Annotated in this window: 45 protein-coding genes and 3 pseudogenes (2 of these 48 cut by a window edge); 30 read left to right on the forward strand and 18 right to left on the reverse strand. The window is 45.4% G+C overall.

Annotation, left to right across the window (positions count from 1 at the left end; genetic code table 11):
• From AC6I8Y_RS16890 to AC6I8Y_RS16910, 5 genes are all read right to left on the reverse strand, one after another.
• Positions 1 to 627: the 5' portion of an ATP-binding protein gene (locus AC6I8Y_RS16890; RefSeq protein WP_498022316.1), read on the reverse strand. The gene continues 855 nt to the left of window position 1, outside the view; 627 of the gene's 1,482 nt are visible here — the first part of the coding sequence; its start codon is at positions 625 to 627; its stop codon lies beyond the left edge, outside the window.
• A 134-nt stretch (positions 628 to 761) separates the two neighbouring features.
• Positions 762 to 2,633, reverse strand: a complete 1,872-nt coding sequence (locus AC6I8Y_RS16895; protein ID WP_498022317.1) for a methyl-accepting chemotaxis protein — start codon at positions 2,631 to 2,633, stop codon at positions 762 to 764.
• 264 nt (positions 2,634 to 2,897) lie between these two features.
• Complete coding sequence (locus AC6I8Y_RS16900; protein ID WP_498022319.1) at positions 2,898 to 5,165, reverse strand: alpha-galactosidase; 2,268 nt, start codon at positions 5,163 to 5,165, stop codon at positions 2,898 to 2,900.
• A 20-nt stretch (positions 5,166 to 5,185) separates the two neighbouring features.
• Positions 5,186 to 6,184: a substrate-binding domain-containing protein gene (locus AC6I8Y_RS16905; protein WP_234496972.1), complete on the reverse strand. Its 999-nt coding sequence runs from the start codon at positions 6,182 to 6,184 to the stop codon at positions 5,186 to 5,188.
• A 140-nt stretch (positions 6,185 to 6,324) separates the two neighbouring features.
• Complete coding sequence (locus tag AC6I8Y_RS16910) at positions 6,325 to 7,419, reverse strand: ABC transporter ATP-binding protein (RefSeq protein ID WP_252016897.1); 1,095 nt, start codon at positions 7,417 to 7,419, stop codon at positions 6,325 to 6,327.
• A gap of 371 nt (positions 7,420 to 7,790) precedes the next feature.
• Between AC6I8Y_RS16910 and AC6I8Y_RS16915 the strand changes: the two genes are divergently transcribed.
• From AC6I8Y_RS16915 to AC6I8Y_RS16975, 13 genes are all read left to right on the forward strand, one after another.
• Positions 7,791 to 8,711, forward strand: coding sequence for a carbohydrate ABC transporter permease (locus AC6I8Y_RS16915; RefSeq protein ID WP_234496970.1), 921 nt, complete (start codon positions 7,791 to 7,793; stop codon positions 8,709 to 8,711).
• Complete coding sequence (locus AC6I8Y_RS16920; protein ID WP_234496969.1) at positions 8,711 to 9,562, forward strand: carbohydrate ABC transporter permease; 852 nt, start codon at positions 8,711 to 8,713, stop codon at positions 9,560 to 9,562. The genes AC6I8Y_RS16915 and AC6I8Y_RS16920 overlap by 1 nt, the downstream gene beginning before the upstream one ends.
• A 103-nt stretch (positions 9,563 to 9,665) precedes the next feature.
• Complete coding sequence (locus AC6I8Y_RS16925) at positions 9,666 to 10,895, forward strand: extracellular solute-binding protein (protein WP_234496968.1); 1,230 nt, start codon at positions 9,666 to 9,668, stop codon at positions 10,893 to 10,895.
• A gap of 91 nt (positions 10,896 to 10,986) precedes the next feature.
• On the forward strand, positions 10,987 to 14,094 hold the full coding sequence (locus AC6I8Y_RS16930) for a beta-galactosidase (protein WP_498022320.1): 3,108 nt from the start codon (positions 10,987 to 10,989) through the stop codon (positions 14,092 to 14,094).
• 170 nt (positions 14,095 to 14,264) lie between these two features.
• The gene (locus AC6I8Y_RS16935; RefSeq protein WP_498022322.1) at positions 14,265 to 15,317 is read left to right on the forward strand and encodes a UDP-glucose--hexose-1-phosphate uridylyltransferase; all 1,053 of its coding nucleotides are present in this window, start codon (positions 14,265 to 14,267) and stop codon (positions 15,315 to 15,317) included.
• Positions 15,318 to 15,375: 58 nt separating this feature from the next.
• The gene (gene galK / locus AC6I8Y_RS16940; protein WP_394150371.1) at positions 15,376 to 16,539 is read left to right on the forward strand and encodes a galactokinase; all 1,164 of its coding nucleotides are present in this window, start codon (positions 15,376 to 15,378) and stop codon (positions 16,537 to 16,539) included.
• Between the two features lie 13 nt (positions 16,540 to 16,552).
• On the forward strand, positions 16,553 to 17,590 hold the full coding sequence (gene galM, locus AC6I8Y_RS16945; protein ID WP_498022323.1) for a galactose-1-epimerase: 1,038 nt from the start codon (positions 16,553 to 16,555) through the stop codon (positions 17,588 to 17,590).
• Between the two features lie 244 nt (positions 17,591 to 17,834).
• Entirely contained in the window at positions 17,835 to 19,301 is a 1,467-nt protein-coding gene (locus AC6I8Y_RS16950; RefSeq protein ID WP_498022324.1) for a sensor domain-containing diguanylate cyclase, read from the forward strand.
• Positions 19,302 to 19,333: 32 nt separating this feature from the next.
• Positions 19,334 to 20,251 (forward strand): LysR family transcriptional regulator, encoded by a 918-nt coding sequence (locus AC6I8Y_RS16955; protein WP_252016909.1) that lies wholly within the window; start codon positions 19,334 to 19,336, stop codon positions 20,249 to 20,251.
• 115 nt (positions 20,252 to 20,366) lie between these two features.
• The gene (locus tag AC6I8Y_RS16960) at positions 20,367 to 20,981 is read left to right on the forward strand and encodes a LysE family translocator (RefSeq protein WP_234496961.1); all 615 of its coding nucleotides are present in this window, start codon (positions 20,367 to 20,369) and stop codon (positions 20,979 to 20,981) included.
• Positions 20,982 to 21,090: 109 nt separating this feature from the next.
• On the forward strand, positions 21,091 to 21,795 hold the full coding sequence (locus AC6I8Y_RS16965; RefSeq protein WP_498022325.1) for a COG3650 family protein: 705 nt from the start codon (positions 21,091 to 21,093) through the stop codon (positions 21,793 to 21,795).
• Positions 21,796 to 21,886: 91 nt separating this feature from the next.
• Positions 21,887 to 22,951, forward strand: coding sequence for an ABC transporter substrate-binding protein (locus AC6I8Y_RS16970; RefSeq protein ID WP_498022326.1), 1,065 nt, complete (start codon positions 21,887 to 21,889; stop codon positions 22,949 to 22,951).
• A 3-nt stretch (positions 22,952 to 22,954) separates the two neighbouring features.
• The gene (locus AC6I8Y_RS16975) at positions 22,955 to 25,357 is read left to right on the forward strand and encodes an EAL domain-containing protein (RefSeq protein ID WP_498022327.1); all 2,403 of its coding nucleotides are present in this window, start codon (positions 22,955 to 22,957) and stop codon (positions 25,355 to 25,357) included.
• Positions 25,358 to 25,398: 41 nt separating this feature from the next.
• On the opposite strand, the gene AC6I8Y_RS16980 is transcribed toward AC6I8Y_RS16975, so the two are convergent.
• From AC6I8Y_RS16980 to tal, 4 genes are all read right to left on the reverse strand, one after another.
• Positions 25,399 to 26,460: a diguanylate cyclase domain-containing protein gene (locus AC6I8Y_RS16980; protein ID WP_394150385.1), complete on the reverse strand. Its 1,062-nt coding sequence runs from the start codon at positions 26,458 to 26,460 to the stop codon at positions 25,399 to 25,401.
• Between the two features lies 1 nt (position 26,461).
• The gene (locus AC6I8Y_RS16985) at positions 26,462 to 26,929 is read right to left on the reverse strand and encodes a putative pterin-binding protein (protein ID WP_498022328.1); all 468 of its coding nucleotides are present in this window, start codon (positions 26,927 to 26,929) and stop codon (positions 26,462 to 26,464) included.
• 155 nt (positions 26,930 to 27,084) lie between these two features.
• Positions 27,085 to 29,076, reverse strand: a complete 1,992-nt coding sequence (tkt, locus tag AC6I8Y_RS16990) for a transketolase (RefSeq protein ID WP_498022329.1) — start codon at positions 29,074 to 29,076, stop codon at positions 27,085 to 27,087.
• A gap of 82 nt (positions 29,077 to 29,158) precedes the next feature.
• Positions 29,159 to 30,109 carry a transaldolase gene (gene tal, locus AC6I8Y_RS16995; RefSeq protein WP_042471254.1) on the reverse strand — a complete coding sequence of 317 codons (951 nt, stop codon included), beginning with the start codon at positions 30,107 to 30,109 and terminating at the stop codon, positions 29,159 to 29,161.
• 437 nt (positions 30,110 to 30,546) lie between these two features.
• Between tal and AC6I8Y_RS17000 the strand changes: the two genes are divergently transcribed.
• Entirely contained in the window at positions 30,547 to 31,545 is a 999-nt protein-coding gene (locus tag AC6I8Y_RS17000) for a sugar-binding transcriptional regulator (RefSeq protein WP_394150391.1), read from the forward strand.
• Here AC6I8Y_RS17000 and AC6I8Y_RS17005 read toward each other — a convergent pair.
• Positions 31,542 to 32,432, reverse strand: a complete 891-nt coding sequence (locus AC6I8Y_RS17005; RefSeq protein WP_498022330.1) for a LysR family transcriptional regulator — start codon at positions 32,430 to 32,432, stop codon at positions 31,542 to 31,544. The two genes, AC6I8Y_RS17000 and AC6I8Y_RS17005, sit on opposite strands and share 4 nt — an antisense overlap.
• A gap of 107 nt (positions 32,433 to 32,539) precedes the next feature.
• Between AC6I8Y_RS17005 and AC6I8Y_RS17010 the strand changes: the two genes are divergently transcribed.
• Positions 32,540 to 33,061, forward strand: a complete 522-nt coding sequence (locus tag AC6I8Y_RS17010; protein WP_394150395.1) for a lactoylglutathione lyase family protein — start codon at positions 32,540 to 32,542, stop codon at positions 33,059 to 33,061.
• Between the two features lie 78 nt (positions 33,062 to 33,139).
• Here AC6I8Y_RS17010 and AC6I8Y_RS17015 read toward each other — a convergent pair whose 3' ends face one another.
• The 4 genes from AC6I8Y_RS17015 to moeA form a co-directional block, all read right to left on the reverse strand.
• The gene (locus AC6I8Y_RS17015) at positions 33,140 to 33,973 is read right to left on the reverse strand and encodes a sulfurtransferase (protein WP_498022331.1); all 834 of its coding nucleotides are present in this window, start codon (positions 33,971 to 33,973) and stop codon (positions 33,140 to 33,142) included.
• Positions 33,974 to 34,057: 84 nt separating this feature from the next.
• A complete protein-coding gene (locus AC6I8Y_RS17020) occupies positions 34,058 to 34,363 on the reverse strand; it encodes a hypothetical protein (protein ID WP_234496950.1) in 306 nt (101 codons plus the stop codon).
• 28 nt (positions 34,364 to 34,391) lie between these two features.
• Positions 34,392 to 35,141 carry a molybdopterin-synthase adenylyltransferase MoeB gene (gene moeB, locus AC6I8Y_RS17025; RefSeq protein ID WP_234496949.1) on the reverse strand — a complete coding sequence of 250 codons (750 nt, stop codon included), beginning with the start codon at positions 35,139 to 35,141 and terminating at the stop codon, positions 34,392 to 34,394.
• A 9-nt stretch (positions 35,142 to 35,150) separates the two neighbouring features.
• Complete coding sequence (gene moeA, locus AC6I8Y_RS17030) at positions 35,151 to 36,386, reverse strand: molybdopterin molybdotransferase MoeA (protein WP_252017217.1); 1,236 nt, start codon at positions 36,384 to 36,386, stop codon at positions 35,151 to 35,153.
• 205 nt (positions 36,387 to 36,591) lie between these two features.
• On the opposite strand from moeA, the gene folE reads away from it, so the two are divergent.
• Both folE and AC6I8Y_RS17040 read left to right on the forward strand, forming a co-directional pair.
• Positions 36,592 to 37,245 (forward strand): GTP cyclohydrolase I FolE, encoded by a 654-nt coding sequence (folE, locus tag AC6I8Y_RS17035; RefSeq protein ID WP_498022332.1) that lies wholly within the window; start codon positions 36,592 to 36,594, stop codon positions 37,243 to 37,245.
• A gap of 195 nt (positions 37,246 to 37,440) precedes the next feature.
• Positions 37,441 to 39,489, forward strand: coding sequence for a hybrid sensor histidine kinase/response regulator (locus AC6I8Y_RS17040; RefSeq protein WP_498022334.1), 2,049 nt, complete (start codon positions 37,441 to 37,443; stop codon positions 39,487 to 39,489).
• Positions 39,490 to 39,562: 73 nt separating this feature from the next.
• On the opposite strand, the gene cqsA is transcribed toward AC6I8Y_RS17040, so the two are convergent.
• The 3 genes from cqsA to clcA all read right to left on the reverse strand — a co-directional run bounded on the left by cqsA (position 39,563) and on the right by clcA (position 43,453).
• The gene (gene cqsA / locus AC6I8Y_RS17045) at positions 39,563 to 40,744 is read right to left on the reverse strand and encodes an alpha-hydroxyketone-type quorum-sensing autoinducer synthase (protein WP_498022335.1); all 1,182 of its coding nucleotides are present in this window, start codon (positions 40,742 to 40,744) and stop codon (positions 39,563 to 39,565) included.
• 223 nt (positions 40,745 to 40,967) lie between these two features.
• Positions 40,968 to 41,936: a TDT family transporter gene (locus AC6I8Y_RS17050; protein ID WP_463596592.1), complete on the reverse strand. Its 969-nt coding sequence runs from the start codon at positions 41,934 to 41,936 to the stop codon at positions 40,968 to 40,970.
• Positions 41,937 to 42,055: 119 nt separating this feature from the next.
• Positions 42,056 to 43,453, reverse strand: a complete 1,398-nt coding sequence (gene clcA / locus AC6I8Y_RS17055) for a H(+)/Cl(-) exchange transporter ClcA (protein ID WP_498022337.1) — start codon at positions 43,451 to 43,453, stop codon at positions 42,056 to 42,058.
• Between the two features lie 541 nt (positions 43,454 to 43,994).
• On the opposite strand from clcA, the gene AC6I8Y_RS17060 reads away from it, so the two are divergent.
• The 12 genes and pseudogenes from AC6I8Y_RS17060 to AC6I8Y_RS17115 all read left to right on the forward strand — a co-directional run bounded on the left by AC6I8Y_RS17060 (position 43,995) and on the right by AC6I8Y_RS17115 (position 56,553).
• The gene (locus AC6I8Y_RS17060; protein ID WP_498022339.1) at positions 43,995 to 44,993 is read left to right on the forward strand and encodes a CobW family GTP-binding protein; all 999 of its coding nucleotides are present in this window, start codon (positions 43,995 to 43,997) and stop codon (positions 44,991 to 44,993) included.
• 182 nt (positions 44,994 to 45,175) lie between these two features.
• Positions 45,176 to 47,422: pseudogene (locus tag AC6I8Y_RS17065) on the forward strand (cytochrome c3 family protein).
• Between the two features lie 114 nt (positions 47,423 to 47,536).
• Positions 47,537 to 48,116 (forward strand): annotated as a pseudogene (locus AC6I8Y_RS17070) (AAA family ATPase); the annotation flags it as partial.
• Positions 48,117 to 48,214: 98 nt separating this feature from the next.
• Positions 48,215 to 48,535, forward strand: a pseudogene (locus tag AC6I8Y_RS17075) (AAA family ATPase); the annotation flags it as partial.
• A gap of 18 nt (positions 48,536 to 48,553) precedes the next feature.
• Entirely contained in the window at positions 48,554 to 49,513 is a 960-nt protein-coding gene (locus tag AC6I8Y_RS17080; protein ID WP_498022341.1) for a DUF58 domain-containing protein, read from the forward strand.
• Positions 49,510 to 50,085, forward strand: a complete 576-nt coding sequence (locus tag AC6I8Y_RS17085; RefSeq protein ID WP_498022342.1) for a DUF4381 domain-containing protein — start codon at positions 49,510 to 49,512, stop codon at positions 50,083 to 50,085. The genes AC6I8Y_RS17080 and AC6I8Y_RS17085 overlap by 4 nt, the downstream gene beginning before the upstream one ends.
• Positions 50,082 to 51,143: a VWA domain-containing protein gene (locus tag AC6I8Y_RS17090; RefSeq protein ID WP_498022344.1), complete on the forward strand. Its 1,062-nt coding sequence runs from the start codon at positions 50,082 to 50,084 to the stop codon at positions 51,141 to 51,143. Before AC6I8Y_RS17085 ends, AC6I8Y_RS17090 begins: the two co-directional genes overlap by 4 nt.
• Positions 51,140 to 52,822, forward strand: a complete 1,683-nt coding sequence (locus tag AC6I8Y_RS17095) for a vWA domain-containing protein (protein ID WP_498022346.1) — start codon at positions 51,140 to 51,142, stop codon at positions 52,820 to 52,822. Before AC6I8Y_RS17090 ends, AC6I8Y_RS17095 begins: the two co-directional genes overlap by 4 nt.
• A complete protein-coding gene (locus AC6I8Y_RS17100) occupies positions 52,819 to 54,078 on the forward strand; it encodes a BatD family protein (protein WP_498022347.1) in 1,260 nt (419 codons plus the stop codon). The genes AC6I8Y_RS17095 and AC6I8Y_RS17100 overlap by 4 nt, the downstream gene beginning before the upstream one ends.
• A gap of 38 nt (positions 54,079 to 54,116) precedes the next feature.
• The gene (locus tag AC6I8Y_RS17105) at positions 54,117 to 55,025 is read left to right on the forward strand and encodes a LysR family transcriptional regulator (protein ID WP_252017219.1); all 909 of its coding nucleotides are present in this window, start codon (positions 54,117 to 54,119) and stop codon (positions 55,023 to 55,025) included.
• Positions 55,026 to 55,044: 19 nt separating this feature from the next.
• Positions 55,045 to 56,001, forward strand: coding sequence for a Gfo/Idh/MocA family protein (locus AC6I8Y_RS17110; protein ID WP_498022349.1), 957 nt, complete (start codon positions 55,045 to 55,047; stop codon positions 55,999 to 56,001).
• Positions 56,002 to 56,061: 60 nt separating this feature from the next.
• On the forward strand, positions 56,062 to 56,553 hold the full coding sequence (locus AC6I8Y_RS17115; protein WP_394150415.1) for a GNAT family N-acetyltransferase: 492 nt from the start codon (positions 56,062 to 56,064) through the stop codon (positions 56,551 to 56,553).
• 27 nt (positions 56,554 to 56,580) lie between these two features.
• Here the strand turns inward: AC6I8Y_RS17115 and AC6I8Y_RS17120 are convergent, their stop codons facing one another.
• Complete coding sequence (locus AC6I8Y_RS17120; protein ID WP_498022350.1) at positions 56,581 to 57,489, reverse strand: LysR family transcriptional regulator; 909 nt, start codon at positions 57,487 to 57,489, stop codon at positions 56,581 to 56,583.
• Between the two features lie 120 nt (positions 57,490 to 57,609).
• Here AC6I8Y_RS17120 and AC6I8Y_RS17125 point away from each other — a divergent pair, with 120 nt between their 5' ends.
• Positions 57,610 to 57,671 carry the start of a linear amide C-N hydrolase gene (locus tag AC6I8Y_RS17125; protein ID WP_394150515.1) on the forward strand. Its footprint extends 1,000 nt past the window's final position, so only the first 62 of its 1,062 coding nucleotides appear in the window; it begins with the start codon at positions 57,610 to 57,612; its stop codon lies beyond the right edge, outside the window.

Below are 57,671 nucleotides of genomic sequence, written 5' to 3' on the forward strand. Positions count from 1 at the left end.
GAAAAATGCGATTGTTAAGGTCAGTAACAGAGCGGCTAATGAAATGGTCAGTACATGAGTGGTCTGTGACTGAATAAAGCTCTCGGCAAGCTTATTTGAGACGCTGCGACTCTGCACTACGCTAAGCCAGCCAACTGTATTGCCGTCATGTTCGATAGGCACATAGCTTACATACTGCAAGCTTTCATCAAGGATAAAGTCGTGACTCATAGGGCCTAATAGAGGCGTGCGACTCTCATCTAGCAAGCTGATACGCACTCCAAGTGGCACGAATAAGGCTTGCTCGCGTTCAAGCTTTGATGAAGGTGGAAGCGTATCAGGAGACAATCGGTTATGTCTTGGGGGTGGACCTCGCCTAGGGCGAGGAGGGGGCGCTTCGCCAATTTGCTGCATCAAGGTGGCGAGTACTTGTGGAGAGCGAAGCAGCTTATCCCAACCATAGGTTTCGGAGTAGTAACTAGAGACATTGCTTGCAAGGCTTTCTACCTTCGTGAGCTCTTCTTGATTCAAGTAGCTTTGTAGCCCTTCTTTGAAACTGGAGTTAATCAGATACGCCATACCTGCTAACAGTAACAAGCTTGAAGTTAGAAGCGATAAAAACAGCTTTTGAAACAGAGTAAAGCGCATGCGAATCCAGAGAAAACGGAGTGTTAACTTTAGTCTACCTCAATATTGTGGAGAAAATTTGGAGAAATAGCGATGGTTAAAAAAGAAAGCTCCGGTATTGAGACCGGAGCTTTAAGCTTGAAGTGTTAGCGAGCTTATACCTTAAAGCGGTTTAGGATCGCTTCTTGCTGATGAACGTTATCAAACTGCTCAGTCATTGCCGTATTTGCACCGTTAGCGGCGTCAGATACTTGCTCACTCAGATCTTTGATCTTGATGGTGTTAGCGTTGATCTCTTCTGCAACCAAGCTTTGCTCTTCTGCTGCTGCGGCAATTTGCATGTTCATATCAGAAATCTGTGCGATAGACTGACGAATACGTTCTAGCGCATCGTTTGCACTTTGCGCACGATCGACGGCCATTGTGGCGCTTTCTTTGCTTTGAGACATAGCGCTAGAAACAGAGTGTGCACCTGCCTGAAGCTGCTCAATCATGCTGCGAATTTCTGTTGTTGACTCTTGAGTGCGCTGAGCTAGAGTACGAACTTCGTCGGCGACCACTGCGAAACCGCGACCTGATTCACCAGCACGTGCGGCTTCAATGGCCGCGTTTAGAGCGAGTAGGTTTGTCTGGTCTGCAATGTCATTGATAACCTTAAGAATGGTTTCAATGTTGTCTGTTGCTGACTCTAGCCCTTGAACCTCGATAACTGCTTCTTCAATACTCATAGAGAGATTAGTGATAGCCGATGTGGTATCAAGTACCACCTCAGAGCCTTCTTGAGTCGCAGTGTCTGCGGCTTGCGCGGCACTTGCTGCACCTTGAGCATTGTTAGCGACTTCTGACGACGTGCTGGCCATTTCATTCATTGCGGTCGCAAGCTGCTCAAGTTCTTGAAGCTGGGTATTCATTGCAACTGCTGAGTGTTTAGCGCCTTCCGTTGTTTGCTGTGTTAGCGCTAGGATCTTCGTTGAAATCTCTTTCGACTGAATGATTTGCTGCTGAAGGTTTGCGGTGAAGGTGTTAAAGCCTTTCGCGAGTTCAGCAAACTCTGCATCCGTGTCTGTGTCTAGGCGGTGAGTTAGGTCACCGTCGCCGTTTGCAACGTCTTGAATTGCAGCGTTCAGATCTGTCAGAGGACGCATCAGGAATTGGATTAGAAGTGTCAGAGCAATAACGCTGACAATCACGCCAACCAAGATAAACAGGATAGACTGATTACGCATCTTACCAATCGCTGCAAAGGCGACATCTTTATCAATGATCGCGCCCACGTACCAGTTCTCGTCAGGAACTTGGATAAGGTTTACTTGGTAATCTTTACCATTAATTTGAAGCTCTTGAGTACCTTGTGAGAGCTGAATGCCAGGAACGAACTTAGCTACAGGTTGACCGTTAAGGCTTGCGTCTGGGTGAGCAATCGTCATGCCTTTATCCGTCACTACAAACAAATAACCTGCGTTGAAAAGGTTAGTTTGGTTTACCAAGTCTGCTAGGGTGGTCAAGGTGACGTCAAACACAACACTACCTACAAAACGACCGGATTCGTCGTTAAGCGCTGAGCCCAACGAGATAATCACATTGTTAGTCGACGAATCGACATAAGGGTCAGTAATGATTGTGCTGTTGGCTGCCTTAGCTTCTTTATACCAAGGACGCGTACGTGAGTCATAGCTGCTATCCGGTACCCACCCATCGTTACTGATTAGCGAACCATTTGATTCATAGCCCACACCTACCGCTTGGAAGTTAGACTTCAGTGTTGAGGTAGTAATGATGTCTTCCACGTAGTCGTTATTTAGAGGGTCAATTTCCAATGACTCTGTAACGGCACTTGCCATATCGCGCTTAGCGTTTAAGTCATAAGTGATAGTGTTTTTAACGCCTGTGGTTAACTCGTTGATGCTAGTGTCAATGTGACTTTGAAGTTCGCTACGCACCGTGATCAACTGGGTAATCCCTAGGGTTGAAACGGTAACGAGTAGCAAAGCCGCCGAAGCGGAAACGATTTTGTGACTAAATTTCATACTACTTCCTAGATTTAGCTCTAAATATTGCCTTTATAGATAGCCAACATTGAATGCATAACTGGTGTTATGAATCAGATTTATTATTAAGAACAGTGTTTTGTATAACTATACAGATTATCGACCTGTCAGGCATGAACTTTAGAGGGATATATCGAATATTTTTACTGGTCATAACAGTGATATAAGTAAGGATATATAAAAGCAATCGCCCGCTATTCCGTGGTTAGGAATAGCGGGCGATTAGCGTGCTGATTTATAAATCTATTTTCGTTTAAGGTGGTAGATTCTCGAACCGAAATCGCCAATATGACGGGTCTGTTCAGTGATCTCTACACCTAGAAATTGGCTGTTCAAAGGCAAACCAAACGCGGCGAGCTGGTCACCAAATAGGTGATAAAGCTCTGGTGTCGCTTTCACGTTCGTTGTTTCCACCTCTTCATTGTATTGAGAGCGTGACTGGACCTCGAACTCAGATTCGGGCTCGAAAAATGGTAGCTTGATTCGCTCTAAATCGCCGTTACTTTGTTGAAGTTTTTGGTAATAGCCAAGCAGTCCCTCAGTACCGTCTTCGTTAGTGACAAGCCAAGTGGAGATATTGTTGTCAAAAGGCGAGGCTAACCGATAGAAACGCCCAAATTGAATCAGCGTGCGATGTTGCTTATAGAACGCAATTTGTTCTCTAACAGCCTGCGTTTCATTGCTTGAGAGCTGCGTGATATCAAGTTGATAACCAAAGTTGCCGAATGCCGCGACATTAAAGCGAGTCTCCAATGGTGTGCGACGCAGTACCTGATGTGAAGGTTTGGCAGCGACGTGAGCACTCATAGAGGATAGGGGATAACACATGGATGTGCCGTGCTGTATGTTTAAGCGCTCAATAGCATCGGTATTATCACTGGTCCAGGTTTGAGGCATATAGCAAAGCATACCAAGATCGAATCGGTTGCCGCCGCTAGAACATGACTCAAATAGGATATTTGGAAATGCACCGGTTAAGCGAGCCAACAAGTCGTATAGCCCAAGTACATATCTGTGATTAAATCCGCTTTGAGTCCTTGGGGTTAAAGACTGGGCGTAATTATCACTGAAGTTACGATTATGATCCCACTTCACATAGTCTACATCCGCTCTGGAAAATACGTCACTCAGTTTATCAAACAGGTAGTCGACTACGTCTGGGTTTGCCATGTCTAGAACGAGCTGGTTGCGTCCCAGAGAAGGCTCTCTTAGTGGATGAGCGACCGCCCATTCGGGGTGTTGTCTAAATAGCTCACTGTCTGGTGACACCATTTCAGGTTCGACCCAAATACCAAATCTAAGTCCGTAGCTTTTGACTTTGTTGCTGATACGAGCAATGCCGCCTTGGAGTTTTGGGTTGTCGAAGTAGTCTCCGAGACTCGTAGTATCATCGTCTCGTTTTCCAAACCAACCATCATCGAGCACAAACAGCTCAACACCAATATCTTGAGCCTTTTGGGCAATAGCATCCAGTTTGTCGTAGTCAAAATCGAAGTAAGTTGCTTCCCAATTATTCACTTGGATGGGGCGTTCAACTAATCGCCACTGCTCTGGTACCACATGATGATTTATGAAGTGATGCAGTTGTTGGCTCATGGTATTTAAGCCTGTGGCAGAGAAGGTGAGAGCAACCTCTGGCGTCGTAAAGCTTGAGTTGGGTTTTAGCTCCCATCGGAAGTCAAAATCATTGATTCCTGTCATGACGCGAGTTAAGCAATGCGGCGACACTTCAGCAACAGATAGGTGATTTCCGCTGTATAAGACACCGAAGCCGTAACAAGGCCCCATGTGCTCGTTGGTTTCTTTATTTGCTATTGCAATAAACGGATTGTGGTTCGCGCTACTCACGCCTTTCTTCGAATCTATCTGCACTATGCCCTTGTTGAGGCGTTGGCGTGCAATTTGTGCTTCTTTTATCCACTTGCCTTGAAGGTGGATAAGGTCAAAGCCTTCCTCTGCAAAATCGACGCAGCTACTGAGCGCGCGATGAATCTGCATACTTTGGCCGTCTTCATTGCGAATAACAAGATGGCGAGTAATAACGTTTGAGGCTTCATAAACCGAGTAGTGAACGTCGACAGCCAATCGAGTGATAGCGTCGACAAGCGTAACGATAAGGTGCTGACCTTTTTCTTCGCCACTTGCTGACGGCAACCCAGCGAGTTCGGGTTTGCTGTCGACAACTTGGTGTGAAGAGTAGGTGAGGTCGGTAATGCGTGACCCATCTGCATACTCAATGTGTAAAAGTGGGCTTCGGTAATCGCCTTTCCCTAAGGTGGGGACTTCGAGTTTCAGGGTATCTAAACTTTGTCCAGGAACATCAGCGTAGTCCGTTGTCGAGCCCATCTTTCCGCTGTAACGCTGATCAAGTGCTGCAAAGCTGCTGCGATGTGTCATCTTATCACCGTAATGAAGATTGATAAGATGACCCGTTTCGTTCGCTTTGATGATGTAACTGGTTTTGGATGTTTGGAGATGAAACTCAAGCTGTTCGCTATTAACAAAAATCATTGCGCCACCTTAAGGGTTGGTTAACGTGTCATTACGGACTTACGCTGCACGAGAGTTGGAGTGAAAACAATTGGGTCATCCTCAATCTTCTCGCCACGTGATAGTAGCAAGGCCAATCGAGCCGCTCTTTCTGCCATCATGGCAATAGGATAGCGGACCGTAGTTAGGTGAGGATGCACGAAACGGGCGATCAGACCGTCATCGAAGCCAATTATGGAAATGTCTTGAGGGACAGCAATGGCATTGGTTTCCAGCGCTTGGATAGCACCTGCTGCCATATAATCGTTGTAAGTCACGACGGCAGTAATATCGAGTGACTTTGACAACAAATTCGTCATAGCCAGCTCACCGCCATCACTGCTCGGTTCGCCAGCCTCAATGTAGTTTTTGGAAAGCGCAATACCGTGGTCTTCTAGAGCGGTGCGATAGCCTTTAATTCGCTGATGGGTATCTTCGATATCCTGAGAAGAGGCAATACACGCGATGTTACGATGCCCTGATTTGATTAGCTGCAGAGTGGCAAGGTAGGCACCACGTTCATTATCAAGAGAAATACAGCGCGATTCGATCTCTGGTATGTAGCGGTTGATAATGACCAACCCTTTCACCTCTTTGGCGTAATTGATGAGCTCCTCATCACTGAGACCTTTGGCGTGCAGAATAATTGCATCGCATCGACTGTTAATCAACAGTTCTAGCGCATGGCGTTCATCCTCAGCGTTGTGGTAGCCATGTCCAATTAATATGTGCTTTCCAGCTTCTCGAGCAACTTGATCGACCGATTTCAATAGAGTCCCGAAAAATGGGTCAGAGACATCCGCTACGACAACACCCACTGTGTTGGTGCTTTGATTGACCAAGGCACGCGCTGCCGCATTTGGGCGATAGCCGAGCTTCTTCATCGCTGCCGTTACAGAAGTAATGGAAGACTGACTCGCTTTAGGCGATTTATTGATCACACGAGACACTGTAGCGACAGAGACTCCTGCTTCTTTTGCGACATCTTTGATGGTTGCCATTGGGCACCTTTTACTTGGGCTCTTAAATTAGGCGAGTATTAGAGCGTGTTTCATAGCGGAGCGCAATTTGCTGGATAAACAAATCCTTGTGTTTGCTATGATTGCTCGAATACTCGCTGAGACTTGCGACGGACTCGAGATTATAAAGTGACGCGTTGCCCGTCCGCATCGAACAGATGCACATCCTCATAAGTGCAGCTTATCTCAACTTTTTCAAACTTGTTGACTGCTTGGTCACCTGGCAGGTGTACCTTGAATCCGTCGACACCGGACGCCTGTCCGAACAGATAGGTGCTGTTACCTAGACGCTCCACAACTTCACTTTGGAACTGCAATTTGACCGGACTGTCATGGTTGAGTGTTAGATGTTCCGGTCTAACGCCAAGACTCAGTTTGTCACCTGTATTCGGCGTAGAGGAACTGCTGTCAGTTCGCGGAAGCGTAAAGCGCTCACCTTTGTCGGTTTTTAGGGTGAGGTTATTGTCGGTAATCTCTTCTACTAGGGTAGGAATGAAGTTCATTTTAGGAGAGCCGATAAACCCAGCAACAAACTCGTTTTGCGGTGTGTGATATAGCTCAAGAGGGCTGCCGACTTGTTCTACCTGACCATCTCTCAACACCACGATTTTGTCGGCTAGCGTCATCGCTTCAACCTGATCGTGGGTCACGTAGATCATCGTGTTGGCTAAATCTTGATGGAGCTTGGCGATTTGCAATCGCATATCAACGCGCAGCTCTGCATCTAGGTTGGATAGGGGTTCATCAAATAGAAACACCTTAGGGTTACGGACAATGGCGCGACCGATGGCCACACGTTGGCGTTGACCACCAGACAGCTCTTTGGGTTTGCGCTTTAACAAGTGCTCTAATTGCAGTGTTTTAGCTGCATTCTGTACTTGCTTATGGATGTAGTCCTTAGGATGGTTATTCATCTTGAGACCAAAACCCATGTTTTCTTCTACCGTCATATGAGGGTAGAGGGCATAAGATTGGAACACCATCGCCACGCCACGCTCTGCTGGGTCGACGTCGTTGACTTTCTCATCATCAATGTAAATCTCACCATCGGAGATCTCTTCTAGCCCAGCGACCAAGCGAAGCAGTGTTGATTTACCACAGCCAGATGGTCCGACAAACACCACAAACTCACCATCATTAATATCGAGATCCACACCGTGGATGGTTTGTACCTTACCAAAGCGTTTGATGACTTGGTTTAAGCGGATGTCAGCCATAAGAACTCCTAGTTATGCAGACAAGTAAAAGCAAAAGTTTAGCGAGTGTTAGCGGTTAGCCTATACGTTCTCGATAGCGCTAATCGTGCTCGCATGATGTCCGTTGATACCATCACCATACGCCCTAATCGCACTCTTGTTAGCTGTCAAACCCAGAATAGTTGATCATGATCATAATTTGTTAACGAATTTGAGTGAAAAGTGTGGAAACGTTTACAGTTTTAATTTTGAGCAGTACAACATTTCACCATGCTGGCTAATATTTAGGTGTATTTTCACTTAAACTCATCTAAAACAGTACTTATTGTTGATATTTACTAAAATTAATATGTGTTAACAGTATGTTGCGATGAGGTAGGAGTCACCTTGAAATGGAACAATCTGTGAAAACGGTATACCCCAAAAACCGATTACCTTCACAGCGGCGTAAGAGCCGCATTAATACCAATGTTGCCCCCTGGCTGTTTTTGGCGCCAGCGATGCTCATTTTTGCGGTTTACGTGATTTATCCCATTCTGGATAGTATCTGGCTGAGCTTTTATGAGTGGGACGGGCTCGGCGAGAAAACATGGGTTGGTTTAGATAACTATCGCGAGCTCTTTGACTCAGAAGCCTTCTACACCTCTTTAAAAAACAACTTTTTGTGGTTGGTGTTCTTTATGCTTGCACCACCACTAGGGCTTGCTATCGCGCTGTTTCTGAACCAACAGGTAAGGGGGATACGCGTTGTTAAGTCGTTGTTCTTCTTCCCTTTTGTTATCTCTCAAGTGGTTGTCGGTTTGGTCTTCGCTTGGTTCTATGACCCATCATTTGGTTTGTTCAATATCGTATTGGGCTTCTTCAATGTTGAGCCTGTCGCGATTTTGTCGAATGAGGACTACGTCACCTACGGCATCATTGCAGCGGGTCTGTGGCCACAAATTTCATACTGCATGATTCTCTATTTAACGGGCTTAAACAATCTCGATCCAGAGCAGCTTGAAGCAGCACGATTAGATGGTGCGAAAAAGCTTCGCATGCTTTGGTATGTGGTTCTGCCTCAGCTTCGTCCAGCGACCTTTATCGCTATCGTCGTTACTGTGATTGGGGCACTTCGCTCCTTTGACTTGGTTGCGACTATGACGGCTGGTGGCCCGTGGGGTAGTTCTACAGTGTTGGCATATCAAATGTACGAAGAGTCAATCTTTAACTATCGGATGGGTTATGGCGCGGCGGTTTCTGTTGTTCTGTTCCTGATTATGGATATCTATATCGCTTACTTCTTGTGGCGAATGCTGAGGAGTGAAAAATAATGTACCCACAACCGATCGAAAAGTCAGGACGCTTTACCAACATAAGCTATCGAGTGGCTTTGCCTATCGCCATTGTCCTGTGGTTACTTCCGCTTATCGCGGTAATGATGACGTCTATCCGCTCTATGGAGGACATCAACAAAGGTAACTATTGGGGATGGCCAACGGATATCCAGTTTATTGAAAACTATACTCAGGTATTCACTGCGACGCCTATGGGTCAATACTTGCTCAACAGTCTTATCATCACGTTGCCTGCTGTTGCTGGCGCGGTTGCTCTGTCTACGTTGGCAGGCTTTGCTCTAGCCAAATACAACTTTAAGGCGAACATCTGGATCTTTGCGATGTTCATCGCAGGCAATTTTGTCCCGTTTCAAATCTTGATGATCCCTGTGCGTGACCTGACCATTACCTTTGGGCTTTACGATACCCACTGGGCTCTCATCTTTTTCCATGTCGCGTTCCAGGCAGGGTTTTGCACGCTGTTTATGCGTAACTTCATCGTTGGCATTCCAAATGCACTGATTGAAGCGGCGCGAGTTGAAGGCGTCAGTGAAATGAAAATCTTTTGGCATGTCGTGCTACCTCTTGTGAGACCTGCACTTGCGGCATTGTCGGTTCTCGTCTTTACCTTTATATGGAATGACTTTTTCTGGGCACTAGTACTCGTTCAAAGTGATGAAGTACGTCCGGTAACAGCTGGATTGAGTTCTCTGAAAGGGCAGTGGTTGGCAGCATGGCAATTTATGTCGGCGGGTGCAATCGTCGCTGCTATTCCTCCGGTGGTGTTGTTCTTTACGATGCAACGTCACTTTATTGCAGGTTTAACATTAGGAGCGACCAAAGGTTAATTCTAATTGTACTGCATACCCCGCGTTGAATGCAGTGTATCAACGCAAAACATAACGATAACAAATGGAGCCTGAGCTTACGCTCGACAATAAGGATCTTACTATGAAAACTGTGAAACACCTCGTTGCTACCACGATACTAAGCGCAACTGTCTCTGCTACAGCATGGGCGGGTGAGTTAGTGATCAACTCTGACCAAGCAGACCCTGCACCAAAGGAAGCTTGGGCTGAAATCGTAAAACGATTTGAAGCAGAAAACCCAGACATTACGGTGAAGTACAACCTGTATGACAAAGAAGCGTACAAGACGACGATACGTAACTGGCTGGTAACGTCTCCACCGGATGTTGTGTTCTGGTATGCGGGTAACCGTATGAAAACGTTCGTAGACCGTGGTTTGCTTGAAGATGTGAGTGATATCTGGGCTGAGAATAACATGGCTCAGGACTTCAAATCTGCAGCACCGGCAATGACGGTAAACGGTAAGCAATATGGCGTACCATACACGTATTACCAATGGGGTGTGTACTACCGTAAAGATATCTTTGAGAAGTATGGCATCGCAGAACCGAAGACATGGGATGAGCTAAAAGCAGCCGCTGCAACACTTAAGAAAAATGAGGTTGCACCATTCGCTATCGGTACTAAGTACCTTTGGACAGCAGCAGGTTGGTTTGACTACATCAACCTACGTACCAACGGTCTAGATTTCCACATCGACCTAATGGACGGTAAGGTCCCATACACTGATGAGCGAGTGAAAAAGACATTTGCTAACTGGGCGGAACTTGTTGAACCAGGCTACTACCTTGAAAACCACGCATCATACTCTTGGCAAGAAGCACAGCCATTCCTATATAACGGTGAAGCTGCAATGTACCTAATTGGTAACTTTATTGCTCCAAACTTCCCTGATGAGTTGGAAGGCAAAATGGGCTTCTTCCAGTTCCCTGTGATTGACCCTGCGGTTCCTTTGGCAGAAGACGCGCCGATGGATACGATTCACATCCCAAGCAAAGCGAAGAACAAAGAAGACGCTCGTAAGTTCCTTGCATTTGTTGCTAAGCCCGAGATTCAGCAGCTTGTTAACGACGTTCTATTGCAAATCCCTACTAATAGCAAAGCGAAGCCAGCCGATGACGAGTTCCTAAACATCGGTGTTGAAATGCTAGCTCAAGCGAGTGGTACAGCTCAGTTCTATGACCGCGATACTGATCCTGCCATGGCGAAAGAGGGCATGAAAGGTTTCCAAGAGTTCATGGTAAAACCTGAGCGTGTCGATCAGATCCTCAAGCGTTTGGAAAAAGTGCGTCAACGTACATTTAAAAACTAGGTAAACACAGGATATCTGTTTTACCCAATACCAATGAGCGCTCTCAACGCATTGGAGCGCTCTTTTTGTCTCGGAACAGTAGGAAGTAGAGATGAGATCTTTCACCCAAGTCATCGCCGCTCGCGAGTGGGAAAACCAACACGTCGTGCAACGTAATGTGCTTGCCCCTCATGCGCCTTTGCGTGCCTATGGCACCATAGAAGAGGCTCGAACCAATCAAGCATCTTTAAACCAAGTGTCATTAAATGGTGAGTGGAAGTTTCACTTGTTGGCACGTCCTGAGGATATGTTGGAGTCGTATGTTGCGAGTGATTTTGATGATGGGCAATGGGACGCTCTATCCGTTCCGAGCAATTGGCAACTGCATGGTTATGACAAGCCAATCTATACCAATGTAAAGTACCCATTCGATGACAATCCTCCGTATGTTCCAGAGCAAAACCCTACAGGGGTTTATCGCAAGCGATTTCAATTTGCGAGTCAGTCAGGTGCGACTACAACCATCACGTTTGATGGCGTCAACAGTGCTTTCCATCTTTGGTGTAATGGGGCTTGGGTCGGCTACTCACAAGACTCACGTCTGCCTGCTGAGTTCGACCTGAGTGTTCATTTAGTAGAGGGCGAAAACCAACTGACCCTTATGGTTCTACGTTGGTCAGATGGCTCTTATCTAGAAGATCAGGATATGTGGTGGCTTAGCGGCATCTTTCGTGATGTCACTCTAAGGACCAAACCTAATAGCCATATTGCCGATGTCGAGACGATCGCTAGTCTCCAGTCTGATTATCGCGATGGGCTTCTTAAAGTGGTGACAAAAGTTGCCAAGCCAGAGTCTACTCAAACCATAATGGTCACAGTTTATGACGATACAGGGAGGCTTGTATCGGAACAGTCGCAAGTGATGGGCGTTGAGTTTGTTGATGAAAAAGGTGCGTGGGACAATCAATCTATCCATAGAATCAAGTTGGACGATGTAAACGCATGGAGCGCAGAGCGCCCTTATTTATATCGAGTTGTCGTTTCACTGCTTAACGATCAGAAGCAAGTTGTCGATTGTGAGGCTTACTCTGTAGGTTTTAGAAACGTCGAGATCTTAGATGGCCAGCTATGTGTAAACGGTAAACCTTTGCTCGTTCGTGGGGTGAATCGCCATGAGCATCACCCTGAGCTTGGTCATGTGATGACACGAGAAGACATGATTCGTGACATCAAACTACTTAAGCAAAATAACTTCAATGCTGTTCGAACGGCGCACTATCCAAACCATCCGATGTGGTATGAGCTTTGTGACCAGTTTGGCCTGTATTTGGTCGACGAAGCGAACATTGAAACTCACGGTCAGTTTCCAATGTCCCGTCTGTCTGATGATAGCGAGTGGTTAAATGCTTTCATGAGGCGTATGGTTAATCTGGTTGAAAGAGATAAAAACCATCCCTCGATCATCATCTGGTCGTTGGGGAATGAATCGGGAATTGGCAGCAATCATCATGCAATGTACCAATGGGTTAAGCAGCGTGACCCATCAAGACCGGTTCAATACGAGGGTGGCGGTGCGATGACATCGGCGACGGACATCATTTGTCCTATGTATGCCCGCGTCGATTGGGATTTACCTGTGGTCGGGCATCAGCCAGAGGTCACTCCCCGCGTGGGCATCAAAAAAGCCATTGCGCTACCCAATGAAACGCGCCCTCTGATCCTATGTGAATATGCCCATGCGATGGGAAATAGTCTTGGTAGTTTCGTTGAATACTGGAAAGCTTTTCGTGACCATCCAAGATTACAGGGTGGGTTTATTTGGGACTGGGTAGATCAAGGGCTTACCAAATTTGATGATAAAGGGCAGTCCTATTGGGCTTATGGTGGTGATTTCGGTGATGAAATCAATGACCGACAGTTCTGCATCAACGGACTGATTTTCCCTGACAGAACGGTGCACCCAACTCTATTTGAAGTTAAAAAAGCGCAGCAGTTTTTCCAGTTCAAGTTGATCAGCGACCAGCCACTTGTGATAGAGGCTGTGTCTGAAAACTTGTTTGTTTCCAGCGACAATGAACTCCTCTCTTGGCAACTTTTAGAAAATGGCAACATCGTGCAATCTGGAGAGGTCGCACTATCTATTCCCGCTCAAGCTAGTCTTCAGATACAGCTGTGTGATGCTATCAAGCGAATCCCTGGCGCACGCTATCACCTTAATCTACAAGCGAGATTAATCAATGCTACACCTTGGGCAGAGTCAGGACACATCACCGCGTGTGAGCAAATTGAGTTAGCCTCTATTCCCAAGCTCCATCTTGCTGAAAAGGAAAACTTTGGTTCGCTCCAACTGCTTGATACTGATACCAAGCTTCGAATTGAGAACGATAGTTTTGTTATTGAGTTTGATAAAGAGACAGGCTATTTGGCTGATTGGATGGTAAGTGGAGCCGAGGTACTGAGCCAACCAATAAAAGACAATTTCTATCGTGCCCCCCTAGACAATGACATTGGTACAAGTGAAGCGAATAAGCTCGACCCTAACTCCTGGTTCGCACGCTGGGAGGCCGCTGGATTTAGAACGCTTCGACGAGACGTTCAAAGCTTTGAGGCTTATAAGGTCTCTGGTGGCATAGAGATAAAGTGTGTTGCTATCTACAGTAATGATCTAGCCGCCGTTATTTCAAGCACTTGGCGCTACAACATAGCGAATGATGGCTCGATTGCTATCGATGTTGATGTCACGCTCGCTCGAGGTCTACCACCAATTCCGCGTGTTGGTCTTGAGTTGTGTTTGCCAAAACAGACGTCAAGCGAAGATCGAGTTATAGTTGATTGGTTTGGCCGTGGTCCACACGAAAACTACCCAGACAGATTGTACTCAGCTCATATCGGTCGTTACCAAAAATGTCTTGAAGAGATGCACACCAATTACATTTTCCCTTCAGAGAATGGTCTTCGTTGTGATTGTCATGAATTAACGGTAGGCAATCTCTCGGTGGAAGGTGAGTTTCATTTTTCTGTCAGTGAGTTTAATCAAGCGAACCTTGCCAACGCAAAACACACAAACGACCTTGTAAAAGATGATGCGGTGTATGTACGGATTGACGGCTTTCACATGGGAGTGGGGGGCGACGACTCTTGGACACCAAGTGTTCATGATGAGTACCAACTTCGTGAGCAGCACTATCGATATGCCGTCGTATTGAGGACCGCGGATTAATTGGTTGTAACCGTTAATCACTTTTTGAACGTTGTGCAGAAATAAGCTAAAAGAATTGGATGTTTTGGGAGTGAAAACGTTTACATTATCGAGAGTTGCATCACGGATTACTAATCGACTAGCTTGATAGAATAATCAAAACGGGCCTGCGAAACAGATTGAGAAACATTATGGCTGATATACATTTTGACCCAGTAGACCACCCACATCGCCGTTATAACCCGCTGACCGGTCAGTGGATCTTGGTATCACCACACAGGGCCAAGCGTCCATGGAGTGGTCAAGATGAGAAACCCTCAACCGCTGAGCTACCAAGTTTTGATAAGGGGTGTTTTTTGTGTCCGGGTAACGCTCGAATCTCTGGCGAAACGAATCCTGATTACGAGGGAACCTACGTTTTCTCCAATGACTTTGCAGCATTGATGCCCGACTCACCAGACGCACCGCAATCTGACAATCCGTTGTTTAAAATTCAAGGCGTGAGAGGACTGAGTCGCGTTATCTGTTTTTCTCCTGATCACAGCAAAACCTTACCAGAGTTATCCGTCACTAAAATTCGTGGCGTTATCGATACCTGGAATGAACAGATTGAAGAGTTGGGTAAAGACTACCTTTGGGTACAGGCATTTGAAAACAAGGGGGAAACCATGGGGTGCTCTCAACCTCACCCTCATGGACAGATTTGGGCGAACAGTTTTTTGCCCAATGAAATTGAGCGCAAAGAGATCCATCTAAAAGATTACTTTGAACAGTACGGCTCTAACTTACTCGTGGACTATGTCGAATCTGAGCAAAAGGACGGTTCGAGAACGGTCGTCGAAACAGAGCATTGGCTAGCCGTCGTCCCTTATTGGGCTGCTTGGCCTTTTGAAACCATGTTGTTGCCTAAGGCCCATATTCGACGAATGAGTGAGTTAAGTGACGTGCAGCGCGATGATCTCGCCTTGGCAATCAAGAAGTTGACCAGCCGATATGACAATCTGTTTCAGTGCTCTTTCCCTTACTCAATGGGCTGGCATTTTGCGCCGTTCTTTGAAGAGGGTACGAATATCGACCATTGGCAATTACATGCTCTTTTCTATCCACCGCTTTTGCGCAGCGCCACGGTTAGAAAGTTTATGGTGGGCTACGAGATGCTCGCTGAATCACAGCGAGATTTAACGCCAGAGCAAGCCGCTGAGCGACTGCGCGTACTGAGTGACGTTCATTACAAAGAGCGTTAATACAACATCCCATACGTTGGCTGAGTCGACGTGTTTACACAAGATTTGAGAGTTCATTATGTCTGATTTAATAAATAACGTGAAAGCGTCTTTCAAGCAGGTATTAGATTACGAGCCGACCCATGTTGTGCAAGCACCGGGGCGTGTAAATTTAATAGGCGAACATACCGATTACAATGATGGTTTTGTATTACCTTGTGCAATCAACTACCAGACGGTGGTCGCTGCGGCCAAAAGAGAAGATAACCAAGTTCGACTCGTCGCTGTGGATTACGACAATGATACCGATGCGTTCAACCTAGAAGAGCCGATTGAGTTTCAAGACGATAAAATGTGGGCGAACTATATTCGAGGCGTGGTCAAGTATTTGTTGGCGAGGGGCTATGAGTTTAACGGCGTTGATATTGCCGTTAGTGGCAACGTGCCCCAAGGTGCTGGTTTAAGCTCTTCAGCGGCTTTAGAGGTCGTGATTGGGCAAACCTTTAAAGTGCTTTATGACTTAGATATCAGCCAAGAAGAAATCGCGCTAAACGGCCAACAAGCTGAGAATGAGTTTGTTGGCTGTAACTGCGGAATTATGGACCAGATGATTTCGGCGAAGGGACAAAAAGATCATGCCATGTTACTCGATTGTCGAAGCCTTGAATCCACCTCTGTATCTATGCCCGAAGGCATGTCTGTCGTCATTATTAACTCCAACAAAAAGCGCGGTTTAGTTGATAGTGAATACAACACCAGACGACAACAGTGTGAAGAAGCGGCTCGCGTGTTAGGGGTTAAAGCGCTGCGTGACGTGTCGATTGAGGCGTTTAATCAAAAGCAGGACCAACTTGATGAGCTGGTCGCGAAGCGCGCTCGTCACGTCATCACTGAAAACGCGCGTACTGAAGAGGCGGCCAAAGCACTGATGGCTGGTGATATGAAGCGAATGGGCGAACTGATGGCTGAGTCACATGCCTCAATGCGAGATGATTTTGAAATCACAGTCACGGAGATAGATACGCTTGTTGACATCGTGAAGTCTGCTATTGGCGAAAATGGCGGCGTTCGCATGACGGGAGGCGGGTTTGGTGGTTGTGTTGTTGCATTAGTTCCACCTAGTTTAGTGCCAGTCATCGAGCAGGCAGTGAATCAGAACTACGAAGCAGCAACAGGATTAAAAGAGTCGATCTACGTTTGCCAAGCTCAATCAGGCGCGGGACTTGCTGAAGCGCTTTACTAATAAGAGATAAGTTATGGGAATCGAGTTTAGTGGTATCGCAAAAGATGGTCAGGCACCAAAGTTAGTCACCTTATCCAACGCAGCTGGGATGGAAATAACGGTCATGGACATCGGGGCGGCTTGGCTGAGTTGCAAGGTTCCAGTAGACAACAGTTTACGAGAAGTGCTGCTGGGCGTGAGTTCAATAGAGGCTTACGAGCGTCAGCAAGTCTATTTGGGCTCGACGGTTGGTCGATATGCTAATCGTATTGCTGGGGGGAAATTTTCGATCGATGGAAATAGCTACCAAGTAGATGCCAACCAAGCCGGAAACTGCCTACATGGCGGACATGACGGGTTCGATAAACGGCGTTGGAGCCTCATAAAACAAACAGCAAATAGCGTTGTGTTTGAACTTATCTCTGAAGATGGTGATCAAGGGTTTCCGGGTAGACTCGTGACGAGAGTGATTTACACGCTCACCGAAGACAACTCTGTCAACATTGATTACCGAGCCTCAACCAATAAGGCGACCCCAGTTAATCTTACCAATCATGCTTATTTCAATTTATCTGGGGCCGATAGCGGGGAGACGGCGTTAGAACATTGGCTTCAAATCGATTCATCGCATTACTTACCGACTAACGAAGTTGGCATCCCGCACGAAATGCCTGAGCTGGTGAGTGAAACGAGCTTTGATTTTAACCGCACCAAACGATTGTCTTCTGAACTACTAGTCAATGAGCAACAAGTACAAGCGAAAGGTTATGATCACTGCTATTTATTGTTGAGTAGGCGCGATATCTCCTCACGCGTTGCAGCGTTGCTATCTCCAGATAAAAAGCTGGGAATGTCAGTGAGTACGACCATGCCCGGGATGCAGCTTTACACTGGAAATTGGCTAGCGGGTACCCCAAATCGAAATGGTGGAACATACGAAGATTATACGGGTTTGGCACTAGAGACTCAGTTCTATCCAGATTCGCCAAACCGAGATTGGCGCGAATCCAACACCATTCTCAGACCTGATGACGAGTACAATCATAGTACGAGGTATTGCTTCGAGTTCTAAATGAACTATGCGTTCAGAGAACACAGGTTGAAGTGAAATTTTAGACTGATTTCGGTTTTGAGACGTAGCCGCGAAACTCTAGTAGTCAATATTTTAGGTTGTTTTAAGCAGGCCTTATTTTATAAATGCTGCTTAAGTCTCAAGCATATTGAGACGTAGATCCAGAATTACAACAGTGCGGAAGGAAAGTCACAGTTTTACCTACTATAAATAATACTCTTATAGATAATGGTGAGTGTATAACATGTTGATTCGGGCCAACTTTAGTACGTTGGTGACCTCGATTCTGATGTTGCTTTTGGGGACATTGCCAGCACAGGCATCTGGATTTTCGGTGCAAGATACAGGTGTTTTGGCGTTTGAACAGCGCGGAGAGCAACCGCTGGCTCCAAAGCGTCTGATAGTGTCTAACTCGAAGGCGTGGAAACCCTATTCTTTTCTCGACGACGCTAATCAGCCTGCGGGGATTTTGATCGACCTATGGAAAGCATACGGCGAAGCTAACGATATTGTTATCGAATTCAAACTTGTTGATTGGCAAGAATCCATTGATCTCGTCAAAGCGGGGCAAGCAGACGTCCATGCCGGCTTATTATGGTCGCGTGATCGAGAGAAAGTTTTGGCATTCGGAGAACCTCTATTCGAATTAGACACTCAGCTTTATTTTCATCACTCATTACAAAGCTTTGATGCTGATGAATTTCTTCTCGGTCACCACAACCACAAGGTCGGGGTAGTTAAGGGTGGTTATGAAGCAGAATATATGCTCAACCACTTTCCCGAAGTTGGGTTAGCTTATTTTGACAATAATGCTCTGATGATAAAAGCGGCGCGAGACAACAGGATTCGAGCCTTTGTCGCTGACCTTCAAGTAGCGAACTACTATTTGCATATTGGCCCCAAAAGCGGTCAGTTTATCGATGTTAAGCACCTATATTCGGGTGATATTCATTACGCCACGTCGCAATCGAATGTAAGCCTAATGGAGTCGATTATTGCCGACTTCAAACATGTCGGAAAACAGGATTTACAGCGGATTTACGGACGATGGATGCATATAGAAACCGTGTACCCCTCCTACTTACCGGCAATCGCCATTTCTGGCATTGTTATCATGCTTCTTATCTACCTAGTAATTCTAAAACATGTAGTGAGAACCAAGACTCAAGAATTGTCCGCTGAAAACGTACAGTTGAAGTACCTTTCAGAGACGGATGCTCTGACGGGGCTGTGGAATCGTCGCTATTTTCTGGACAAATTGAAGTACTTCCGAAGGTCCAACAGCAATTTAACGGTCATGATTATCGATATCGACAATTTTAAAATTGTGAATGATACCTACGGGCATATAAAAGGGGATGTGGTGATTAAGCATGTGTCCGAGAAAATAAAAGCATTGACTAACTCAAGTCATATCGTTGCTCGTATTGGGGGAGAAGAGTTTGCGTTAGCCTTCATTGATCAGCCTGTTTGTTTCTCGGATGAACTTGCACACCGTATTTGTGAGTCTATGAGAGATATCGACCTCGATGAGATAGATGGTTGGCCAGTGACCGTTAGTCTCGGGTGTGCGATCTATCATTGTGCTAGCGACTTTGAAACGCTGTATGAGGCCGATAAACTCATGTATGCTGCTAAAAAACAAGGTAAAAACCAGGCTGTAGTGGAGTACATACCCACTCAAGTTGAACCGGCACAAGCACTAGAATAGTGCGTCTGTCTAACGTATTTTTCACGGTAACAATGGCTAGTAAAACCAATCTAAACCTGTTGTACACGCTTCAAGTGCTACTCTCAGAAAAGCATGTCAGTCGAGCGGCTTCGCGTCTTAACGTGACTCAGTCTGCTGTTAGCCGTCAATTAAGTCAGCTAAGAGATATCTACCAAGATCCATTGCTGGTGAGAGAAGGAAGTCATTATGTTTTAACTCCCCGAGCAATACAGTTAAGTGCTGAGTTAGAAAAGCTATTAGAGGAAATTCAAAGAGTCTTGGGTGGTCAGGAGTTTGACCCGAAACTTTATGATCAAACGCTTACGTTTTCCTCATCGGATTATGTCGCACAATACATTTTTCCTGAACTTGTTAGCCAGTTATCGCCCCTCGCACCTCTACTCAAATTCTCTTACCGTTTGTGGGAACCTAAGTTGCTACAGAAGTTGGGCGATGAAGATGTTCAACTGGCCTCGACAATGTTGCCTAGTGCGCCGGAATCATTATGTTCGCGTAAGATTGGCGAAGATGTACCTGTGGTGGTAGTTCGAGAAGGGCACCCTTTGAGTTCGAAATCTGACATCACTTTCAATGATTTAGAGTCCTATCAACATATCCGAATTTCCGCAGGAGGAGACAAAGACAGTTTTCTCGACTCTGCAATGAAGGAAAGAGGCCTTGAGCGTCGAATTTTAGTTTCCACCCCGTTTTTTAGCTCGGCTTTCGCGATGGTGCAGCAAAGTGATGGGTTATTAACGCTACCAGAGCACATTGCTCACAATCTCGAGAAACGCTTATCACTGCGTACCTTCTCACTGCCATTTAGTCCGCCTACACATCAGTACTGGCTTATATGGCATCCAAAGTACGAACAAGATCCTGCCCACAAGTGGGTAAGAGACAAAGTCCTCGCGTATATGCAATCGTCTATGTATTCCGTGAAAAGTTGATTCTCTATGTACTATGATTTCATGTGATGATTGCCATGATTATTTGTGATTTCAAATCATGATATTGAGATGATAGAGTTCAATCAATGAGTTGGAAATACACACGGAATACATCATGACGTTTACGATTTGGTTATCACTACTAGCCATTTGCTTATTAGGGGCTATGTCCCCAGGTCCGAGTTTAGCGATTGTTGCTAAACACAGCTTGGCTGGTGGGCGACGCCATGGTCTCGCCACTGCGTGGGCTCATGCATTTGGTATCGGTGTGTATGCATTAGTTACTGTGCTTGGTCTTTCAGTGCTTCTACATCAGTTCCCGATGCTATTTAAGACGATCTCTCTACTGGGGGCGCTTTATCTCGCATGGCTTGGATATAACGCGATTCGCTCCAAAGGTGGCATTGTTGATAGATTAGAATCTGGCAAGCAAGTATCGGTAGCGTCTGCTGCAAGAGAAGGGCTACTTATCTCGTTACTGAGCCCGAAAATCGCTCTGTTTTTCACGGCTCTATTTAGTCAGTTTGTTGCCGTGGGCAGCGAAATTACTGATAAAGCCATTATCGTCACTACACCCCTGATCGTTGACGGACTTTGGTATACATTAATTACGTTTATGCTTTCATCACCACGCTTATTGAATACGCTAAAGTCTAGAGCGAAACTTATCGACCAATTGTCTGGCGTGGTACTGATTCTTCTTGCGGTAAGAGTTGTCACCACTCTATAGTTTTCTCACTAAACCTCACAGTTTAATAAACAAGTTTGTTCACTGAAACTTGAGATATGGTGTTTATCTTCATAGACTTAGATATCTCTCTCATGTTTCGGAGAACAAATTGAAACTACCTACCATACTACTCAGTGTGTTTACTGTTGCTGTGATTCAAGGGTGTGATCACGACTATGATGAGCCTCGCCCAGATGTGTTTACCCTAGAGAATATCGACAGATTAGTGGTTGAAGATATTCTAATTCCAGAGAAGCTCGATCCTAGAGAAAAAGACTATAAGTACCTAACGGGGGCAACCGATCTCAGCGGAAATGGCAGTGAAGAGTTATTTGTATTAATGCAAGACCCTTACTTTTGCGGGTCGGGTGGCTGTACGGCTTATCTATTTAGAGACTCCGGAGAGCTGATTAATCGAATGACAGTGACCAATTCGCCTGTACTCCTTGCTAATCGAGAAACCAATGGGTGGAAAAATTTTTATGTTTGGAGTGATGGTTCTCTTAGAACCATGGCATTTGATGGAAAATCGTACCCTTCTAACCCATCGGTTGAACCCGAATATGATAGGAGCCGAGAGTTAGAAGCTGCAAGGCTGCAAATTGAAATACAAGAGATCTATGTGCAAGACGGTTTTGATTTAACACAGGTCGAGGAAGTGCCGATATTTTTTCCTGCTCATACGTATCAATTTGACTTCAAGCATCATGGAGACCCTGATAACCACTATCTATTTACCATAGATATGGTTACTGGAGAATCGGAATTGGATATGCGTCCCAACACTAACGGCCAGGAGCCGGCTAAAGAGTAATAATTCTCAATTTTGAGATGATAAAGACTTCGCCATCACCCTGCTACTGTCCTAGGCTCTTTATGTTAGTAAAAGCTAAAGGACTTAGCAGATGTCGAAACGAAGTTTGGTCAAAGGAAGGGCTGTACTCAGTCGTTGGTTATATCTGTTGTTTGTTGTTTGCTTGCCCTTGTACGCTCACCAAGGCGATGACGCCGTTCACCTTTATAACTGGGAAGCGTTTTTGGCTCCGATTGTCATCGAGAAGCTGAGACAAGATCATCAAATTAGCATCGAACAAATCTATTTCTCTGACGAGTCAGTTCGTGATGAGTTACTGCTGAGTGAACGTGGTAAAACCATTGATATTGTTGTCGTTGAAAGTGTCCGATTACAAACATTGGGTCAACTCGGTGTAGTCCGCCCTATACCAGAGCTTCGACAAAAACTGTCAGGTCGTTTTGAGCACAAATGGATGGAGGCATGTGGTGATTTTGGTATTCCTTATGCGTGGGGTACCAGTGGTATTCTTTATAGACGTGATAAATTTTCCAAGCCGGTAGATTCTTGGGAAACGCTACTCAAGCCGAATAAGGGTCTCGACGGCAAAGTGTCTATGTACTACCACCCTATAGACCTTGTAGGGGTAGCGTTACTGTCATCCAACAAAAGTCCATTTACTGATGATGAAGCATCACTTCAGCAAGCGCATAAGCTATTGCAGACCCAACGATCATCGCTTGCTTCCACAGACTACATTCTTGCAAATGTTGCTACTCCAAGTGCGCTCGAGAGCATCGATATAGCTTTTGGTTATGCAGGTGATCACCATGTATTAAATGAAGCTGAAAACAAAGATGTATGGGAGTATGTTGTGCCTAATGAGGGCACAATTGTCTGGTTGGAGTGTTTAGCAATTCCTGCTGGTAGCCGTTTCCGTGAACAAACAACAGTAGCATTAGACTACTTGACCTCACCTGAAGTGGCCACTCTTAATGCTCAAAGTGCTTGGTTTTCAACACCCAACGCAAATGTTGAAGCTCTGCTAAGTAGAGAGTACCGTGAAGACCCTGCAATCAGTCCAGCCTCAAACCTCATTGAGAAAAGCTTTCTGTACACGCCCGTGAGCGACAACGGCTTACTCATTCGCCAAAGAATTGTAGAAGATTTGAGGTGATCTATGAGACTACTCAGAAGGTTAGATCTTGTTCTCATACCAGTGATGACGGTTGTCGCCGCGCTTGCAGGTACAGGGCTCTATTTTTGGCAGTTAAGCGAGCAAAAAACACTCGAACAGGACAAGTGGGTCACAAAAGTCAAAAATGCGTTGAGTGCCGCTGAGTTTGAGCGAAGTGGTATAGAGGGGCTTGGACATGAGATTTCAGGCAGCGCCCAGTTTATAAATCACATTCAGGACACGAGTGATTATGTATTGCGGGGCTTTCTCGAGTCTCACATTAATTATTTGCTTCACCAAGAACGAACCATGAAGTTAGGAAATGTTGAAGTTTATAGCTTGGATCCACTTTTCAACCTAACAGCGAGTTCACTTAAATCCGATCCGTTTGAAGCAAACGCGTTAGCTGATGACATCTATCAAACTGTCTTCGACTCTTACATTTTAGTTTCGTTAGGCGAAGAGTTTTGTAATACAGGGTACACCTACCAATCGGTAACAGGAGAAATTAGGTACAGCTACATCGGAGCTTATGATCCGAAACTCTTGCCAGATGATAAACAAGCGATGACACGCAAAAGCAGAAGCTTGCTCGTTGTTGATGGACCATTAAGAAAGCTAAACCAGTTGTTTAACGATGCATCAAACCACGAAAACATTATTTTGGATTTCAATCAAGTTGCTGAGACATCTGAGCTTTGGTCTGACATTCATTTTGAGGTTGTAAACAATGAGTTCGTTGACGGGAAAGTGATTAAAATATTTGGCCCAGGAGTAGAGATAGAATTGGATATATTGGATGACCATTATGCCAATGTTAAATCACAGATAGCGACACAAGTGTTGGCCTATATGCTTGCGGTCGTGATCTCGTTGTTACTTATTATTCACGTGATTGTGAGAACGAAAGTGCTCGATCCAATCAACGGTTTACTGAAAGACATAAAAAGAGGAGGCTTAGAGCTACGCTACTTTAAACGAGCTAAAGATAATGATGAAGTCTCTATTCTCAAAAATGCTTACATAGACAGTTTGAGCAAAGTAAAGTTTGAGGCTGAATTTGATAGCCTAACAAAGTTAGCGAATCGAGCTTCTTTTATTAGGTTTGTCGACCAGAGAACTGAAAGCTATTGTAATGAGCATACCTATATTGTGGCCTGGGATGTCATGGACTTCAGAAGAGTTAATGATTTGCATGGTTTGTTCGAGGGTGACCGTGCTCTTGTCAAAATCGCGAGGGAAATCGAGCGGTGTATTTGCACCAATCAATCAAGCGCGGGATGTGGTTGCAGCGATTACTCAATCAGTCGTTACGGCAGCAATACATTCTACGCTTTAGTGAACGCGGATAGCGAGCAGGCCATTAGATTACTGATGGCCAACTTTGAGCAGTCCCTCAAAACCGCGATACGTGTTGAGGGCGTCCCGCTTCACCTTGATTTTGCCCAGGCTATTTTTCCTCTTTGTGACGAATCTCAGAGAGGAGTTTGGCAGAAAGGCATAGAGGCGGCGTTAAGCAAAGCGAAACAGATCAAAAATAAAGCGCCGTTGGTCTATTTTGATCATCTTCTATTTGATGAGTTAAAACGAAGAGATAAGATAGAAAAAATACTCCTGAGCTGCTGTGGAAATGGCGAGTTTGAGCTGAACTATATGCCGCTCATTGATTCAACGACCTATCAGGTTGCTAGTATTGAAGTGTTAGTAAGGTGCCCTAAATTACGGGCAATGGGGATTGGACCAGAAGAGTTTATTCCGGCAGCAGAGCGAGCTAACTTAATTGGCGATATAGACACTTGGGTCATTAACAATGCGATCAAATCTTTATCGATGTTGCAATCAAAAGTGGGATACGTCGGAGATATTTCAATCAATATTTCTGCCCTTGAGCTTTACAACAATGATTTTATTGAGCTCATCTGTAGTGTGTGTCATTCGCATAACATCACGCCCAACCGCGTGATTCTAGAAGTAACAGAAACGAGTTACGTTAAAAGTACCAAAGACACGATAGCGATTATCGCTGGTTTGCGAGATATAGGGTTTAGGGTGTCACTGGATGATTTTGGAACGGGCTTTACTTCAATAAATCAATTGCTTAGTTACCCGGTTGATGAGCTGAAGGTGGATAAGAGCTTTGTAGAACGTATTGGCACCGATGGTACGGAGGAGCGAATGCTTAACTCCATTATTGCTCTCGGTCACAACTGCAATGCGAAGGTTGTTGGCGAAGGTGTCGAAACAGGCTACCAATGTCGATATCTTTCCGATTTAGGCTGTGACTATCTTCAGGGCTATTGGTTTAGTAAACCGCTGGGTTTTGAGGCGTTTTGCGACTTTTATGTTCAGGATAGGCTAACCGACCTTAAAGCTAAGATGGCGGATATCACCATAATCAAGCATTAAGCATATCGTAGTTTACATCTTTTCGTATAAAGGAACTCGCCCTAAAGCGCTGTTGACAATGCTTTTCTAGATAATTGGGTCAGCTTCTCAATCAAACCTCGTCTTACTAAGTTTGATTCACGACTCATTGATATGTCGAGAATTAAAGCCATGTCAGACAGTTCAATGGGCTCCGCTAGTATGTCTTTGATCGTTTGTTGAAGAGAAGGGGTAATTTTAGAGTCCGGGGTATTGCTCAAAATAATGAACTGAGAACCACTGTAACGGTACAGTGAGTAGTCAGCGTTGATGGAGTTGAGTAGCCTGTCAGCAGTGACTTTGATCAACACATCACCATAATCAATGCCGTACTTGTGGTTAATTTCTGAGATGTTGAGGATACGCACCGATAGCAAATGGTAATAGGGTTGTTTCAGTTGGCTTTTGATGTCATTGGTTAGCGCAGTGCGGTTTAATAAACAAGTGAGCGCGTCTTTGCGCTGGAGCGTTTTACGAAGTCTCGAATCTATCCAGAAAATACAAGAAATTAGAAGAAAAAGGACGATGAGCGCGACGGTGCTGGCTTTTTGGTACATCAGGAGACGTTCAAGCTCAGTCCGGTTTTTCTCAGTAATAGGGCTTTCAATCTGAAACTTCTCGTTGATGAAATGAACGATTTCCTCAAAGTTAACTTCTATGCGCTGCTTGAGGGCATCCTGTATTTCTGGTTGGGTGTCGAGTAGTACCAAAGATTTCTCCAAGGCCTTGAACTTATCAAACTGCGCTTCCATAAAGGCTTGATAGCTCGCTTGCTCAATAAACTTTGATGATTCTTTACTGTGCAATATGATGTCGAATCGACTCCACGTCAGGTCATATGCCAGCCAGATCTCGTCCTTTCTTAACGGCTTTATATGTGATTGCGTAATGAAATTTGAGTACTCTTTGACTAACTGAAGAATGAACCAGGTCGCTTCGTTTTTGCGGTCAGAAAGGTCTTCGTTGATTTGATTTATACGGTCGATGGTGATGACGTTTACGGCGAGTACGCAAGCGGTTATGGTCGCCAAAATAATCTTTATTAGATTGATTGGGAATCGTTCGACGCACTCCTTGGCTTTCATGCTAGTACCGTACTTCCTTTAATTGCCAGATCATCATAGCGTGGTAATCGGTATTATCGATCTCTGGGTGCTGTGACAACGGGAAGATCACCCAATATGGCCCCTTGTCGCGGATAGACATCTTTTCGCCGTTTTTCCGATTAGCGATGATAGGTTGGTATTGCTTGATATCTTCTTGCCTAATGGTGACTTTGTAGTCATTGAGTGCGATAAAAGTGATCAGTTCTGGAAGCGGGGTATTAGACTGGGCGAAAAACTCTTCAAGGTTTACCCCAGTAAATGAGTTTATTCCGTCTAACCATGGCAACTCTGTATCTATGGTTGCTTGGGGCATGTTTGATAAGTCACTATCGGAGTAGGTCTTTAGCAAAACGCCACCGCTTTTGACGGCAAGATCAGCAGCGTGGACCGTAGTCAGGCAAACTGAGAGTAGTGAGACAAGGGTGATGAGAAGTGTTCTAGCTCGCATAGTAAAAATCCTTTTTGACCATACCGTACAGTGTAGAAAGCGAGATTACTCCTTCAAGCGAAATTGTGTCTAACATATGAGACATGTTGAATCTAAAACAGTCACACATAAAAAAGGCTGAGCATTTGCTCAGCCTTATGTGTTGAAAGAGAAGCTTACTTCAACAGCTCTTTTGCTTTGCTTACAACATTCTCTGTTGTAAAGCCAAACATCTTAAATAGCTCACCAGCTGGTGCTGACTCACCGAAGGTTGTCATACCAACGATCTTGCCACCGAAGCCAACATACTTGTACCAGAAGTCAGCAATACCCGCTTCAACCGCAATACGCGCAGTTACGCTCGAAGGTAGTACCGACTCGCGGTATGCTTCGTCTTGCTTGTCAAACACGTCAGTTGCAGGCATAGATACCACACGTACCTTCTTACCTTCAGCGCTGAGTTCTGCGGCTGCGTTAACGGCTAGCTCAACTTCAGAGCCTGTTGCAATAAGAATAAGCTCTGGAGTACCTTCACAATCTTTCAGGACGTATGCACCCTTTGCGATGTCAGCTACTTGCTGCGCGTCACGCTCTTGCTGTGCAAGGTTTTGACGAGAGAAGATGAGAGACGTAGGACCGTCTTTACGCTCAATCGCAAATTTCCATGCAACTGCCGACTCAACCTGGTCACATGGACGCCATGTGCTCATGTTAGGTGTTAGACGAAGCGATGCCATTTGCTCAACAGGTTGGTGCGTAGGACCATCTTCACCAAGACCGATAGAGTCGTGAGTGTAAACCTGGATGTTTTGCACTTTCATTAGAGCAGCCATACGCATTGCGTTACGCGCGTATTCCATGAACATTAGGAAGGTTGCACCGTAAGGTACGAAACCGCCGTGAAGCGCGATACCGTTCATAATCGCCGTCATACCGAACTCACGAACACCGTAGTGAATGTAGTTACCAGATGCATCTTCAGCAGTAAGAGATTTAGACCCAGACCACATGGTTAGGTTAGACGGAGCAAGGTCAGCAGAACCACCAAGGAACTCTGGTAGCATTGCGCCAAATGCTTCTAGTGCGTTTTGCGACGCTTTACGAGAGGCGATGTTCGCCGGGTTAGCTTGAAGATCAGCTATGATTTGTGTTGCTTTCTCTTCCCACTCAGCAGGTAGCTCACCATTTACGCGACGTTTGAACTCAGCTGCCAGCTCTGGGTATGCTGCTTCATACGCTGCAAGTTTCTCGTTCCACGCTGCTTCTTTAGCTGCGCCCGCTTCTTTCGCATCCCACTGCGCATAGATGTCCGTTGGAATCTCAAAAGGACCGTGCTCCCAGCCAAGTTCTTTACGTGTTGCTGCAATTTCGTCAGCGCCTAGAGGTGCACCGTGACAGTCGTGTGAACCTGATTTATTTGGAGAACCAAAACCAATGATGGTCTTAGTACAGATAAGAGTAGGACGACGGTCTGCTTTAGCCGCTTCAATCGCTGCATTGATAGCGTCTGAATCGTGACCATCAACTGCAGGGATTACGTGCCAGCCATATGCTTCAAAACGTTTTGGCGTGTCGTCAGAGAACCAACCTTCAACTTCGCCATCAATTGAGATGCCGTTGTCATCCCAGAACGCGATGAGCTTGCCAAGGCCTAGTGTGCCAGCAAGTGAACATGCTTCGTGAGAGATACCTTCCATCAAACAGCCATCACCCATGAATGCATACGTGTAGTGGTCTACGATGTCGTGGCCGTCTTTGTTGAATTGAGCCGCTAGTGTTTTCTCAGCCAGCGCCATACCGACTGCGTTGGTGATGCCTTGACCTAGCGGGCCTGTTGTCGTCTCTATACCAGGTGCATAACCATACTCTGGGTGGCCAGGTGTTTTAGAGTGAAGCTGACGGAAGTTCTTTAGCTCTTCAATCGGTAACTCATAGCCTGTTAGGTGAAGCAGTGAGTAGATCAGCATAGAGCCGTGGCCGTTTGATAGTACGAAACGGTCGCGATCAGCCCACTCTGGGTTAGATGGGTTGTGGTTTAGGTGTGAACGCCAAAGAACTTCAGCGATATCAGCCATACCCATAGGCGCGCCAGGGTGACCAGAGTTTGCTTGTTGAACGCCGTCCATGCTTAGAGCACGAATAGCATTAGCGAGATGTTTACGATCCATAATACATTCCGAAAAAATAGATTTTAAAGAGAGAGAATTGAAGAGGGGAACGCAAACGTTCCCCTCTGAATATCTGTGCTGATTAAAGCTTAGCTTCGATCATAGCTTCTAGTTTGCCTTGGTCGATAGCGAAGTTGCGGATGCCCTCTGCTAGCTTCTCTACCGCCATTGGGTCTTGGTTGTGCTCCCATAGGAACTCAGCGTGAGTCATTGCAGCAGGGCGCTCTTTAGAGCCTTTAGAGTCAACCAGTTTCTCAACGACTTCGCCTTCCGCTTCTTCAAGCTCTGCAAGCAGTTGTGGGCTGATAGTTAGACGGTCACAACCAGCAAGTTCTAGGATTTCACCCGTGTTACGGAAGCTCGCGCCCATTACTACTGTGTTGTAGCCGTGGTCTTTATAGTAGTTGTAGATACCTGTTACTGAAATCACGCCAGGATCTTCTGATGCTTCAAAATCGCGACCTTCTTTCGCTTTGTACCAGTCCATGATGCGGCCAACGAAAGGAGAGATTAGGAAAACGCCTGCTTCAGCACACGCACGAGCCTGAGCGAATGAGAACAGAAGCGTTAGGTTACAGTTGATGCCTTCTTTTTCTAGGATCTCTGCAGCACGAATACCTTCCCAAGTAGAAGCTAGCTTAATAAGGATGCGGTCATTTGCGATGCCTGCATCGTTATACATTTTCATTAGCTGACGTGCTTTCGCTACGCTGCCTTCCATGTCGTAAGAAAGACGCGCGTCAACTTCTGTTGAAATGCGACCAGGAATCGTCTTTAGAATTTCTTTACCGATGTTAACCGCTAGCATGTCACACGTATCTTGCACTTGTTGTGCTTTGTCGTCACTTTGAGATTTCGCGTACTCAATCGCTTGGTCAATGAGAGGTGCATACTCTTCGATCTGCGCCGCTTTCAAAATCAGAGAAGGGTTAGTAGTTGCATCTTGTGGTTGGTACTTGCGAATTGCTTCGATATCACCAGTGTCTGCAACGACAGTTGTTAGTTTGCGAAGTTGCTCTAATTTGTTGCTCATCGGTTCGTTCCTATTCTTGAGGGCAGAGAATTTGAGACTAAGGCTCTAAATACAAATGTTGCTCAGCGGTTCAAAGTTTCAGTCGACTACGAATCCGCTACAAAACTTTTAAGTACAGAGTGCGCAAATTGTCGTGAACATTTGCATCACTCGTGAGTAAATGTTGGATTCATATTTACCCCATGCAGAAATAATGTCAACCAAATACTGGTACAAAAATTCGTATTCCATGGGTTATTTTTGGTTTTTGTTAGCGCGACCCGAATTGCGACTGAAAATGAGTGCTAGCTTGGGCTAGAGAAGAATTTGAGCGGTCAAAAATGCGACTGAGAAAATGTCACGCTATTGAGCGAATGGTACGGTAAGGTTATCATTGAGCATATGATTGATATGTGAGCCAATGCTCGCCTGAATAGAATCGCGGAGTAGTAAAGCCGATGAAAAACGACAGCAACGAAACCAGCAACGATTTATTGACCGAAATCGCGGTGGCTTATTATCAAGATGGAGCGACCCAAGAAGAGATTTCCAAAAAGTTTGGGGTATCGCGAGCAAAGATAGGACGGTTACTAAAACAGGCGAGAGACGAGGGCATTGTTGAGATCACGGTTAAGTATCACCCAGTATACAGTGCCAAGATAGAGCAGCGCCTGATTGAACGATTTGGGATTAAGCGGGCGCTTATCGCTCTCGACCAGCCAGATGAAGAGTCGCAGCGAACTCAAGTGGGCGGTTTGGTTTCGAACTACCTTGCTCAAACCTTACGTGGCGGAACCGTTGTTACCGTAGGTCAGGGAAGGAATGTCTCCGCAGTAGCGCATCATATGGGGGTTATATCTCCCCGTGATTGTAAGTTTGTTTGCGGAATCGGAGGCATCCACCCAAGGGGAGGACGCTTTAATGCCGATCATATTTGTCGACAACTGGCGAAGAAGTACGGGGGAACGTCAGAAACGCTTTATGCGCCGGCGTATGCTGAAAATAGAGACCAGAAAATGGCGTTTATGCAAAACGCTACGGTAAAGCAAACTCTCGACTTGGCACGCAAAGCGGATGTGGCAATTGTTGGTGTGGGCGATATGAGCGAGAACAGCTATATGGTTGATCTAGGATGGTTTACCACGGATGAAGTGGTTCAATCACGGCTGAATCAAGGGGTTGTCGGTGATTTTGCAGGCTATGATTTCTTCGACATTCAGGGCAGAGCAGCAAACACCGTTATGAGTGATCGCGTCATCGGATTAGGGCTTGAAGAGTTCCGCCGCATTTCAGAAGTCATCGCTATAGCTTCTGAAAACAGCAAACCAATGGCATTGTTGGGTGCGCTTCGCACGGGCGTAGTGGATGTTGTTGCAACAAGCGTTAGTAACGCGCTGACAGTGCTTAACCTTGACGAACAAATGCTAAGCCTGCCAGACACCGCAAAAGGCGATTAGGAAAACTCCGTCTCTTTAATGACCTCAAGAAGAAACGAATAACGCGCCGCCAGCTGTTTACGTTTCTTCTTCACAAAGTACAGCGGTTCACTCACCAATTCTGCGGTTGGCCAAACGTCGACTTTGTCTTTGTACTCTGAGTATTCGATAGCGACTTTGGGTAAGACGGTTACACCAATTCCCATCGAAACGGGTTGCAGGATCTGGCTATGTTGGTTGATATAGCTGACTTTTCTAAAATCCTGCCACTCAGCCTCTTCGAGTTCTTCGAGCCCGCTTTGATCAAATAGCTTTTGTAAGTAGTACTGAGCATCTGGGTGGTCAATCACGCCCAACTGCTCAAGCGCGTCACGCGGACTAAGGTTAGACACGGAGGCTTTGGAGCCAATCAGACATAATTCAAGCTGCCCCAAATACTCCGAGGATAAGTCTGGATGTTGGGGTACCGCGGTAACAATGCCCGAGTCTATCGTGCCGTTGGTGACGCTCTCTATTACTCGCCGGTTTGGAGCCGCTTCAATATTGACGCGTAAACCCGGGTATTGAGTTTGAAGTAGGAGCAGTTTGGGGTACAGCGCGGTGCTTATTGCACCAGAGGCAGAAAAGCTGAGATTTCCTGATTCAGGGTCATCGTATTTGAGCTTTTCTAGTAATGAGGCCTCTTGCTTGGCTAGGTCGCATGCGTAGTTATAAACCAGTCGCCCTTGCTCCGTCAGTTCGAAGGTTTTACCTTCTCTTGTGATCAGTTCCGCTTTGAGACTCGCTTCGAGCTTTTTAATGTGCTGGCTCACACCAGGCTGAGTCATAAACAGCTTATCTGCAGTCTGGGTAAAGTGACCAATCTCTACTAGAGTTTTAAACGTATTAAGCCAAGTTGTGTTAATCATACACTCAATATTTGATAACAAATTCTTATTGTCTGAAGAGTATATGATAAATAACAACGAATCCATCAGAAGTATCTTATTCTCAACGAGAGAGAGGGACACCACTCATGACTTCACCCAATACAAATCCCACCTATCCACGTACTTTCAGCCATATCGGAATATCAGTGCCCGACTTGGAAGCTGCTGTGAAGTTCTACACTGAAGTTTTAGGTTGGTACTTGATCATGCCACCAACCGATGTCACTGAAGATGATTCGGCAATCGGTGTAATGTGTACCGACGTCTTTGGGGCAGGGTGGAAGCACTTCCGTATCGCTCATATGTCGACAGGCGATCGCATAGGTGTCGAGTTATTCCAGTTCGATAATCAAGAAAACCCAGAGGATAACTTTGAGTATTGGAAAACCGGAATATTCCATTTCTGTGTACAAGACCCAGACGTGGAGGGGTTAGCGGACAAAATCGTAGCGGCTGGGGGCAAACGAAGAATGAAGGAGCCTCGCTATTACTATCCGGGAGAGAAGCCTTATCGCATGATCTATATGGAAGACCCGTTTGGAAACATTCTAGAGATTTACTCCCACAGTTATGAGTTGCATTACTCAAGTGGTGCTTACACAGGCTAAACAACGAAGGTTTTTGATTCTAACGCCCCAACAGACAAGTGGGGCGTTGTTTTATATGAAGGCTATTTCTTCTCTATGCTATAGCTGGATAGGTAGGTCAGTTCGCTGACCCCACTCGGTCCATGACCCGTCGTACACAGACAAGTTAGTGTAGCCACACAAGTGCGCCCCTAGCGCCAAAATACACGCTGTCACACCTGACCCACAACTAAACACTAGATGCTCTCGCTTGCTCGCACTGATAGACGAAAATAAGGGAGCAAGCTCTTCAAGTGGTTTGAGAGTACCTTCTTCCATCAGCTCAGCAAACGGTAAGCACACTGAATTTGGAATGTGACCGCTACGAATTCCCTCACGCGGTTCGGGAGTCTCGCCCTTGAAGCGTGCCAATGAGCGGGCGTCAACGATACGTGCGCACTTGTTATCTGAATATTGCAACACTTGCTCAGCGGCAATGAAATAGTTGCCATCAATGGGTTGCGATAGTGTAGAGGCACTTCGCGCACTGTAGTTTTCATCAACAGAATAGCCCGCCGCCTTCCATGCTGGTAGACCACCGGACAAGACATGCACGTGCTTAAGACCAAGAGATTTCAACATCCACCATGCACGAGGTGAGGCAAATGTTCCTGAGTTGTCGTAGACGACAATGGTGCTTTCTGGCGTTATTCCGAGTTTACCTGCGAGTTCATTGAAACGCACTTCGGACGGCATCATGTGGGGTAGTGATGCCTGCGGGTCACAGAACTCATTGTCGTAGTCAAAGCGCTGGGCGGTTGGAATGACGCCACTCTTGTCTTTATTGGGTTCGAGCGGGATTTGGAATTCAATACTGGCGTCTAAAACAATGGTATCTGGATTGTTATCTAGTTGCGTTTTTAACCACTGCGGAGAGATGAGGGTATCTGTCATGTGCCGTTCCTTATTATTGTTTTGTTCCACTATTATGCTGTTTCAGCATGCAGGCAAAAAACGCAAGTGTCTAGGTGTAAAACACTATTTAGGTACGCAATGGTCCAACTGATAGGTGGTTGAATCTCCCCACGATGAGGAAGCGCTCAGTACGACTTTATCGCCGACAGGGCAAAGAGATAGGGCATTGGCTAGGAGTCGAGTTGAGGTGCCATCATCAAAAATAACTACCATGTAATGGCGATTGCCATCAAGTGACTGAGTTAGGACGTGGCTTTGCACCGTTGCGGTGATAGTTTGGTTATCATCAGAGGATTGAAAAGTGAGCAAAAGTACCAAAAGACCGACGCCGGCTAAGAGTAGCGTAATAGCGATGGTCAACGGTTTCATTTGCTCACTCCGTCACTGGTTTACAAGCTTAACCACAAACTTGGCAGGATTTGGACTTAGGAAGCCCCATTTCACGCCAAGTTAAGGTAAGGCCATCAAACAACATCAGCTTTCCGATCTTTGGCTGACCATAGTTGGCGAGCACCTTAATGGCTTCGAGCGCTTGTGTTGCTCCGATAATACCGACTATTGGAGACATCACGCCAGCTTCAACACAGCTCAGGCTCGTGTCACCAAATAGAGCGCTCAAACACGCATAGCAGGGCAAAGCATCATCTTGGTAGGTAAATACCGACACTTGTCCTTCCATGCGGATAGCCGCACCACACACCAAAGGTTTTTTATGCTGATAACAAAGACGGTTAAGTTGATTTCGTGTCTCAACATTGTCTGTTGCATCTAAAACCAATGAATGCTGAAGGATTTGCTGCTCAAGCTCTTTATCGCTCAGTCGCTTAGCGACTGTATTGACAGTGATAAAGGGGTTGAGTTTACACAGTGATAGTTTGGCGGAGTCTACTTTGTTTTGTCCTACCGTCTCGTCAGAGTGGAGGACTTGACGCTGCAGGTTCGACACCTCCACTTTATCATCATCGACTAAGGTGATGGTGCCAACACCTGCAGTAGCGAGGTATTGGCTTGCTGCGCAACCTAATCCGCCAGCTCCAATAATTAAGATTGAAGACTGTTTAAGCGCTTCTTGTCCATCGAAATCGAAGTTCTTGAGAATGATCTGCCGATTGTATCGAAGCATCTCTTCATCAGAGAGAATATCCAAGGTCACCTCTCAGTAAAGCGTAGGGTTGAACAGTTGAATCTGGACCGTTTCACCAACTTCTATTGAGCCACGCTCTCTTTCAAGCACGACAAAGCAGTTAGCAAGGCTCATCGAACGGAACGCACCTGAACTTTGGTTACCCGTTGTTTCTACGACGAACTGACCATTCTCAATAGTATAGATACCACGTTGGTAGTCTGTTCTACCCGGTGCTTTTTTAAATGCGCTGCGGGTTGTCGCAGGGATCGATTCAGGCTGTTTCCACTCTGTGTTGCCTGCAAGCTTTGCAATGAGCGGTTGTACCAGCACATACATAGTCAATACGGCTGATACAGGGTTGCCGGGTAAACCGCAGAACCAAGCATTATCAAGTTCACCAAACGCGAAAGGTTTACCAGGCTTAATAGCAAGTTTCCAAAAGCCAATTTGACCAAGTTCTTCAAGAATGTCTTTGGTGTAATCGGCTTCGCCAACACTCACACCACCTGACGTAATGACAACATCGGCTTGTTGTTGAGCTTGCTCGAATGTCGCTTTAAGTGTGTCCTGACAATCAGGGATGATACCTAGGTCAATGGCTTCGCAACCAAAGTTTTCAATGAGTGGCTTAATACCGTATCGGTTGCTGTCGTATATTTGACCTGCTTCGAGTTCGGTGCCTAAAGGCTTGAGCTCATCACCGGTTGAGAAGAACGCGACTTTTGGTTTGCGATAGACACTAATATGACTGATGCCAAGTGTGGCTATCATAGGAATATCACGAGCGGTTAAGCGAGCACCTTTCTTTAGCACAATGTCGTTGGCACAAATATCATCGCCGGTAGGGCGAATGTTCATGTTAGCTTTGACACTAGGCTGAGAAAAAGTGATGTTGTCACCATCTACACTGGTGTTCTCTTGCATGATGACTGCGTCACAACCTTCAGGGATTTTCGCTCCTGTCATGATGCGTACAGTCGTCATTGAAGGCCACTCACCGTCAAAAGGAGCGCCAGCAAATGATTTGCCAACCATAAGCATGGTGGTAGATTGCTCAAGGTCGCTCAAGCGAATGGCGTATCCATCCATTGCTGAGTTATCAAACGGTGGAACATTAATAGGTGACAGAATGTCTTCAGCCAGTACATAGCCTAATGCTTCAGCTAGCGGAAGGGCTAGGGTGTCAGAAATAGGGGTGATTGGAGTGAGCATTTTATCCAATGCTTCTTCGATAGGCATTAAGCCTGGTGCGTCGCAGCAACCCATAAGATAAGTCATCCTGATTGATTCAATAAAACCATTCGACTCTAACACACTTTAATGGATGAGAGGCTTATCCCTTTGGATAAAAGCAGCTAAATGTTGCTCCAAATCATAGCGGATACAAAGCAATACGGAATTTGTGGGTGTAATTGCGTGTAAATCCGAGTATCCTTGTCTCCCCTTACGGGAGTTAGTGCGAGGAAGTAAGATGTCAGGTTTAAGTGAGTCAGCAACATTGGTGAAAGAAGCGTTGTCAGAACGTGGACTGGAAACCCCAATGTTGCCGAATGAAGTAACAAGAGAAGAAAAGAAAGAGCGTATCGAGCATCACATGCGTGAGATCTTGACCCTCCTTCAACTTGACCTTGCGGATGATAGTTTGATGGAGACGCCACATCGCATTGCTAAGATGTACGTGGATGAGATTTTTTCAGGCCTAGATTACAGTAACTTCCCAAAAATAACCGTCATCGAAAACAAGATGGATGTCAGTGAAATGGTGCGAGTAAAAGACATTACTGTGACCAGTACCTGTGAACATCACTTAGTGACTATCGATGGTAAAGCAGCTGTCGCTTACATCCCACGCGGCAAGATCATCGGCCTATCGAAAATCAATCGAATCGTCAGATTTTTCGCTCAGCGCCCTCAAGTGCAAGAACGCATGACGCAGCAAATTTTAGTTGCGCTACAAACCTTGCTAGAAACCGATGACGTTGCAGTAACAATGGACGCGGTACACTACTGCGTGAAATCTCGTGGCGTTATGGACGCAACGAGTGAGACAACAACAACAGCACTCGGCGGTATTTTCAAATCAAATCCTGCAACACGCCATGAGTTTCTACATGGTTTGCGCTAAATCTCTCGATTGTAAATAAAAAGCTATAGACGCCCTCTAATTTCAGAGGGCGTTGTTGTATTTGTCACTGCTTTTCGTTCATACTATTGATTACATAAAGGATTTGCTAAGAAATTAGCCAGCTAGACTATGGACGTTCAAAACAAAAAAATACCTCGTCCTGGTTTGCTGTTCTTATAGTTGGACTAGGTTGAAATGAACAGAATTCAAAAAATCTACAGTTATGCTGAGCCTAATACGACTCTGGTGGTTGTGATGGGTGGGTTTGGTTACCCTGTATACTATTGGGTATGGGATACGCTCTATCCTCAGCCCTACGAAAACTTATGGTTGAGATTGCTCTGCTCGCTAGCGGTTTTCGTTCTAGCATTTCGTGGCGTGATGACCAATAGATTAAAGAAGGTGGTTCCATATTATTACCTAGTTTCCATAGGTTTTTGTCTTCCTTTTTTCTTCTCCTATATGATGTTTATGAATGGCTGGAATGATGTATGGATATTATCATTTATGTCATCTATATTTCTGCATATTCTCTTGGTTTATGATACTAGGGTTATGTTATCGCAGGCGTTAATCTGTGTAATGTGTGCAGCTATATTTGCCCATTTTAATTTACCTGACGGTGTGAACTTTTCTGACCATCTGGTATATTTGCCTATCTTCGCGTTTACGTATTTATTTGGTAATCTGTTTTACTTTCGAAATCAAACAGAGCATGAAGCTAAGTTTACTGTTGCCCGATCGTTTGGTGCAGGTATTGCCCATGAAATGCGAAACCCACTGAGTGCATTGTTGTCTTCGTTTGAAGTAATCAAGAGTATCATACCAAGTGGTAACTCGTCTTACAGGAATACATATCAATTAAATGCACAAGAAATACAAATACTCAATGATATTATTGATGATTCTATGAAAGCAATTTGGACTGGTAACGAAACCATAGACTTATTGTTGACATCAATAGATCAAAATAGGGTGTCAACTTCAACGTTTTGTAAGTTAAATGCTAAGTCGATTGTAGATAATGCAGTTGATAGTTTCAGTTATAAAAATGCAGCTGATAAAAGGCTCGTTTTCTTCGATATTAAGGAAGATTTTAGCTATTTCGGGAGTGACACACTTTTAAAGTATGTTGTATATAACCTCTTAAAGAACTCTTTCCGACATCGAGGAGCGGGTAAGTTTAACATTGTGATCAGCTCCAAGGCGACTGAGAATGGCAATAGTATCTTATTTAGAGATACGGGTATTGGGATTGAGCCTGAGCTTATAAAAAACATATTTGATGATTTTTATACCACGGGCAAAAACGGCACGTTTGGTTTAGGGTTGTCTTTTTGTAAGAAGGTAATGCGTTCATTTGGCGGCACGATAGTCTGTCGTTCAAGTGTTGGTGAATGGACGGAGTTTGAGTTGTTTTTCCCTAATTATTCCTCGACAGCGGTAAAAAATATCAAAACTGAGCTGGTCAAGGCAAAATCTGTGCTATTTATCGGAGATGAAAAATCGGATGTTGCAACTGAGCTTATAAAACTGCAAGGCATCACTCAGATGAAAGTCGAGTTTGTGAGTTTAGAGGATGCTTGTGAGAGAGATGAACATTACTTTGAATACAGTTTGATACTTATAGATGGTGAGTTTAATAGCAATGGCTGGTCATTAATGTCACGCCTTGAAGGTAAGTTGGGATTCACTGAGGCTAGGATTGTGTTCCTCAACGAAGAGGATGCTACTCGTAACCTTTATTTCCAACGATATGTCAATATCGTTCTCAATAGCAGGGAAACGTTCATTAGCCAACCATTGGCTACGTTAGACTACCTATTGTTTGATTCTTTAGAAGATGATGAGCCTGATCAGGCTTATAATGAAATCTCTACTAAAAAAACAGTCATGATTGTCGATGACAACCACTCATTGCGCTCGATTACTAGTATTATGCTCGAAAAACAAGGCTTACATGTAATACAAGCTGAAAATGGGCAGGTTGCCCTAGATGTTCTCGATGAAGAAGACGTCCACTTAATTCTTATGGATGTAGAGATGCCAGTACTCGATGGTTTATCTGCGACTCGGAAAATTCGTGAGTCAAACATGCCTTACTCATCGGTTCCAATCGTTGGTTATACCGGTGATAAAAGCGAAGAAACTGTCGTTCAGATCAACCAAAGTGGTATGAATGATTATATTGTTAAGCCAACGCCAAAAGATGAGTTAATTGATAAAGTAGCGACTTGGTTGTAGTTGAACTACGACTGTAAAGGGACTGGATTAACAAAGAAGAAAACGCCTACATTGATGTAGGCGTTTTTATATCTTAATAGAAGATAAGGTCGTTGTTCAGCCAAGCTGATCGGCAAATCTCTATGACTTTATCGAGGTCTTGCTTTGTGTGCATCGTATTGATGGATAATCTTAGTATGTGCTTATTGTTAGGTGTCGCTGGTGGGGCAAACACTGAGCCAAACACACCGTTTTCCTCAAAGTAGTTTCTTACTTTAATCGTGTTTTCCACATCACCAGTTTCCAAGCCTATGATTTGTGATTCACTTTGAATGGCAAAGCCAATGGAACGCAGTTCCTTATTTAGGTATTGGGCGTTCTCGTTGAGTGTTTGTCGTCTCTTCTCAGAGCTTACGATGACGTCGTGTGTTTTGCTTAGTCGAGCGAGTTCGTAAGGCAGCATTGTTGAACTAAAAATTGCCGGAAAAGCGACCATTGGCACGCAATAGTTGGTTTTCTCATTGGCTAAAATAACACCAGCGCGATAGGCATATGTTTTAGCGAGACTCGCGGTAATGTAATCAACATGCTCGGTAAGCCCCAGCTCGGCAACGAGACCAGCCCCTCGTGGACCATGGGTTCCTAGCGAATGAGATTCGTCAACGACCAAGGCACAATCAAACTCGTAGGCAAGCGAAACGAGATCGACCAGTGGAGCAACCGTGCCAACGGTACTGTAAATAGAATCTACAAGAATGATTCCGCTGCCGTTTCTCGATATTTGACGTTTTAGGTGCTTGATATTGTTGTGCATAAACATATGCACCTTGGCCCCGGCAATGCGTGCCCCTTCCCACAATGAAGCATGGGCAAAGAAATCAACGTAGACGTTTGTATCTTTGTCACAGATGGCTTGCAGAAGGTTTACATTGGCAGTCCAGCCTGACTGAGCAACTAAGCAGCTTTCGAACCCAACATGACGCGCCAACTTCGATTCGAAGTCACTTTCTTTATCTTCGCCCAGTAAATAAACACCAGACATGAGTAAGCTTTCTTTGGTTTCGCGTATTCCCTGAATATGAGCTTCTTGAATTTCGTAGTGGTCATGCAAGCAAAGGTAGTCATTCGTTTGCATTACAACATCGTTGCTAGTTGGTCGACCGCCACAAACAACAGGATGATTTTCTGTATTCGAACTGATCCTGTCCGCAATAAAATGCTCATGCTTTTTAGTAATAAATTCTGGGAGAGACTTTTTAATCTGAGTTAAGTGCATAGCAGTTATTCTCTATGTAATTGAAATCATATGTCGGCCGATGCACTTATTTATTGCCGACAAACGAGCTGCTGTCATTAGTGAATATTTTATTTTTTGGTTCTGTTTGCAAAATGAACTATATTCTATGGGATTATGTTTATTTTGCTTATACCTGTTGGGGGTCTAAGTGATTGAAAACTCTACGCTCCTATCGCATTATTGATATTTGTATCACAAAATATTAGCGACTTCTACCAAGCTCAGGCCAGTACATTTTTACAAATCCGACACTCACCCAAACCACTGCTAACGTCGCTACAGTCAGTTCGAGAAATCCAAAATTATGCAGCCAGTGCCAATGTGGATGTTCGGCTTCAAAAAACGTAGTAAGCCTATGCATTGCAATCGAACTAATGACTGAGGGAAACGTAATCGCTGCTATTGAAGGTTGGAATTTGAGCTTAAGTAGTCGGAAGTAGCACAAATAGATCAGCATAGTCATTGTAATGGCGATGCCAGCTAACGCACCAGTGAGTATAGGATCAGGTTCGGGAAAATTGACTAAGTATGCAGATAATGTGAGGTTGATCGGAGCGGCCATAATGGCCAAAGTGGGTCTTGCACGTTTTCTTAGCATCCCTTCGAATACCAAACGGTATAGAACAAGCGGCAGCATAAAAAAGTAAATAGTAATACAAACCGAAGCAATAGTTTCCGAGTAAACAGTGTGCCCAAATTGTGTTCCAGCCAATGAACTACTGATTAGGCCTACTGGATAGAGAAACCAACTAGGCACTATATTCGACATTCGGAAGTTTTTTATTTGGTGGAAGAAAAATAACACAGCCATCGATACATGAAGTGTTAGCGCGGCAAACCACAGGGGATAGGCTACGATTGGCTGAATAACCGCGAGGTAGTCACATAGAATTAAAAGCGCCATGCTCATTGGCGCCATCAAACTACCGGTTAAAGGGTTCTTAATATCCGCAGAGAAGATATGTCTATTTAGCAGGTATTTGATTAATACCGGTAGCAGCAGAATAGCGCCTACTGCCGCTAATATAGGCTGAATCTGTTTACCTATTTCAGGAATATACAGTGCCCAAGCGTGCCCTAAGCCAATCATACCAAGCGCTAAAGAGGCTTGAGAAGTCGGTACATTGTGAAACTGGGTAAGACGTTTAAGGGGAGCAAAGCTTATTGTCACAGGGGGCTCTCTTGAAATTCCATATCCAATGGCTGCTTAATTTTTAGCAGTCTAGCCGTCTAATTATACATGCTTTTCTAGATCACGTAACCATGAAACATCTTACAGTATGATTAAATTCACTCTTTTCTAGGTAGATCAACTTGTTGGAGTTTTTCGTTTTTAATGGTGCGATGTAGAAGTTGGCTATAGATAGGTTGGCCACCGAGCATCTGGGCGACGATGGTAGCGCCAACCGCTGTAATGATCAAAGGCAATATCAAGTGATAGTTATTGGTCATTTCGATAACCAACAAAATTCCTGTGATTGGTGCACGCACAGTGGCAGCAAATAGTGCTCCCATTCCTGCGATAGCGAACACTCCCGGCTCTATGGGAAGCTCTGGGAAAAGGGTGTGCGCGACTAGGCCAAAAGCGTAACCAAAGGAAGTACCAAGCGCCAACATCGGCGCAAATATACCGCCAGGCGCACCGGAGCCAAAACAGATAAGCGTTGTCAGAACCCGTCCGATGAAGAGAAGTATCAAGACTTGAGCACTGAAACTCCCATTGGTTATTTCGGGGATTAAACCTATGCCTCCGCCAGTAAGTTCTGGTACATACAGCAGCAATAAGCCAAACATACCGCCGATCATTGAACCAGTGAAAAGGAAACGTTTTAGGTCGTTTTTATGAATACGGACAAACAAGTCCTGAAATACCGTCACTAGGCGATTAAACACAACTCCAAATCCACCAAACAAAGCCCCAAGTAACAGGAATAGCCATAGTATTTGCAGGTCAGGCGAGCTGTACTGCGGCATAGTAATGACCGCGTGTTGTCCATTGATGGCGCGAAAAACGATGGTGGCCGTCACCGCGGAGATCAGCACGGCTTTGATAGAGATAAGGGAGTAGCGAAAATGTGGGCGCATCTCCTCAACAACAAACATAATGCCCGCTAGAGGGGCATTGAACGCAGCGGCAAGACCACCCGCGGCACCAGAGGCCAGAAGGGTATGGCGACTATCATCGTTTTTCACCCGAAATATATCCGTCACCATACGGGCAATATTACCACCCATTTGAACGGTAGGGCCTTCACGTCCCAATACCATGCCTGAGCCGAGGGCTCCAAGACCACCAAAGAACTTTACAGGTAAAACTCGCCACCAACGAACAGGGCGCATATTATCCATCGCGCCTTCGATCTCTGGAATACCTGACCCCGCTGCTTCAGGTGCAAACTTATGGACCAAAAAATAACCGACGAACGCGAGTAAGGCACTGATAAGAAAAGCAAGTAACCATAGCGGCAAAACGGAGCCTATTTCGTCTTTTAGCCAATCCGTTCGAGTCTCAGTAACGAAATGAACACCCAGCTCAAAAAGAGTCCCGACGAGCCCAGCAAATATGCCGACCACACATGACAGAAGAAGAACTGAAATCGGGGTTTTGTCTCTAGAGAGAAATTGATTGATCGTTTCTTTTGGCACATGGGCAAGTAACGACTGTTTAATTTTCTCTCTTTTGGTCATTGTAGCAAGAACCTTTTTGGCTTAACTGATGGGTACTTAAGGTAAAATTATACGACTTCACAAAGTTGGCAACAGTGGCAAGAATGAAAAGTAGTATTTCACTATTCGCTGATACACCGAAAATGACTCGCCTAATTGAGGTTATGCATAGACCGTGTGCTTTGCTTTCCAATTTCGAACCACCGTTCAACATATGTGATGTCAGGCACACTTCAAAACTTGTAATTTATCGTTTCTGTACCATAGTTAGAGTGTAGGGTTCATATTCGACTTACATGGAGGATTCAAATCCCTACCTACAATTTGGATGTGCAACATACACATACTACTGCCTCGTATTTTATCTCAGCCGATCGATTTGGCTCAGAGATTCGCAAACTCACGATTGAGTCACGAGGGATCAAGGCGCGCGCAAAGTGCGCCTTTTGTCGTCTGCGATAAAGCAAACTCCTGAACACTTCTTGCTCTCCTCTCTATCACTCTAGAATCATTGAATAAATTGCGGTTATACTTTCCTTAAAAGCAAACACAGAGTAAGACTATGACTAATCAAGTCCCAACCAACATAATCACCGGCTTTCTAGGTGTCGGTAAGACCACAACGATACTCAATCTACTGAAAGACAAACCCGAGAATGAAAACTGGGCAGTTTTGGTCAATGAGTTTGGTGAGGTTGGCATTGACGGCGCAATGATGGCAGATGGTGGCGCCATGATTAAAGAAGTGCCAGGTGGCTGCATGTGCTGCACAGCGGGCGTTCCTATGTCTGTTGGCATCAATGCACTATTAAGACAAAAGCCAGACCGCCTGATCATCGAGCCAACAGGTTTGGGACATCCTAAGCAGGTTATTAAAACGCTGACGTCAGACCAATATGATAAGTATATTGATTTGAGAGCCACTATTGCGTTGGTTGACCCGCGTAACCTGTCAGACGAGCGACATCTAGAGAATAAAAACTTCAATGATCAACTTGCCTCGGCGGAAGTCATTATTGGCAACAAAGTCGATCAATGCACAGCAGAAGACATTGATGTCTTCAATGATTGGCTGACCGACCAAGAGCCAGCGAAAATCTTCCACAAACTGGTTAAAAATGGTGAGCTTCCCCTTGAAGTACTTGATATAGAAAGACGCGAAGTGACACAAGAGGCAGCTAAACATGAGCAACATCACGACGATCATGACCATAGCGACCTTGAACCTATATTTGAGTTGCCACCAGAAAAGCCGTATATACGTAGAGAAAACCAGGGACAAGGCTATTTTAGCTGTGGATGGATCATCGGCGAAGAACACAAGTTTGATTTCGACCAGTTATTCTCGCTGTTTAGCGATCTAAATGCTGAGCGCGTGAAGGCGGTGGTCAATACAGACAAGGGCTGCTTTGCATTCAATGTGGCTAACCGCGTGGTTTCCGTAAATCAAATGTCACTAGAGGGCTATGAATCTCGAATTGAAGTTATAGACTCGCAACTGATGCCGTGGCAAGACTTAGAATCGATACTTTTAAAGCTATGCGGCTTGAATGAGGCGTAGAGATATTTGTGAATGAAAAGAGAGGCAAAGCGCCTCTCTTTTTTTGTATAAATCTAAGCCAAATCAACTAACTCACCTTGCTCAGTGATGATTCTAGACTATTGTTATTATTGAAATAACAATAACTTGCAACAAAGCAAAGGAATGTCAGATGGGCGCAGTGGTTCGAGTGTTTAGTGTGGTTGTGATACTGCTCGCGAGCGTTACGGCACGTGGCGGTGATGGCACGATGTCGACCTCAAACAATTTAAAAGCGAGTTTTGTGGGCAGTGAAGCTTGTGTTGAGTGTCACCAAAAAGAAGTTGAGCAATGGAAAGGCTCAGACCATGAGCGAGCTATGGACCACGCAACAGTGCACAGTGTCCTAGGCGATTTCGATAACGCTGTATTTGAGTTTAAAGGCAAAGACAACCGATTCTTTAAAAAGGACGACCAATTTTGGGTCAATATCCAAGGTCCTGATGGTCAATTTCATGACTACCAAATCCAGTACACATTCGGTCATTATCCCCTTCAGCAATATATGGTCGAGTTTGATGATGGTCGCGTACAGTTAATCCCCTTTACTTGGGATTCCAGGGCTAAATCGCAGGGTGGGCAACGTTGGTATCACCTCTATCCAGAAACAACGACCAATGATGAGTTTTATTGGACTAACACCGGTCAAAACTGGAACTTCATGTGCGCCGATTGTCACTCAACGAATCTTGAGAAAAAATACGATAAAGCGACGAACCGTTATGACACAACGTGGTCAGAAATCACCGTAGGTTGTGAAGCGTGCCATGGACCAGCCAGTTTGCATGTTGCTCTCTCAAAGCAGGAAAATCCGACAAACTTCTCTCAAGATAATCATTACGGTTTTGATCGTGATTTAACCAAAGCGGTCTCGGAGTGGGTTTATCAAGAGGGCTATTCGACACTACAACCAAAGTCCATCAAAGAGACACAACAGGTTAAGGTTTGTGCTCAATGCCACAGTCGCCGTGTTCAGTTGTCAGAGCAGTATGATCACGTTCAAGGGGATCTATTTGATAGGTATCTAGTCTCAAATTTAACGCCAGAACTTTATCACTCAGATGGTCAGATCTACGACGAAGTGTATGTGTTTGGCTCATTTGAACAGTCAAAGATGGCCCAAAAAGGGTGTGACTTGTACCAATTGTCACGATCCCCATTCAGCAAAGCTCAAAATTCCAGAGGAAGCTGTTTGTGCTCAGTGTCATGTTGCCTCTGAATACACGCCAGAAAAGCATACATTCCACCAAGCAGGAACAGAGGCGAACAGATGTACAACTTGTCATATGCCAGAGACGACGTACATGGAAGTCGATCCGAGAAGAGATCATAGCTGGCACATACCTAGACCAGATATGAGTAAACACATCGGCACGCCTAATGTTTGTACTGCCTGTCATGAGGATAAAGATGCAGGCTGGGCGAGCGAAACTTTGGCTCAGTGGTTCCCTAAATCCAACTACCAAAATACTCAACACTATGGTGTAGCTTTCTATGCTGCGGATATTGGTCATCCAGCGGCTGCAGACGCGCTCTCTTACATTGCGCAAGATGTGAACCAACCATCCATTGTACGAGCGTCAGCGTTGCAACGAATGGCTGGTTTTCAAGGGCAAAACAGTTTGATCGCGTTAGGACGGGCCGTGAAAAACCAGCAATCCATGATTCGAATTGGTGCGATACAAGGCAGCGCGCCATATCCGGCTCTGCAGCGCTGGCAGATTATTTCTCCGCTCCTTGAAGATGAAGTGCTCGCCGTTCGAGCGGAAGCCGCAGGTGCTCTGGCTCAATATTGGCGAGAGTTAAACCCACTCCAAAAAGACCAACTAAATGCCCCTTTGAAAGAGTACATAGAAATTCAGGAGTACAACTCAGATCGAGGGTTTGGAAGAACCAATCTTGGCAATATCTACGCGGCACAGGGTAAAAGCCAACAAGCAATTGCAGAATACCAAGGGGCCATTGAAATAGAGCCTTATTTTGAAAATAGCTACATCAATCTTGCCGATCTCTACCGAGGACTTGGCGATGAGAAGTTGGCAGACCAAACACTCAAGCTAGGTATGAATAATCAGCCAAACTCGGCAGCCATTCATTACAGTGCCGCGCTTTCAAAACTAAGACAGGGTGATAAAGCGGCCGCCAGCCAGTTACTGGCAAAAGCCAGCGAGCTAGAGGCAAGCAATCCTCAATATTGGTTCGTATACGGCTTATCAATGGAAACTGCCAATCTGAATGTTGCGCTCAACGCGGTAGACAAAGCCTATCAACTGAGCCGAAACCCAGAGCACTTATTCTCGAAGTGCGATTTGATGCTCAAATACAAACACCAAAGCGCGCCTCAATGTTTGAGCCAGCTGTCCAAAGTTGCACCACCAGAAGTTATACAGCAGCTAAAATCACGCTATTAGGGGCCGTATAGCATTATCTCTATAACCAAAAGTTATAGAATGGCTAGGTAAAATTAAGTGCTACATTGAGGTCCATTCATTTAACGAAGACGAGCAATCAAAAGGTGTGAACCAATGAATCAAGCACAAACAGAACTTAACCGCCTGATTACAGAAGTAGGTAAGTCGGTTATCGGTCAACAACATGTGGTCACAGCGCTGGTGGTTGGCTTGATTACCAATGGACACATTTTGCTTGAGGGTTTGCCGGGCACGGCGAAAACACGCTCTATTAAATCATTGGCCGATCGCCTGAATACAAGTTTTGGGCGTATTCAGTTCACGCCAGACTTATTACCGTCCGACGTAACCGGTACTGAAATTTACCAAGATATGGATGGTAAGCCTCAGCTTCACTTCCAAGCTGGCCCAATCTTCAACAGCATTGTTCTGGCGGATGAGATCAACCGTGCACCAGCGAAAGTTCAGGCCGCCTTGTTGGAAGCAATGGCAGAAGGGACGGTGACGGTAGGGGGAGACAGCCATAAATTGCCAGAGCTTTTTATGGTTCTCGCGACACAAAACCCAATCGAACAAGAGGGTACCTATCCGTTACCTGAGGCGCAGATGGACCGCTTCATCATGAAGGTGACGGTAGATTATCCAGAGGACGAGGCAGAACGAGACATCATTCGCTTAGTGCGAAATGAAGAACGTTCAATAATGGTTGCTGCGGATTCTGAAACTACCACCTCCAATGACATTATCACTATCTCAACAGATTCGGTTTTTGCCGCAAGAAAAGAAATGCTAGAGATTGAGGTATCGGACATCGTCGAGAATTATATCGTCAGTCTCGTGATGGCGACAAGACAGCCGCAGCGCTACCCAGAATCGTCACTGTCAGATTGGATTCTCGTTGGATCTTCCCCGCGTGCGTCTATCGCTTTAGATAAATGCAGCCGCGCTTATGCTTGGTTACAGGGTCGAAACTATGTCGAGCCTGATGACGTTAGAGCGGTTGCGAACATGGTGCTCGGACACCGAATTGCGCTGTCATACAACGCGTTGGCAGAACAAGTGACTCAGCAAGATGTTGTAAACCACCTTCTTGATGTTGTTGCGATAGGCTAAGCCGCCAGAGGTACTACTATGGCTTCTAAAAACGCTAACAACCAAGATTGTCGAATTCATACCTCGTATGAGCGTTTGGTTAAGCTGCAATCACAAGTGCAAGCTTTCTCATTATTACCGCATCTCGTGGCGCAATCTCGCATGTCGGGTCGACATGGTTCACCGTTTCGTGGGCGTGGACTTAACTTTGAAGAGCTTCGCCATTACCAGCTCGGTGATGATATTCGAAATCTAGATTGGAAGGTCACGATGCGAACTGGCAAACCGCACGTGCGCACTTATACCGAAGAGAAAGACCGAAATTTTATCATCTGTGTTGACCAGCGTAGTGGTATGTATTTCTCGTCTATCGATACCATGAAGTCTGTGGTCGCTGCCGAGATCGCAGCACTGTCAGCATGGCGTATTTTGAAAGACAATGACCGAGTCGGCTTTATCATTAGCCGGTCGACACATATTGAATACTTAAAGCCGCAACGCTCGCAAAACCATCTCTTGCATGCCTTAAAACGGCTCAATGAAGCGAATAATGCGCTTGATATCTCTAGTGAAGACAGAGAAGCATCTAGCTTGTCAGCCACCATTCGTATGCTTGGTAATCTCGGGCTCAAGAACGCTACTGTCTTATTCATTAGTGATTGGTCTGGGGCGTCTGAATTCGATCTCGATAGATTGAAGTACTTACAGCAGCATAACGACATCTTAAGCGTAGTCATTTCCGATCCGCTTGAAGCGGCGTTACCAGCAGACATTCTCGACTCAGCTTCTTTGGTATTTGGGGATGGCAAATATCAGCTAAGCGTGACTGAAAAAACGAAGTTAGATAAAGCCAACCTCGGACTCAGGGAACAATCTCACCAACGTCTTGAGAGACTTGGTCAGCTAATGGCGATGAAGCGACTTCCTGTTATCGAGCTATCAACTGATGGTAAACATATCGATGCGTTTAAGCGTGCTGTGGGAGGGGTATCTTCATGAGTCAAACAGCGCCTAGTTCCTATATTCTTCGCAATATGTCAGAGGTCCCGAATCCAGATGCTATCTCTTGGCTTCCACAGACCCTAGGATGGCAAGTGCTGGCATTATTCATCGTTCTATTTGCTATCTACAAGTTCGCCATAGCCTACTGTGACCACCAGATGCAGAGTTATCGAACAGAAGCAAAGAGGGTACTCGACCAACATCGACGGTCAGAACATCTTTCGATGGTTTGTTATGACGTGCTGAAAAGTGTTCACCACTACCTATATCCAAATCAGCCTCAACAGTTTAATAAGGTTTGGTTGGGGTATTTGAGTCAACAGTCTTTAGATCAAAGCAGCAATCTAGCGACAGAACTCGGAGAAAAGTGGCTACGCTCGCTTATCTCTCAATCGGTGGTATTAACGAATGTGGAAACTCAGCAAATACATAGCGCGGTATCGCTTTGGATTGATTCTCATAAAACGCCCTCTTGGTTAAGAGAATACTGGTCACTTAAAAATACAGCTCAGCGAAAATTGAGTGGTGTTCGACGATCGCTGATTCACTTCAAGGGGGAGTCCTCATGAACTGGGAAAGCCTCTCTCTAACTTACCCAATGTGGCTGTTGCTCTTACCCTTACCGATTCTGGTTTACCGCTTAGTCCCAGCTTATAAAACCAAACAGAGTGCGATTAAGGTACCGTTTTTTAGAAGCCTCTTGGACATTCTTGGTGAAGAACCCGAGCAGGGTGCGACTCAGCTGAATCCGTCTTGGTGGCAGCGTGCAATCCTTGTTGCGTCTTGGGTTTTGTTGGTTATCGCGATGACTAAGCCCACCGTGCTTGGCGAGCCACAGACGCGCGAGAAACTCGGACGAGATGTGATGGTCGCTGTCGATCTCTCGGGTTCAATGGCAGAAATGGATTTTCTATCTCCAGATGGTCAAGCGATATCAAGACTGGATGCGGTCAAAGGTGTGCTTAAAGACTTTGTCGCTACTCGCGATGGTGATCGCCTTGGTCTGATTTTGTTTGGCGATGCCGCTTACCTGCAAACCCCATTTACTGCCGATCACGGTGTATGGCTCGCGTTGCTCAATCAAACCGAAGTCGCGATGGCAGGACAAAGTACTCACTTAGGAGATGCTATTGGCTTGGCAATCAAGGTGTTTGAACAATCGCAAGGGGAAGCGGAGCGAGAGAAAGTGGTGATTGTTCTCACTGACGGCAACGACACAGGGAGCTTTGTTGAGCCGAAAGATGCCGCGACCGTTGCCGCTGCGAAACAAGTGAGGATCCATGTGATAGCAATGGGCGATCCAGAAACCGTAGGCGAGCAAGCGTTAGATATGGAAACAATTCAAAACATCGCTAGCTCATCGGGCGGCGAAGCGTTTCAAGCGATGGACCAAGAAGCGTTGCAAAGTGCTTATCAAGCCATTGGTGAGTTAGAGCCAAAGTTATACGAAAGCACGCAATACCGCCCTAAACAAACCGTGCATCATTACTTAATTATGATTGTGGTCGTGCTTTATCTGATCGCGTTTACCACCGCCACGATTCGTCGTTCCATGTTTAACTCTGAGCCAGTGGATTTAGCCAGAAAGCAAGATGTTGCCTCTATCGAAACGGAGGGCAAATCATGAGCAGTTTAGCGATTGAGCAGTTCTTCTCTCAGTTTCATTTTATGCGTCCTTATTGGCTGTTGGCGTTTATCCCACTTGTGGTACTGCTGTTGCTTCGTTGGCGTAGAGAGTCAAAATCTGCATGGAAAACCATCATCCCAGAGCATTTACAAAAGGCATTGATCATTGGCGAGCAGGGCTGGAAAAGCCAGCTTCCCCTTAAGCTACTCAGTGCGATTCTCAGTGTTGCCATAGTGATCTGTGCGGGACCAACCTGGGAGCGCGAACCGTCACCATTTGGAGAAGACCAAGGGGCGCTCGCTATTGTGCTGGATGTCAGTACTTCTATGGAGCAAACGGATTTGCCGCCGTCGCGCTTAGAGCGTGCCAAATACAAGATCCGAGACCTTCTAGAAGCTAGAAAAGGTGGAAAAACGTCACTTATTGTCTTCGGTGGAAGTGCACATACGGCGATGCCGATGACAGAGGACAATCAAGTATTCTTGCCATTTCTCAATGCGATAACGCCAGAGGTGATTCCGGTACAAGGTAAGAGTGTCCAATCGGCAATTCCTGAGTTGCAATCTCAGTTAAAAGGCTTTCCGTCAGCATCTATTTTAATCGTCTCTGATGGCGTTTCCCAAGAAGGTATTAAGCAATATCGAGAGGCATTTAAAGATACCAGTCAGCTAGTTATGGTATTGGGTGTGGGCAACGATGCTATCCAAAGTAGTTCAGCGACTGATTGGGGGAGCTTGAAAAAGCTGGCTAGCGATACTGATGGTCGTTACTACGCGCTCACAACTGATGATAGTGACATCAACAAAATCGCATCGGATGTCGAACGTCACATGCAAATTTCAGGGGAGTCAGCGATGCCTTGGAGAGACATGGGTTACTACCTCATCTTTCCTGTGATGATTCTAGCGCTGCTATGGTTTAGAAAAGGTTGGCTGGTTCAGTGGGTGCTATTAGCGTCGTTAATCAGTCCTAATTTGATAATAAGCCAAGCTCAGGCCGAAACTGTTTCTGTGGTGGCAAAAACTGAGCAGATCACAGAACCCAAATCGAATATTGAAGAGTTTTGGGACAGCGCGAAACAGACTTGGATGAATCTATGGCTAACCCCTGAACAGCAGGGGCAGTGGTACTTCAATCAAGGCGAATTCATTAAAGCGGCGAACCATTATCAAGAGCCGATGAATAAAGGTATCGCCTTTTACTATGGGCGTGATTTCGTTTCAGCCCAATCTCAGTTTGTTCAGGTGCAGGGCGATGAACGAGCTGTCCTATATCTTGGCAACACATTGGCGAGGCAACGTGAATATCTTGCTGCAAGAAACCTTTATAAAGATCTTATGGAAAAAACCAATGACGAAGATATTGCCAATGTTGCAGCGCAAAACTACCAGGCCATGAGTGAGCTGGTGGATGAAATCAATCGTGTGAGTGAAAGCCAATCGGGTACAACCGATGGACCTGAAGAATCTATGGAGCTGGGAGATAATCCTCGAACCGCTGATGGCGCGGATGAAGAAACAGCGTCACAGTTAATGCTAAAAGAAACGCTTAATGCTAACGAAATATTGGGCAGCCAAGAATTGGCGGATAAATGGCTAAGAAAAGTGGAAGCTGATCCAAAGAACTTTTTGAGGAATAAATTCCAAATACAGCTTCGTGAACAAGGGAGTCAACAATGAAGAGCGTTAACTTCCGACTAGCTATCACTAAGTTGCAGCTGATTCTCCTCGCGGCATTGCTATCTATGTCAATGCCCGCATATGCGAACATGACGATAAATCAATTACAGCGTGAAGGCGGTGTCGAGATAAAATCTTGGCTAAGTAAAGGTGATAGCGCAGCAGAGCCTACCGCAATTCGAGAGCAGGTTATTCTCTATATTGAGGTGGCAACGCCAAGGTGGTTTACAGGCGGTACTCGTATCTCTGGTTTTGGGATGCCCGATCTGATTGTAAAACAACGTAACCAATTAGCGACCAACTACACCGAACGTAAAAATGGACAAACATGGTCGCGACAGCGCTGGGAGATAACGCTTTACCCCCAGCAGAGTGGTGAATATCGACTACCAAAAGTGCCTGTGCGCGTTCAGGTTTCAGCACAGGACGGCTCGACCGTCTCCGGTACTCTGTATACAGAACCGATGTCGTTGTTTACTTACCTTCCAGATGCGACTTTCACTCAAAATGAACCCTGGTTCTCTGCTCAAGATGTCAAAATTAATGAGTCTTGGAAGGCATCCTCGGAGGATTTAAAAGCGGGCGATAGTTTAGTCAGAACCTTGAACATCGAAGCAGCCGATACTTTATCGATACTTTTACCACCTTTAGGTGAGCAGAGTGTAGAGGGAGTAAAAGGTTATCCCAAACCAAGTGTATTGAACGATAGCCAGACCCGTGGTGTATACAAATCGAAACGTACCGACGAGGTGACGTATATTCTCACGACAGGCGGTGAGGTGACGTTCCCTGAGCAGGAGATTCGCTGGTGGGATGTGGAGTCGCAATCGGTCAAGTCTGTCACTTTAGCGGCGAAAAAAGTGCAGGTTGCTCACACTTGGCGTTCGCTGATCAATACGTATAAAACTGAACTCGTTATACTTTTTGTAGTAATGCTCGCGATAGTAACAACGTTCAAGCTAATGTACCGCTTCTACAAAACGCACCCAACACCACAGTGGTGGCAGTTGGCGAAAGCGCTACGAAGCAGAGAGTGGGCGTTAGTCAGGGCTTTAATCTATAAAAAAGGTCGTGAAGTTAGCGGAGAAGTTGAACTCAAAAAGATCCATGACGAACCTTCATGGCAGCAAGCGAGTCACAGCATCCAAAATGAAACACCAGACGCCGCGTTAAGTCGCAGAATGTGGAAAAGACTTAAGCCAAAAAGGCGCAGCGAACGTTCATCTGTACTCAAGGGTTTAGATAAGTGGCACTAGAGTACATGAGCCGAGCTGGTGAAAACGAAAAGGTCAGAATGAAAAACACCGAACTCAATCTTATTCCAGTCTTCGTTGCCATCTACGAAGAGCAAAGTTTATCCAGTGCGGCAACACGGCTTGGCATTAGCCAGCCAGCAGTGAGCAAAGCACTCAAACGTCTTCGAGAAATCTATGACGATTCTCTATTCCATCGCAATGCCAGTGGCGTAGAGCCGACAACCTTTGCCAATGATATCTACCCGGCTTTGGCAACGTCGCTCAAAAACTTCAATTCAACACTCGAAGCGTCGAGAGATTTTAATCCTAAGACCTCAACCAAGACATTCTCTATCGCCTCTGTGTCTGCTGCGAACTATGCAGTATTGCCGGAGCTACTAGTAAGGTTTGCCAAGATAGCGCCTAAGGTGTCACTCGAAGTGCATCCGCTGTTCACCGAAGACCATGAGTCCGACCTGCGCTTGCAGCGCTATGATTTAGTTATTGATAGAACGCGCACTGATGTCACTACGTTGAAGACCAAAGAGATCTTCAAAGAAACGCTTTATGTTGTCGCATCGAACGACCACCCTAGGCTGACAGGTGAGACAATCACTACCGAAGAGTATTTGGCTGAGCAACACGTTGTGATGTCTCGTTGGCACACTCGTCAAAGCTTCTTTAGCGAGAAAGACTTCCCTGAATTTGGTAAGCGTAAGATCGTGTATCGTGCACCAGGCGAAGTAGATATGTTGCCAGCCATAAGTCAGACCGAAGCCATTGGTCTGGTCACGCACTCTACGTTTACCAAGTTTTCCCAAGGACTCAACGTAAAAGCGCTGCCAATGCCATTCGGAGCGTCAGTACACGGTTTGAGCATGGTTTGGCACCCAAGCCGAAATTCGGATACGGCACATCAATGGTTAAGAACTCAAATTGCTAAGGTTGCCAGTACGCTCAATAAATAACATGAAAGGATGAAGGTTCATGATCAAATGGGGTGTGATAGGGCCGGGTAGGATTGCTCACAATTTTGCTAAAGGGATCAGTGTTACCAAAGACGCTGCTATCCACGCCGTAGCAAGCAGAAACCAACAGCGAGCCCAGCGGTTTGCGGATGAGTATCAAATAACGACTGTTTACGGAGATTATCAAGCGTTAACACAAGATCCCGTTATCGATATTATCTACATCGCGACGCCTCACGCCTTTCATTATGAACAAGCCTTGATGTGCTTGAATGCAGGCAAGCCAGTCATGTGCGAAAAAGCACTCACAATGACTGCCAAGCAGTCTGAGCATCTGCGTGAGATCTCTGTCGAGAAAGGCTTATTTATCATGGAAGCCTTTTGGTCTAAGTTCCTTCCTGTCTGGAAGCAAATCCAAATCTGGAAGCAGCAAATAGGACCAATAAAACTCGTCCAATCGAACTTCTGCTTTAAAGCTGAGCGTAACTACAGTGACCGCCTGTTTGACCCCGCGCAGGGAGGGGGAGCTCTGCATGACATTGGTATCTACAACATCGCACTATCTAATTACGTCTTCGATCAACTGCCTCTAAACTGGCAAATCACAGGTGAAGTAGGGGAAACGGGAGTCGAAGAAAGTGTCTCGGCGATTCTTGAATATGAAAATGGCGCTAGTGCGACGTTTACCTGTAGTTTCAATATCAGCACACCAAATACCATGGTCATATTCGGCGAACGTGGACGAATCGAAGTCGCAGAACCTTTTTTTGGTGCAGAGAAAGCAACGCTTGTTACTGACAAGGACACCGAAATATTTGAAGCACCGCACTTAGGTGCCGGCTTTGAGTATCAAATCGCGGAGGCGATGGAGTGTCTAAAACAAAACAAAATCCAGAGCGATAAGCATCCAATGAAAGCGACGATTGATACTTTACGTATCATTGAAGAAATGCGTAAAAAGCTCGACGTTGAGTAAAAGTACATCATTCATTGGCAAACACAACTTAAGCTATTCTTAACTCAATCCTTAAGAAATATGAGAGCCAGACAATTGATTACCGATAGCCAACTTCGTGCAATGCAACAAAACGATCTACCAGCAGTTAAATCCATCATCGATGCGAATGAAATGTTTCCCTCTGAATATATCGATGAAATGACGTCCGAGTATTTCTCTGGTGGCTCGCGAGAAGTTTGGACGGTTGCTGAGAATGAGAAGGCGGGCATTGTTGCTGTTGCTTTTTGTTCCCCAGAAAGAATGACCGAGGGGACATGGAACCTGCTGATGATTGCAGTACTGCCTGACTATCAAGGTGTTGGAATCGGGAAAGCTATGATGCAACATGCTGAGAGTCAGGTTATGGGCCAAGATGCTCGCATTTTGTTGGTCGAAACATCAGGGCTCCCGGAGTACAAAAAGACGAGGGAGTTTTATCCTAAGTGCGGATATAAGCAAGTAGCGATCATACCTGATTACTATGACGCAGGTGATGATAAGGTGGTTTTCTGGAAATCATTTCAGGATTAATTAAAAACTTGGTATGCAATGTCCATATTAGCTTGCCTTTTTAGGAGCACAAACCTGTTTAAACCACTTGCTGACAGCCTCAATACAATCTTGTTGAAGAGGTTTAATTATTGCACTCGCTGGGTAAAGTAGTACGTAGCCAAAGTGCCCAGACTGAACCGCAAATTCAACGTCTAGTGATACAAACTCGTCCTCTCTAACTCCTAGAAGGTGTTTTGGTAACAAACTAAATCCTTCCGTTTCTAATAGATCTAGCAACATTGATGGGTCGCTTATTGAGCTAATCTTCGACGATATAAGAGTTTGCTGCCCAAATTGACTTTGTTGCAAATCCTCTAATACAAACTGCCGATGAAGTTGAACCTCTGCCAAGGATAAGCCTTTGCTTTTGGCTAGAGGGGAGTTTCTGTGAACGTAATAATCGAAGGCAGGGTAGCCAAGATTGATGAAGCTGACACCAGTTTCGGGATGAACGGCTCCTTGATTAAGTGTTATAGAAAAATCCGCACTGCCATCGATGAGGTGATTCAAAGCTGTATCACGTGAACGAGAGAGCCAGTTAATCGTTGTCATTGGGTGACGTTGTCGAATCTCCCAATCAATTTGCTTAACCGCTGAGCTAGGAATGGATGCATCATGACAAATTGAAAGGCTCGTTTGCTCTCCCAGGAATAAGCTATCTGTCGCCGATTCTAACGCGTTCATCTGATAGATAATGAATTTAGATGGACGGACTAAACTTGCTCCTTGCTCTGTCAATTTAGGGAACTTCCCGCTTCGCTCGAACAGTTCTATTCCCCAATCAATCTCGAGTTCGGAAACTTGGCGATGCAGAGTAGAACGATCTTTATTTAACGCTCTTGCCGCTTTGCTAAATGAGCCTTGTTCAGCAACCGCCACAAAGGCACTAAGTTGGTCAAATGACGCTCTCGGCATATTAGAATTCTCCATTAGCAAACTAACTTATGTTGTAGATTATACAACATATGTGATTTTCACTGTTGCGATTAACTGTTTAAAGTCATTTCCAGACAATAACGTTAAGTAGGCAAAATGATGAAAACTCTTAAAAGCAAATCTGTGTTAGCCCTAGCCGCAGCCATTTCTATTGGAACAAT

This window comes from Vibrio sp. KUL78 (assembly GCF_059725505.1).

Bases quoted from the DNA above. Each gene is read 5' to 3' on its own strand.
- AC6I8Y_RS16895 (WP_498022317.1), bottom strand. From the start codon at position 2,633: ATGAAATTTAGTCACAAAATCGTTTCCGCTTCGGCGGCTTTGCTACTC.
- clcA (WP_498022337.1), bottom strand. From the start codon at position 43,453: ATGACCAAAAGAGAGAAAATTAAACAGTCGTTACTTGCCCATGTGCCA.
- AC6I8Y_RS17005 (WP_498022330.1), bottom strand. From the start codon at position 32,432: ATGATTAACACAACTTGGCTTAATACGTTTAAAACTCTAGTAGAGATT.
- galK (WP_394150371.1), top strand. From the start codon at position 15,376: ATGTCTGATTTAATAAATAACGTGAAAGCGTCTTTCAAGCAGGTATTA.
- AC6I8Y_RS16920 (WP_234496969.1), top strand. From the start codon at position 8,711: ATGTACCCACAACCGATCGAAAAGTCAGGACGCTTTACCAACATAAGC.
- AC6I8Y_RS16905 (WP_234496972.1), bottom strand. From the start codon at position 6,184: ATGGCAACCATCAAAGATGTCGCAAAAGAAGCAGGAGTCTCTGTCGCT.
- AC6I8Y_RS17015 (WP_498022331.1), bottom strand. From the start codon at position 33,973: ATGACAGATACCCTCATCTCTCCGCAGTGGTTAAAAACGCAACTAGAT.
- AC6I8Y_RS17095 (WP_498022346.1), top strand. From the start codon at position 51,140: ATGAGCAGTTTAGCGATTGAGCAGTTCTTCTCTCAGTTTCATTTTATG.
- tkt (WP_498022329.1), bottom strand. From the start codon at position 29,076: ATGGATCGTAAACATCTCGCTAATGCTATTCGTGCTCTAAGCATGGAC.
- AC6I8Y_RS17020 (WP_234496950.1), bottom strand. From the start codon at position 34,363: ATGAAACCGTTGACCATCGCTATTACGCTACTCTTAGCCGGCGTCGGT.
- AC6I8Y_RS16900 (WP_498022319.1), bottom strand. From the start codon at position 5,165: ATGATTTTTGTTAATAGCGAACAGCTTGAGTTTCATCTCCAAACATCC.
- AC6I8Y_RS16960 (WP_234496961.1), top strand. From the start codon at position 20,367: ATGACGTTTACGATTTGGTTATCACTACTAGCCATTTGCTTATTAGGG.
- AC6I8Y_RS17085 (WP_498022342.1), top strand. From the start codon at position 49,510: ATGAGTCAAACAGCGCCTAGTTCCTATATTCTTCGCAATATGTCAGAG.
- AC6I8Y_RS16930 (WP_498022320.1), top strand. From the start codon at position 10,987: ATGAGATCTTTCACCCAAGTCATCGCCGCTCGCGAGTGGGAAAACCAA.
- cqsA (WP_498022335.1), bottom strand. From the start codon at position 40,744: ATGCACTTAACTCAGATTAAAAAGTCTCTCCCAGAATTTATTACTAAA.
- AC6I8Y_RS17000 (WP_394150391.1), top strand. From the start codon at position 30,547: ATGAAAAACGACAGCAACGAAACCAGCAACGATTTATTGACCGAAATC.
- AC6I8Y_RS16955 (WP_252016909.1), top strand. From the start codon at position 19,334: ATGGCTAGTAAAACCAATCTAAACCTGTTGTACACGCTTCAAGTGCTA.
- AC6I8Y_RS17010 (WP_394150395.1), top strand. From the start codon at position 32,540: ATGACTTCACCCAATACAAATCCCACCTATCCACGTACTTTCAGCCAT.
- moeA (WP_252017217.1), bottom strand. From the start codon at position 36,386: ATGGGTTGCTGCGACGCACCAGGCTTAATGCCTATCGAAGAAGCATTG.
- AC6I8Y_RS16985 (WP_498022328.1), bottom strand. From the start codon at position 26,929: ATGCGAGCTAGAACACTTCTCATCACCCTTGTCTCACTACTCTCAGTT.
- AC6I8Y_RS17110 (WP_498022349.1), top strand. From the start codon at position 55,045: ATGATCAAATGGGGTGTGATAGGGCCGGGTAGGATTGCTCACAATTTT.
- AC6I8Y_RS17080 (WP_498022341.1), top strand. From the start codon at position 48,554: ATGGCTTCTAAAAACGCTAACAACCAAGATTGTCGAATTCATACCTCG.
- AC6I8Y_RS16915 (WP_234496970.1), top strand. From the start codon at position 7,791: ATGGAACAATCTGTGAAAACGGTATACCCCAAAAACCGATTACCTTCA.
- AC6I8Y_RS17040 (WP_498022334.1), top strand. From the start codon at position 37,441: ATGAACAGAATTCAAAAAATCTACAGTTATGCTGAGCCTAATACGACT.
- AC6I8Y_RS16980 (WP_394150385.1), bottom strand. From the start codon at position 26,460: ATGAAAGCCAAGGAGTGCGTCGAACGATTCCCAATCAATCTAATAAAG.
- AC6I8Y_RS16910 (WP_252016897.1), bottom strand. From the start codon at position 7,419: ATGGCTGACATCCGCTTAAACCAAGTCATCAAACGCTTTGGTAAGGTA.
- AC6I8Y_RS16935 (WP_498022322.1), top strand. From the start codon at position 14,265: ATGGCTGATATACATTTTGACCCAGTAGACCACCCACATCGCCGTTAT.
- AC6I8Y_RS17060 (WP_498022339.1), top strand. From the start codon at position 43,995: ATGACTAATCAAGTCCCAACCAACATAATCACCGGCTTTCTAGGTGTC.
- AC6I8Y_RS17100 (WP_498022347.1), top strand. From the start codon at position 52,819: ATGAAGAGCGTTAACTTCCGACTAGCTATCACTAAGTTGCAGCTGATT.
- tal (WP_042471254.1), bottom strand. From the start codon at position 30,109: ATGAGCAACAAATTAGAGCAACTTCGCAAACTAACAACTGTCGTTGCA.
- AC6I8Y_RS16950 (WP_498022324.1), top strand. From the start codon at position 17,835: ATGTTGATTCGGGCCAACTTTAGTACGTTGGTGACCTCGATTCTGATG.
- folE (WP_498022332.1), top strand. From the start codon at position 36,592: ATGTCAGGTTTAAGTGAGTCAGCAACATTGGTGAAAGAAGCGTTGTCA.
- AC6I8Y_RS17115 (WP_394150415.1), top strand. From the start codon at position 56,062: ATGAGAGCCAGACAATTGATTACCGATAGCCAACTTCGTGCAATGCAA.
- AC6I8Y_RS16975 (WP_498022327.1), top strand. From the start codon at position 22,955: ATGAGACTACTCAGAAGGTTAGATCTTGTTCTCATACCAGTGATGACG.
- AC6I8Y_RS16925 (WP_234496968.1), top strand. From the start codon at position 9,666: ATGAAAACTGTGAAACACCTCGTTGCTACCACGATACTAAGCGCAACT.
- AC6I8Y_RS17120 (WP_498022350.1), bottom strand. From the start codon at position 57,489: ATGCCGAGAGCGTCATTTGACCAACTTAGTGCCTTTGTGGCGGTTGCT.
- AC6I8Y_RS17090 (WP_498022344.1), top strand. From the start codon at position 50,082: ATGAACTGGGAAAGCCTCTCTCTAACTTACCCAATGTGGCTGTTGCTC.
- galM (WP_498022323.1), top strand. From the start codon at position 16,553: ATGGGAATCGAGTTTAGTGGTATCGCAAAAGATGGTCAGGCACCAAAG.
- AC6I8Y_RS16970 (WP_498022326.1), top strand. From the start codon at position 21,887: ATGTCGAAACGAAGTTTGGTCAAAGGAAGGGCTGTACTCAGTCGTTGG.
- AC6I8Y_RS17105 (WP_252017219.1), top strand. From the start codon at position 54,117: ATGAAAAACACCGAACTCAATCTTATTCCAGTCTTCGTTGCCATCTAC.